This is a genomic window from Actinoplanes rectilineatus (assembly GCF_000962825.1).
GTDB classification, from domain to species: Bacteria; Actinomycetota; Actinomycetes; order Mycobacteriales; family Micromonosporaceae; genus Actinoplanes; species Actinoplanes rectilineatus.
On the sequence record NZ_JZKF01000022.1, the window covers coordinates 1 to 57,671 of the forward strand.

41 protein-coding genes and 2 pseudogenes (1 of these 43 running past the window's edge) are annotated in these 57,671 nt (G+C 71.2%); 13 read left to right on the plus strand and 30 right to left on the minus strand.

The features are described 5' to 3' along the window. Nucleotides 1–219: 219 nt before the first annotated feature. The gene (locus WH85_RS48790; protein WP_045743212.1) at nt 220–1,044 is read left to right on the plus strand and encodes a DNA-3-methyladenine glycosylase; all 825 of its coding nucleotides are present in this window, start codon (nt 220–222) and stop codon (nt 1,042–1,044) included. Here WH85_RS48790 and WH85_RS18330 read toward each other — a convergent pair. The 8 genes from WH85_RS18330 to WH85_RS18365 form a co-directional block, all read right to left on the minus strand. Beyond that, complete coding sequence (locus tag WH85_RS18330; RefSeq protein WP_045743124.1) at nt 989–3,403, minus strand: HelD family protein; 2,415 nt, start codon at nt 3,401–3,403, stop codon at nt 989–991. The genes WH85_RS48790 and WH85_RS18330 overlap by 56 nt on opposite strands. 226 nt (nt 3,404–3,629) lie before the next feature. Further along, nucleotides 3,630–4,430: a hypothetical protein gene (locus tag WH85_RS18335; RefSeq protein ID WP_045743125.1), complete on the minus strand. Its 801-nt coding sequence runs from the start codon at nt 4,428–4,430 to the stop codon at nt 3,630–3,632. 286 nt (nt 4,431–4,716) lie between these two features. Next, nucleotides 4,717–5,301, minus strand: a complete 585-nt coding sequence (locus tag WH85_RS18340) for a hypothetical protein (RefSeq protein WP_157411074.1) — start codon at nt 5,299–5,301, stop codon at nt 4,717–4,719. Between the two features lie 47 nt (nt 5,302–5,348). Continuing rightward, nucleotides 5,349–6,164 carry an ABC transporter permease gene (locus WH85_RS18345; RefSeq protein ID WP_045743127.1) on the minus strand — a complete coding sequence of 272 codons (816 nt, stop codon included), beginning with the start codon at nt 6,162–6,164 and terminating at the stop codon, nt 5,349–5,351. Then, nucleotides 6,161–6,982 (minus strand): ABC transporter permease, encoded by an 822-nt coding sequence (locus tag WH85_RS18350; RefSeq protein ID WP_045743128.1) that lies wholly within the window; start codon nt 6,980–6,982, stop codon nt 6,161–6,163. Before WH85_RS18350 ends, WH85_RS18345 begins: the two co-directional genes overlap by 4 nt. A gap of 1 nt (nt 6,983) precedes the next feature. Then, nucleotides 6,984–8,183, minus strand: coding sequence for an ABC transporter substrate-binding protein (locus tag WH85_RS18355; protein ID WP_045743129.1), 1,200 nt, complete (start codon nt 8,181–8,183; stop codon nt 6,984–6,986). Next, entirely contained in the window at nt 8,173–9,186 is a 1,014-nt protein-coding gene (locus WH85_RS18360; RefSeq protein ID WP_045743130.1) for an ABC transporter ATP-binding protein, read from the minus strand. The genes WH85_RS18355 and WH85_RS18360 overlap by 11 nt, the downstream gene beginning before the upstream one ends. Continuing rightward, complete coding sequence (locus tag WH85_RS18365; protein ID WP_169792462.1) at nt 9,183–10,478, minus strand: aldehyde dehydrogenase family protein; 1,296 nt, start codon at nt 10,476–10,478, stop codon at nt 9,183–9,185. The genes WH85_RS18360 and WH85_RS18365 overlap by 4 nt, the downstream gene beginning before the upstream one ends. Nucleotides 10,479–10,592: 114 nt before the next feature. On the opposite strand from WH85_RS18365, the gene WH85_RS18370 reads away from it, so the two are divergent. The 3 genes and pseudogenes from WH85_RS18370 to WH85_RS52980 form a co-directional block, all read left to right on the plus strand. After that, complete coding sequence (locus WH85_RS18370; RefSeq protein ID WP_045743131.1) at nt 10,593–12,044, plus strand: PucR family transcriptional regulator; 1,452 nt, start codon at nt 10,593–10,595, stop codon at nt 12,042–12,044. A 236-nt stretch (nt 12,045–12,280) separates the two neighbouring features. Further along, a pseudogene (locus tag WH85_RS52975) lies at nt 12,281–12,493 on the plus strand (IS5/IS1182 family transposase); the annotation flags it as partial. A gap of 135 nt (nt 12,494–12,628) precedes the next feature. After that, nucleotides 12,629–12,800 (plus strand): annotated as a pseudogene (locus WH85_RS52980) (IS5/IS1182 family transposase); the annotation flags it as partial. Between the two features lie 1,089 nt (nt 12,801–13,889). Here the strand turns inward: WH85_RS52980 and WH85_RS18380 are convergent. Next, entirely contained in the window at nt 13,890–14,912 is a 1,023-nt protein-coding gene (locus WH85_RS18380; RefSeq protein WP_045743133.1) for an extracellular catalytic domain type 1 short-chain-length polyhydroxyalkanoate depolymerase, read from the minus strand. 354 nt (nt 14,913–15,266) lie between these two features. On the opposite strand from WH85_RS18380, the gene WH85_RS18385 reads away from it, so the two are divergent. From WH85_RS18385 to WH85_RS18395, 3 genes are read left to right on the plus strand one after another with little or no spacing between them, the layout of a single operon-like run. Then, the gene (locus tag WH85_RS18385) at nt 15,267–16,307 is read left to right on the plus strand and encodes a hypothetical protein (RefSeq protein ID WP_045743134.1); all 1,041 of its coding nucleotides are present in this window, start codon (nt 15,267–15,269) and stop codon (nt 16,305–16,307) included. 59 nt (nt 16,308–16,366) lie between these two features. Continuing rightward, complete coding sequence (locus WH85_RS18390; RefSeq protein ID WP_045743135.1) at nt 16,367–18,646, plus strand: putative bifunctional diguanylate cyclase/phosphodiesterase; 2,280 nt, start codon at nt 16,367–16,369, stop codon at nt 18,644–18,646. A 28-nt stretch (nt 18,647–18,674) separates the two neighbouring features. Then, nucleotides 18,675–21,065, plus strand: a complete 2,391-nt coding sequence (locus tag WH85_RS18395) for a bifunctional diguanylate cyclase/phosphodiesterase (RefSeq protein WP_045743136.1) — start codon at nt 18,675–18,677, stop codon at nt 21,063–21,065. Here WH85_RS18395 and pulA read toward each other — a convergent pair whose 3' ends face one another. Continuing rightward, nucleotides 21,066–26,495, minus strand: coding sequence for a pullulanase-type alpha-1,6-glucosidase (gene pulA / locus WH85_RS18400; protein ID WP_045743137.1), 5,430 nt, complete (start codon nt 26,493–26,495; stop codon nt 21,066–21,068). It abuts the gene before it with no gap. Between the two features lie 134 nt (nt 26,496–26,629). On the opposite strand from pulA, the gene WH85_RS18405 reads away from it, so the two are divergent. After that, nucleotides 26,630–27,670 (plus strand): LacI family DNA-binding transcriptional regulator, encoded by a 1,041-nt coding sequence (locus WH85_RS18405; protein WP_045743214.1) that lies wholly within the window; start codon nt 26,630–26,632, stop codon nt 27,668–27,670. A gap of 171 nt (nt 27,671–27,841) precedes the next feature. On the opposite strand, the gene argH is transcribed toward WH85_RS18405, so the two are convergent. Then, nucleotides 27,842–29,293, minus strand: a complete 1,452-nt coding sequence (argH, locus tag WH85_RS18410) for an argininosuccinate lyase (RefSeq protein WP_045743138.1) — start codon at nt 29,291–29,293, stop codon at nt 27,842–27,844. A gap of 89 nt (nt 29,294–29,382) precedes the next feature. Here argH and dapE point away from each other — a divergent pair, with 89 nt between their 5' ends. Continuing rightward, entirely contained in the window at nt 29,383–30,468 is a 1,086-nt protein-coding gene (dapE, locus tag WH85_RS18415; RefSeq protein WP_045743139.1) for a succinyl-diaminopimelate desuccinylase, read from the plus strand. 677 nt (nt 30,469–31,145) lie between these two features. Here the strand turns inward: dapE and argG are convergent. The 13 genes from argG to egtA all read right to left on the minus strand — a co-directional run bounded on the left by argG (nt 31,146) and on the right by egtA (nt 43,738). Further along, entirely contained in the window at nt 31,146–32,381 is a 1,236-nt protein-coding gene (argG, locus tag WH85_RS18420; RefSeq protein WP_045743140.1) for an argininosuccinate synthase, read from the minus strand. Further along, nucleotides 32,378–33,271, minus strand: a complete 894-nt coding sequence (locus tag WH85_RS18425) for a hypothetical protein (protein WP_045743141.1) — start codon at nt 33,269–33,271, stop codon at nt 32,378–32,380. The genes argG and WH85_RS18425 overlap by 4 nt, the downstream gene beginning before the upstream one ends. Further along, on the minus strand, nt 33,268–33,768 hold the full coding sequence (locus tag WH85_RS18430; RefSeq protein ID WP_045743142.1) for an arginine repressor: 501 nt from the start codon (nt 33,766–33,768) through the stop codon (nt 33,268–33,270). The genes WH85_RS18425 and WH85_RS18430 overlap by 4 nt, the downstream gene beginning before the upstream one ends. After that, on the minus strand, nt 33,765–34,703 hold the full coding sequence (gene argF / locus WH85_RS18435) for an ornithine carbamoyltransferase (protein WP_045743143.1): 939 nt from the start codon (nt 34,701–34,703) through the stop codon (nt 33,765–33,767). Before argF ends, WH85_RS18430 begins: the two co-directional genes overlap by 4 nt. Further along, on the minus strand, nt 34,700–35,851 hold the full coding sequence (locus WH85_RS18440; RefSeq protein ID WP_045743144.1) for an acetylornithine transaminase: 1,152 nt from the start codon (nt 35,849–35,851) through the stop codon (nt 34,700–34,702). The genes argF and WH85_RS18440 overlap by 4 nt, the downstream gene beginning before the upstream one ends. After that, nucleotides 35,848–36,723, minus strand: coding sequence for an acetylglutamate kinase (gene argB, locus WH85_RS18445; RefSeq protein WP_045743145.1), 876 nt, complete (start codon nt 36,721–36,723; stop codon nt 35,848–35,850). Before argB ends, WH85_RS18440 begins: the two co-directional genes overlap by 4 nt. Next, nucleotides 36,720–37,895, minus strand: a complete 1,176-nt coding sequence (argJ, locus tag WH85_RS18450) for a bifunctional glutamate N-acetyltransferase/amino-acid acetyltransferase ArgJ (RefSeq protein ID WP_045743146.1) — start codon at nt 37,893–37,895, stop codon at nt 36,720–36,722. The genes argB and argJ overlap by 4 nt, the downstream gene beginning before the upstream one ends. Beyond that, entirely contained in the window at nt 37,892–38,893 is a 1,002-nt protein-coding gene (gene argC, locus WH85_RS18455) for an N-acetyl-gamma-glutamyl-phosphate reductase (RefSeq protein WP_045743147.1), read from the minus strand. The genes argJ and argC overlap by 4 nt, the downstream gene beginning before the upstream one ends. A gap of 146 nt (nt 38,894–39,039) precedes the next feature. Further along, complete coding sequence (locus WH85_RS18460) at nt 39,040–39,480, minus strand: hypothetical protein (RefSeq protein ID WP_157411075.1); 441 nt, start codon at nt 39,478–39,480, stop codon at nt 39,040–39,042. Between the two features lie 31 nt (nt 39,481–39,511). Beyond that, on the minus strand, nt 39,512–40,474 hold the full coding sequence (gene egtD, locus WH85_RS18465; protein WP_045743149.1) for an L-histidine N(alpha)-methyltransferase: 963 nt from the start codon (nt 40,472–40,474) through the stop codon (nt 39,512–39,514). Further along, a complete protein-coding gene (egtC, locus tag WH85_RS18470; protein WP_045743150.1) occupies nt 40,471–41,220 on the minus strand; it encodes an ergothioneine biosynthesis protein EgtC in 750 nt (249 codons plus the stop codon). Before egtC ends, egtD begins: the two co-directional genes overlap by 4 nt. Next, the gene (egtB, locus tag WH85_RS18475) at nt 41,220–42,512 is read right to left on the minus strand and encodes an ergothioneine biosynthesis protein EgtB (protein ID WP_045743151.1); all 1,293 of its coding nucleotides are present in this window, start codon (nt 42,510–42,512) and stop codon (nt 41,220–41,222) included. The genes egtC and egtB overlap by 1 nt, the downstream gene beginning before the upstream one ends. Further along, nucleotides 42,509–43,738: an ergothioneine biosynthesis glutamate--cysteine ligase EgtA gene (egtA, locus tag WH85_RS18480; protein ID WP_045743152.1), complete on the minus strand. Its 1,230-nt coding sequence runs from the start codon at nt 43,736–43,738 to the stop codon at nt 42,509–42,511. The genes egtB and egtA overlap by 4 nt, the downstream gene beginning before the upstream one ends. Nucleotides 43,739–43,941: 203 nt before the next feature. Here egtA and WH85_RS18485 point away from each other — a divergent pair, with 203 nt between their 5' ends. Beyond that, nucleotides 43,942–46,188 carry an exo-beta-d-1,3/1,6-glucosidase gene (locus WH85_RS18485; RefSeq protein WP_045743215.1) on the plus strand — a complete coding sequence of 749 codons (2,247 nt, stop codon included), beginning with the start codon at nt 43,942–43,944 and terminating at the stop codon, nt 46,186–46,188. 24 nt (nt 46,189–46,212) lie between these two features. Here WH85_RS18485 and WH85_RS18490 read toward each other — a convergent pair whose 3' ends face one another. Further along, nucleotides 46,213–47,031: a GNAT family N-acetyltransferase gene (locus WH85_RS18490; RefSeq protein WP_045743216.1), complete on the minus strand. Its 819-nt coding sequence runs from the start codon at nt 47,029–47,031 to the stop codon at nt 46,213–46,215. A 50-nt stretch (nt 47,032–47,081) separates the two neighbouring features. Between WH85_RS18490 and WH85_RS18495 the strand changes: the two genes are divergently transcribed. Then, on the plus strand, nt 47,082–47,777 hold the full coding sequence (locus WH85_RS18495) for a SanA/YdcF family protein (RefSeq protein ID WP_045743217.1): 696 nt from the start codon (nt 47,082–47,084) through the stop codon (nt 47,775–47,777). A 124-nt stretch (nt 47,778–47,901) separates the two neighbouring features. On the opposite strand, the gene WH85_RS18500 is transcribed toward WH85_RS18495, so the two are convergent. Genes WH85_RS18500 through WH85_RS18515 form a run of 4 tightly spaced genes read right to left on the minus strand, consistent with a single transcriptional unit; the run spans nt 47,902 to nt 54,588 of the window. Beyond that, entirely contained in the window at nt 47,902–50,106 is a 2,205-nt protein-coding gene (locus WH85_RS18500; RefSeq protein WP_245673994.1) for a hypothetical protein, read from the minus strand. Beyond that, complete coding sequence (locus WH85_RS18505) at nt 50,103–51,218, minus strand: VWA domain-containing protein (protein WP_045743153.1); 1,116 nt, start codon at nt 51,216–51,218, stop codon at nt 50,103–50,105. Before WH85_RS18505 ends, WH85_RS18500 begins: the two co-directional genes overlap by 4 nt. Further along, a complete protein-coding gene (locus tag WH85_RS18510; RefSeq protein ID WP_045743154.1) occupies nt 51,215–53,509 on the minus strand; it encodes a DUF5682 family protein in 2,295 nt (764 codons plus the stop codon). The genes WH85_RS18505 and WH85_RS18510 overlap by 4 nt, the downstream gene beginning before the upstream one ends. Further along, entirely contained in the window at nt 53,506–54,588 is a 1,083-nt protein-coding gene (locus WH85_RS18515; protein ID WP_245673995.1) for an ATP-binding protein, read from the minus strand. The genes WH85_RS18510 and WH85_RS18515 overlap by 4 nt, the downstream gene beginning before the upstream one ends. A 636-nt stretch (nt 54,589–55,224) precedes the next feature. Here WH85_RS18515 and WH85_RS18520 point away from each other — a divergent pair. Beyond that, nucleotides 55,225–55,992 (plus strand): GNAT family N-acetyltransferase, encoded by a 768-nt coding sequence (locus tag WH85_RS18520; RefSeq protein WP_045743156.1) that lies wholly within the window; start codon nt 55,225–55,227, stop codon nt 55,990–55,992. A gap of 816 nt (nt 55,993–56,808) precedes the next feature. Here the strand turns inward: WH85_RS18520 and WH85_RS18525 are convergent. Further along, nucleotides 56,809–57,492 carry a class I SAM-dependent methyltransferase gene (locus tag WH85_RS18525; protein WP_045743157.1) on the minus strand — a complete coding sequence of 228 codons (684 nt, stop codon included), beginning with the start codon at nt 57,490–57,492 and terminating at the stop codon, nt 56,809–56,811. Between the two features lie 35 nt (nt 57,493–57,527). On the opposite strand from WH85_RS18525, the gene WH85_RS18530 reads away from it, so the two are divergent. Beyond that, nucleotides 57,528–57,671, plus strand: the start of a protein-coding gene (locus WH85_RS18530) for a hypothetical protein (protein ID WP_045743158.1). It continues 162 nt past the right edge of the window; 144 of the gene's 306 nt are visible here — the first part of the coding sequence; the start codon lies at nt 57,528–57,530; its stop codon lies off the right edge, out of view.

A 57,671-nucleotide genomic window follows, 5' to 3' on the forward strand; every position in this document is an offset into this window, starting at 1 on the left:
GCCCCCGCCGGTGGAACACGGGGGCCATGATTCGCTTGACCGATGACATCGTGGCCCGCCAGTCCCGCCGCCGGCCCCACCCCACCTGCCACCGCTGATCCCGCCGCCGGCCCCACCCCGCCCGTCACCGCTGATCCCGCCGCCGATCCCGCTGATGCCGAGCCCGCTGCCGCCGGTCTCGATCTGCCCGCTGCCGGTCACGCCGCCGACAGATCCGGGCTGCCCACGGACGGGTCCGCTCCGTCTGATGCCGCCTGGCTCACCCGGCCCGCGGCCGCCGTCGACGAGGCTGCCCGTCTGCTGCTCGGCTGGCGGATCACCGCGAACGGTGTGACCGTGCGGATCACCGAGGTGGAGGCGTACAGCGGACTGGGCGAGGACCCGGCGAGCCACGCGCACCGCGGCGTCACCCCGCGCAACCGGGTGATGTTCGGGCCGGCCGGGCACCTCTACGTCTATCAGATCTACGGCATGCACCTCTGCGCCAACGTGGTGTGCGGCGAGGACGGCCGGGCGGCGGCCGTCCTGCTACGCGCGGGCGAAGTGGTGGACGGGCGGGAGACGGCCCGGTCCCGGCGGCCGGCCGCCCGCAACGACGCCGACCTGGCAGCCGGTCCGGCGAAGCTGATGCAGGTGCTGGCACTGACCCGCGACGCCAACGGTTCGTACCTGCTCGACGGCTCCGGCCCGGCCATTCTCACCCCGCCGGTTCGGCAAGCCGGACAGAACAGCATCGGACCGAACGCCGGGAACGGGCCGATCAGCGCCGAACCGAACGGAACCGGGCCGAACGGAGCCGGGCCGAGCAGAGCCGGGCCGAGCAGAGCGCGAGCGAACGGAACCGAACCGGACAGGGCCGGGACGGACGAAGCCGAGGTTGACGAGACCGGGGCACTCGAGATCGGGGTGGTCGTGGCTGGGCCGCGGGTCGGGGTCACCTCTGCTCACGACGTACCGTGGCGGTTCTGGTTCCGTGACGACCCGACGGTCAGCACCTATCGTCGGCACGTCCCCCGGAAAAGGCAGGCTCCCCGGAAAGCGTGAAGACGCCCAGACGACGGGTGGGGCGGGTCAAGGCCACGTAAAGATCGTTGGCGCCGCGCGGGGACTCGGCGCGGATGATGTCGGGGTCGACCACCAGGACGGTGTCGAACTCGAGGCCCTTGGACCGGGTGACCGTGAGCAACGCCCCGTCGGCGTCGATCTCGCCCGCGGTCAGGGCGGGCAGGAGAGCCGCCAGCTCAGCCTGGCGGGCTTCCGGGGCGATCACCGCCAGGCGGCCGCCGTCCAGGGCGGCCATCTCCTCGGACACCCGGACGGCGAGGCGGTCGAGGTCGCCGGTCTCCTCCCAGGGTTCGACACCGGACTCACGGACCGGGCGGGGCGGGGTGATCCCGGGCAGCATCCGGTGCGTGTAACCGAGGATCTCGGCCGGAGTGCGGTAGCTGACGGTGAGTTCGGCCAGCCGCCAGCGGTCCGCGACGTAGCGGTGGAACACCTCCGACCACTGCCCCGGCGTGCCGAGCGCACCGGCCTGAGCCAGGTCACCGACCACCGTCATCGACCGGCTCGGACAGCGGCGCATCAGGAGACGCCACGCCATCGGTGAGAGTTCCTGCGCCTCGTCGACGATCACGTGGCCGAACACCCAGTTCCGGTCGGCGGCGGCCCGTTCCGCAGCGGACCGCCACTCCCGGTGTTCGAGCCGCTCGGCGAGCATGTCGGCCTCCATCACGTCGGCCACGTTCGGGATGGCGGCCTCGTCGTCGTCCTCCAGCTCGTACGACTTGGAACCGGCTGTCACGTCCAGCACCCCCTGCGCGTAGGCGAGCCGGGCCCGCAGGTCACGAGCCTCCCGGGCACGCTGCGCACGGTCGTCCTCGCCGAGGATCTCGGCCGCCTCGTCGAGCAGCGGAACGTCGGCGGGAGTCCAGCCGCCACCGGGCGCACGCTGAAGCAGAACCCGCTCGGCAGCCGTGAATCCGGCGCCACCACCAGCCGCGGCGTCGCCCGATCCGGAACCGGAGTCTTCGGGGGCGGCGGTCTCCGTCAGGTCTGCGACGTCGGTGAGATCGGCGAAGAAGTGGTCGAGGAACCGTTCCGGGGTCAGCACCGGCCACAGTTCGTCGAGGACCCGCCGGACGGCCGGGTTGCCGGCCAGGTCGGCGCGGATGTCGGCACGGTCGGCGGCGTCCAGCAGGTTCGGGCCGGGCAGGGCGTCGTCGTCGCCGAGCGGGTCGTCCCAGAACGGGTCGTCGCCGATCAGTGTGGCCACCTGCTCGGACAGGGCGTCCAGGACAGCCGCGTCGAAGACCGGGCGGGCCAGGTTGTGCAGCAGACCGGAGTCACGGGCACGAGCGCGGGCGGCCTCCACGGCGCACGGGGTGAGGCTCAGCGTGTGCCGGTCGGCGACGATCTCGACGGGGTGCTCGGGGACGCGTTGTCGTGCGCGTACCCCCGCCTGGAGGATCTCCACCATCGTCGCGCGACCTTTGATCTCGGCCGTCTCGGGCGGCTCCGGCCGACGGGCGGTGACACCGGGGAAGAGATCACCCTGGGTGGCGAGGAGGACGCCGGTCTCGGCGAGTGAGGGCAGGACCTGGGAGATGTAGCGGAGGAACGTGGCGTTCGGGCCCAGGACGAGTACGCCGCGGGCGCTCAGTTGCTCCCGGTAGGTGTAGAGCAGGTACGCGGCCCGGTGCAACGCCACGGCGGTCTTGCCGGTGCCCGGGCCACCCTGGACGACGAGGATCCCGCTCAGGCCGGCCCGGATCACCCGGTCCTGTTCGGCCTGGATGGTCTCGACGATGTCCCGCATGCGGCCGGTCCGGTTGGCGGTGAGCGCGTGCAGCAGGGCGGCCTCGCCGGTCAGCGCGGTGTCGGTGGCGCGGGCGTCGAGGATCTCGTCGTCGAGGGCGGTGACCTGGCGGAACCTGGTGCGGATGTGACGGCGGCGGGTGACGCCGTGCGGGGTGATCGCGGTGGCTACGTAGAAGGGGCGCGCGGCCGGTGCCCGCCAGTCGATCAGGAGCGGTTCACCGGTGTCGTGCATGCCGATCCGCCCGATGTGCAGCGTCTCCCCCACGCGACCGTCGTCATCCTGGAGGTCCAGGCGGCCTCCGTCATCCTGGAGGTCCAGGCGATCGCCGTCACCCTGGAGATCCAGGCGGCCGAAGCAGAGGCCGTGTTCGACGGCGTCGAGGTGGGCCAGGCGTTCGGCGTAGTGGCCGGTCGTCGCGTCACGCTGGGAGAGTGCCTGCAGGGTCCCGCCGGATTCCAGGCGGGCGGTGGTGAGGGAACCGCGGGCCTGGATGCGGAGTTCGTCCAGGTGGCGGTAGAGGAGATCCAGATGGGCCTGTTCCTCACGGAGGTCAGCGGACGGATCGCTTGACAGATTTGACATAGCGCCCCCTTGGCCGTATTCTGAAGGTGGCTTTTTCGGCTCACTAAACGTTTCTATGGTGAGCAATTGCCCACCATAGCAGCATTTGACCGGGCGTGACCAGATGCCGCCCGCCCCACATCCTGCTCAACCCACCCCGCTCGGCCCAGCGCCGCTCAGCCCACCCCGCTCAGCCCAGCCCCCGCTCAGCCCACCCCAGCGGGGCCCAGCGCCGCCGGACGCCCCCTCAGCGAGTAGCCGACGACCCGGTCGCGCGGACCTCTACGCGAATGTCGTCGCTGTCCTTGAGGATGATGGTCCGGCCGTCGGCGGGGGTCCAGTGCTCGGAGAGCAGGATCCAGTGTTTGCCGTTGGCCACCAGGGCACGCAGGCCGGTGTAGCGGAAGCGGTACTCCGCGCGGGGCGACAACGCCTCGACCCGCACGTCGGCGCCGGCCAGCTGCAGATCACCTTTGCTGTACAGGGTGACGCTCGGACGGTTCCGCAAGGCTTCGGCGGTGGACCGGGCCAGGTCGGCCCCGGCGTGCTGGGCCTGCAGGGAACCCATCCAGAAGTAGCCGATCAGGATCACGCAGCCTACGGCGATCCGGCGGGGCAGGAACGGGAGACGGCCGGGGCGGTCGGTCACCCAGCAGGTCATGCCCAGCTCGGCGAGCACCGCTCCGGCGATCAGGGTCACTGCCGCCGGTGTCGGACGCAGGATCGCGCCGCCCACGGCGACGGTGAAACCGACGGCCACCGCCAGCACACCCAGACCGCCGAAGAGAGCGGTGAGTGGAATCCGGGCGCGAGGATGCCGCCTGGTCCAGGATTCGCCGGCACGCAGGGCCAGATAGCCGGCCACGCAGGTCAGGACCAGGCCGACCGCCATGCCGAGGGCGAAGCTGTAGCCGCGGAGCTGATATTCGAGGCTGCCGTAGCCGACCAGTTGCGTGTCGATGCCGAAGTAACCGAAGTACGCGCTGGTCCGGATCCAGGCGAAGAACAGCAGGAAGCCGCTCAGCAGGGCCAGCGGGGTCGCCAGCATCCCGAAGCTCTCCAGCAGACCCGGCGCCGGGGAGGGGGCCGGAGCCGGGAGAGCCGGAGCCGCGGCGGGCGATGCCGCGGCGGACGGTGCCGCAGCAGACGGTGCCGCAGCAGACGGTGCCGCGGACGACGGCTGAGTGCTCCGTCCCGCCGCACGGGCCGCCCCGGGCCCCGGATCGCGGGGCCCGGCGTTGCGCCGGCGCAGGCCACGGTCGACGGAGGAGCCGGAGGGCGCGGCTTCCCGGGCGGGAGGGGCAGGACGGGCGGCGCGACGAGTGGCGGGCACCCTAGCCGCCACCGCCGCCTCCCGCCGTGACCTGCGCGGACACCGTCGGGGTGGGGGCACCGGACGGGGGCAGGACCGTCGCCGTGGGCGGTCCCGGCGGTGGCAGGACCGTCGCTTCGGTGCTGGCGCTCGGGTTCGGGTTCGCCGGGGTCGGCACCGGCGGGTCGGTCAGCAGCGACGTCGGTGTCGGAACCGGCGGCTGCACGCCGGCGGTCGTCGGCGACGGGATCACGGTCGCCGTTACGCGGGGCGGTGCGGCGGTGGTCCGGGCCGGGGCCGGGGTGACGACGCCGCGTGCCGCGGTCACCCCGCCGTCCAGGACGGCCCGTTCCACCGCGGCCCGGCCCAGCCCCTGGTGCGCCGGTCCCTGCCCGGCGGAGCGGGCCGTGCCGCCCGCACCGGCGGTCACCGCGGCGGGTTCGCTGGTCGCGGGCAGCGCCAGGGGTGGGGTCGGGTCGAGTTCGATGCCGTCCGGCGGGCCGGCCGGGGTCACCACACCGGGAATGCCGTTGTTGCACGCGGCAACCAGAACTCCCGTCACCAGCAGGGGCAGCACCAGGCCCCGAAGCGGCAATACAGGCTTCATGGAACTATTATGCAGTTAACGACCAAAAGGGACAAGTTTCACTCGCGTCAGGTACGGCTCGTGCCCGCGGCCGGTCCGGCCATCCGCTGGGCGAGCCAGACCGGCAGCACCGAGAGCACGATCAGGACCGCGGCCACCACGTTCACCACCGGCGCCTGGTTCGGCCGGAACAGGTTGTTGAAGATCCAGATCGGCAGGGTGGTGACGCCCGGACCCGCCGTGAACGTGGTCACGATGATCTCGTCGAAGGAGAGCGCGAACGCCAGCAGCCCACCGGCCAGCAAGGCCGACCGCAGCAGCGGGAAGGTCACGTACACGAAAGTCCGGAAGGACCCGGCACCCAGATCGGCCGAGGCCTCCTCCAGGCTCGTCCCGGTACGCCGCAGCCGGGCCAGCACGTTGTTGTAGACGGTGACCACGCAGAACGTCGCGTGCCCCACCACCACCGAGAACAGCCCCTTGCCGATCCCCAGCTCGCCCATCACCGAACGCCACGCGCTGTCCAGTGCGATACCGGTGACGATGCCGGGCAACGCGATCGGCAGCACGATCAGCAGCGACAGGGTGTCCCGGCCGAAGAACGCGAAACGCTGCACCGCGAACGCCACCATCGTGCCGAGCACCAGGGCGATCGCGGTCGCGCCGAGAGCCGCCTGCACCGAGGTGACCAGCGCCTGACGGGCGCCCTCGTTGGCCCAGGCGGCCGACCACCAGCGGGTGGTCCAGTCGTGCGGCGGCCAGGCGAACGTCCGGTCGCCGTTGAACGAGTTGACCAGCACCAGCAGCAGCGGCACGTAGACGAAGGCCAGGCCGAGTGCCATGACGGCGCGCAACGCCCAGCGCGCGGGTACGGACAGCGTCACAACTCCTCCAGGGCACCGGACCGGCGGACCGCGACCAGGTAGATCACCATGATCAGGACGGGTATGCAGGCGATCGCGGCGGCGAACGGCAGATTGTTGGCGGCGCCGATGTTCGCGTACACGAGATTGCCGATCAGTTGGGTCTTGCCCCCGACGATCTGGACGGTGATGTAGTCGCCGAGCGACAGCGAGAAGGTGAAGATCGAGCCGGCGAAGATCGACGGCACGATGATCGGGAGCACCACGGCGCGGAACGTGCGGCCGGCGCGGGCACCCAGGTCGGCCGAGGCCTCCAGCAGGGAGTCCGGGAGGCGTTCCAGCCCGGCGTGGATCGGCAGGATCATGTACGGCAGCCACATGTACGCCAGCACCAGCACGGTGGCCGGCAGCCCGTACCCCGCGGTGACACCGAACAGCGACTCAAGTGGACCGCCGGGGGCCAGCAGGACACGCCAGGCGTACGCCTTGACCAGGTACGACGCCCACAGTGGGGTGAGGATCGCGATCACCAGCCAGGGCCGGGACCTCCGCGACGCGACCTTGGCCATGAAGTACGCCATCGGCACGGCCAGCACCACGCAGATCACCGTCACCGACGCCGCCACACCGACGCTGCGCAGCGTGACGTTGCGGTAGACCTCCTCGGTCAGGATGGTCCGGAAGTTCGCGAGCGAGAACTCCCGGACCACGCCGCCGGTGAAGCCGTTCACCGTCCAGAACGCCGACACCAGCAGCACCGCGAGCGAGCCGAGGTACGCGACGACCAGCCAGAGCAGGGGTGCCGACAGCAGGGCCGCCAGGCGTAGGTAGCGGCGCACGTCAGCCCTTGATCGTCGTCCAGGCCTGCGTCCAGGCCGAGTAGTCCTTGCAGGTCACGTCGGTACGCCCGTCCACGCACCGGGCGAGGGGCGTGGTCCAGTACCAGACCTTGCCGAAGTAGGCCTCGTCGTCGGCGTGGAACGTCGCGCAGTGATCCTTGGCGACGGTCACCGCGCAGGCCAGCTTGTTCGCGGGCGCCTCGCCGAACCATTCGGCGACGCCGGCGTTGGCCTCCGGCGAGATGATGTGGTTCATCCACAGGTACGCGCAGTTCGGGTGGGCCGCCTTCGCCCCGATCATCCAGGTGTCGGACCAGCCGGTCGCGCCCTCGGTGGGCAGGATCGCCTCGACCGGCGCGCCGTCGGCCTTGGACAGGTTGGCGATGACCTGCCAGGTGGTGCCGAGCACGGAGTTGCCGGCCTTGAACGCCTGCACCTCCTTGGTGTAGTCCGACCAGTACTCGCCGATCAGCTCGTTCTGCTGTTTCAGCAGGTCGACGGCGGCCTGGAACTGGGTGTCGTCCAGGGCGTACGGGTTGGTGATGCCCAGGTCCGGCTTGGTCGCCATCAGGTACACCGCCGCGTCCGCGATGTAGATCGGCGAGTCGTACGCGGTGATCTTCCCCTTGTGCGGCGAGGCCGGGTCGAACACCGCACTCCACGAGGTGGGCGCCGGGGTGACCGTGTCGGTGCGGTACATCAGCAGGTTGGCGCCCCGGCCGTGCGGCACGCCGTAGGGCTGTCCGTCCACCGCGTTCCACTGCTTGTTCTTCAGGCCGTCGAAGACGTCTCGGTAGTTGGCGATCAGGTCGGTGTTGACCGGGGCCACGTCGCCGCCGTAGATCAGGCGCAGCGACGCGTCACCGGAGGCCGACACCAGGTCGTACTCGCCGGTCTTCATCAGCGTGACCATCTCGTCCGAGGTACCGGCCACCTTGTTGTTGACCTGGCAGCCGGTCTCCTTCTCGAAACCGGTCACCCAGTCGACGGCCTTGTCCGTGGTGCCGTCCTCGACGTACCCGGCCCACGAGACGATGTTGACCACGCCCTCGCCCGCCCCGACGGACGCCAGCTTGTCGATCTTCGGCAGTTCCAGGCCGCCCGGCCCGCTGCCCCCGCTCGTGTCGTCGCCACCGCCACCGCAGGCGGCGAGCGTGAGCACGCCGGCCGCCAGCGCCGCGGTCATCCACCTAGTGCGCATCCGAGCCGTCCTTTCCACTGAAGGGGATCTCGATCACGTGCTCGTCGTGCCAGTCGAGGCGGACCCGTTGCCCTCGTTCGCGTCCGGGGCGCCGGTTCTGTTCGACCACCACCATCCGGGCGCCGGCGTCGAGGTCCACGAGGTAGCGGGTCACCGGTCCGGCGTAGATCACTTCCGCGACGACGCCCGGGACGCCCTCGGCGGATATGTCGACTTTTTCGGGACGGATGGCGAATGTGCCGTCACGCCCGACGAGCGCTCTGGCCAGCTCACCGGCGAACACATTGGACGTTCCGACGAAATCCGCCACGAACCGGGACGCCGGGCGCTCGTACACCTCCTCCGGCGTACCGACCTGCACGATCCGGCCGGCGTCGAAGACCGCCACCCGGTCACTCATGGTCAGCGCCTCGTCCTGGTCGTGGGTCACGAAGACGAACGTGATGCCCACCTCCCGCTGGATCGCCTTCAACTCGACCTGCATCTGCTCCCGCAACTTCAGATCGAGCGCGCCCAGCGGTTCGTCAAGCAACAACACCTTCGGCCGGTTCACCAGCGCCCGGGCCAGAGCCACCCGCTGCCGCTGGCCACCGGACATCGCCGCCGGCTTCCGCGATTCAAAACCGTGCAGTTGTACGGAGTGCAGCGCCCGTACCGCCCGATCCCGGCGTTCGCGCCTGGGCACCCTGCGGACCTTCAGCCCGTACTCGACGTTCTCCACCACACTCAGATGTGGGAAGAGCGCATAATCCTGGAAGACCGTGTTGACGTCCCGCTCGAACGGGGCCAGCCGGGACACGTCCCGGCCGGCCAGCGCGACCGTGCCGGCGGTGGGCAGCTCGAACCCGGCGATCATCCGCAGCACCGTGGTCTTGCCGGAACCCGACGGCCCCAGCATCGAGAAGAACTCGCCGTCGGCGATCTCCAGGTCGACACCGGCCACCGCGTCCACGGCGCCGAAGGACTTGCGCAGGCCGGTCAGCCTGATCGCCGGAACACTCATGGGGTCACCATCACGATTCGCCGCTCGGTCAACGCGTCCACCAGGCCGTCGTTCGAGGCGTACCCCGAAGGATTGCGGTTGATCTGGATCTCGTCGAAATCCAGGGCGTGCGCGGATCGCAGCGCCACCGCCAGATCCGGGGTGAAGACACCGGCCCGCGGACGGACGGCAGCGCCGTTCACCTGCGCGATCGTCTCGTCGAGGTCGGTGAACCGGGTCACCGCGACCACCGGCCCGGACAACTGTGGACGGCCCGGCGCACCGGCCACCACCGCCGGCGTGAGAACTGATCCCTCCCGGACGCCGCCGGTCACCTCCGCACCCGCGTCACGGGCCGCGGCGAGGTGCCGCTCGGCCTCCGCGGTCGCTTCCGGCGAGATCATCGGGCCGATGTGGGTACGCGCGTCGAGCGGATCACCGGCCCGCAGCGACGCCACAGCCTCCCTCAACAGGTGCAGCACCCCGTCGTGGACCTCACGGTGGGCCAGCACCCAGCGACCGTGCAACCCGGCCCGCAGCAACTCCGCCACCACCCGGCCGGGATCGGCACCCGGCCCGGCCAGCAACGGGACCGTCGCGTCCGGCTCGCACAACACCCGCTTGCCGACCGCCGCCGCCCGGACCCGCTGACCCGCGGCGACACTCCCGGCGAACGCGACGACCGCCGGAACCGGATGCGAGACGAGCGGAACACCGGCGACCGGACCGGTACCGGTGAGCACCGCGACGGCATCCGCCGGCAGCCCGGCCTCGACCAGCAGATCCACCAGGCGTACCGCCGAGACCGGCGTGGACGCCGCCGGTTTCAGCACCACCGGACAACCCGCGGCGATCGCCGGACCCAGCCGGCGGGCCACCGCACCGAGCGGGGAATCGTGCGAGGTGAGCACCGCGACCACCCCCACCGGGCGGCGCACGATCATGCCCAGCTGATCCGGCTCAGTGATCGGAACCGGTCGCCCGGCAGGTTTGCGAGCATCCGCGGCAGACTGCCGCAACGTCGCGACGGCCCGGGCCGCCTCGGCCCGGGACACCACGATCGGTGTGCCGGCCTCCCGGGTGACCGTGACGGCGAACTCCTCGGTCCGGTCGGCAAGCAGATCGGCGGCCCGTTCCAGAACCTCGGCGCGCTGACAATCCGTGCCGCCCGCCCGCGCCACGGCCTCCGCGACGTGCTCCGCGGAGAGGGCGGGCACCCGGGCGACCGGGGCGCCGTCGAACGGACTGCGCACCTCGATCCACTCGTCGGCGCCCACCGGGCGGCCGCCGATGCGCGCCGGGACTTGCAACACTTGTCGACCTCCCGCAACAGGCTTCCGGCCACCGTAGGGGTGGCGAGGGTCACTCGTAAATGGACAGTGGTCCAGTCCTTACGCGAAGTCGTTGTGCGGCCGTACAGTCCGGCCATGACGCTGCGTCTGTCCGACGTGCTCGCCGACCCGGACCTCGGGCTGCGGCTCGCCGACGGCGACCAGACCGCCCTGACCAGGCCGGTCCGCTGGGTCGCGGTGACCGAACTGGCCGACCCGCGCCCCTTCCTGGCCGGTGGGGAACTGGTCCTGACCACCGGACTCCGGCAGCGGTCCGCCCGGGCGCAGCGCGAGTTCGTCACCCGTCTCGCCGAGGGCCGCGCGGCCGGCATCGGCTTCGGCGTCGGGCTCAGCCACGACCGGATCCCGGCGGGCACCCTGGCGGAGGCGCGCGTCCACGGGCTGCCGGTGCTGGAGATCCCGTACTCGACGCCGTTCATCGCGGTCGACCGGTTCGTCGCCGACCGGATCCTGGAGGCGCAGTACGGACGGTTCGCGGACCTGCTCGACGAACACGACACGCTGGCCCGGTCGCTGCTCTCCGGGCGCGGACTGGGCGCGCTGATCGACTCGCTGCACCAGATCCTGGGAGCGCCGGCGATGGTGGTGGACCTCTACGGGGCGGTGCTGGCGACCGCCCCGGCCAGTGCAGCCTGGCCGGTCGAACAGATCCTGTTCGCGACCCGCTCCGGCACCTGCGGGCAGCCCACCATCCTGCCGATCACGGTGGAGGAGACCGTCGTCGCTCACCTGTGCTGCAGGCGGCCACGACGGTCGGCGGACGTTCTGCCGTACGCCGTCTCGCTCGTCGGTCTGGAACTGGCCCGGCGCCAGGCGGAACTCGCCGGGAAACGCCGGCTGGCCGGGCAGGTGATCGAGGATCTGGTCCGCGGCATCATCGGCGCCCCGGAAGCCGAACGACGACTGCTGCCGTTCGGCATCCGCGGACCCGACGAACACGCGCTGCTGGTGGCGACAGCAGCCGGCGACAGCGGGCTGTTACGGAGTCCACCACTGGCCGGCGCCACCACCGCCGTGGTGGAGGACTGCCTGATCGCCGTGCTCGAACCCGGGCAGCACGCCCGGGAGGCGGCCCGGCTGATGCACGCCCACCTGAGCCGCAACGGCGACGAGGCCCGGGTGGGAATCGGCGGCTGGTACGCCGGGATGACAGGCCTACGGTGGAGTTACTACGAGGCGCACGAGGCGATGAACCGCGGACCCGGCATCAACGAACGCGAACAGATGAGCCTCTCCGGACTGTTGCTGGCCAGCGAGGACGTGCCGCTGCGCGACCTGGCCCGGGACGTGCTGCGCCCGTTGCGCGAGTTCGACGCGGCCCACGCGGGGGCGCTGGTCAGCACACTGCGCGCCTTCCTGGACGCCAACGGCTCGGTGGCGGCGGTCGCCGAACAACTGATCGTCCACCGCAACACGGTCCGCTACCGCCTGGAACAGATCGAGAGGCTGACCGGGCGCTCGCTGTCGGGCACAGCGGACCGGGTGCAGTTCTGGTTGGCGCTGGCAGCCGCGCGGCTGGAGAGTTGAAAAGCATGAATTCGACAGCTTCTCCTTCATCGTGACAGTGCAGGTCCTGGGGGGCCGGGAGGCCGGGAGGCCGGGAGGCCGGGAGGCCGGGAGGCCGGGAGGCCGGGAGGCCGGGAGGCCGGGAGGGCCGGAGTCGACATAGGACGAGGCTCCCGGTAAGCACGATGCCCCAAACCGGGAGCCTCGCTGTGCTGTCCCACCCCGCCGCTCCACTCGCGGCCTGAACCACCTCGCAACTGGGCGAGCCCGTCCGCCCAGCTCAGGCCGGGACTCTCGCCGGCCTCACCCAGGCCCACCGCAACCAGCGCCGGTCCCGATGGCGGCGCCTCGACCCCGGCTGGCAAGCCCCGCTCGCCCTGCCCCACCTGCGCAACGGCGACAACCTGACCCGCCTGGCCTGCGATTTCGAAAACGGCGTGACCTCCGCCCGGCGCCACGTCCGCAAGGCATCGACCCGCCCGGCGCTACCTCCGCACGGCACCGACCCACCCGGCGCTACCTCCGCACGGCACCGACCCACCCGGCGCTACCTCCGCACGGCACCGACCCACCCGGCGCTACGTCCGCACGGCACCGACCCGCTCGCCGCCACCGACGACGTCGTAACTGCGACGAACAGGATCCGGCTGCTCGCCTCCGTGATCCTCAACGGCACCCTCCTCCGATCGACCGGGCCACCGACCAGAAGCCCCACCACTCGGGAGAAACCGCCGCCACGGAATGAACGTACATGTCATAGCCGATGCGGCAGGCCGACCCAACGGGGTCCTGCACCACGCCGCACCCTGGCCGTCACCGATCTCAGCCGCTACGTCGTCGTCGAGAACCCGGCTCGCTCAGGATGAAAGAGGCTCGATGTCGAAAGGGCGACGTCAGGCGGGCCTCTCGGCAGGAGGCCGAGCGGGGCACCCGGGCCGGGACGTCGCCGTCAGGAACGTCCTGCGTCTTGGGGTTCATCCTGTGAGGCCCTCCCAGCGCAACCGGTTCTCCTCGCTCGGCACTCCTTCACCCACCCAGCACAACCGGCACCCCTCGCCCGCCTCCCGCTGGGTGCCTTTCATGGGATGGACCCCAAGGCCTGCGAGGTCCGTTGCGGTGACGTCCCGATCCGGGCGGATCGGTCACGCCGAGTGCGGGTCGGCGTGCCTGGCGTCACGCATCAAAGATTTTCACGATCATTTTGCACTTCTCGATTTTAGTGATCGACAAGTTGGCATGATCGAGTTTATTTGTGGGAACCCTTGGCGGGCGGGATGGGGCACAATTGTTCGCATGGGGCAGCTAGGCCTTTTCAACAGGGAGCAGCTGGCTGGAATGCGGGATCGGACCCGGTCTCGGCGCTATTCTCCGGCGGCTGAGGAGTTTCGTCGTGAGCATGAGCGCCATCGGGCCTGGGGGTTGACTCAGCGGCACGGTGAGCGGCTTCGCCGGCTGCGACTTGGCTTGCTGAACAGGGAGGATGGCCGTCTCGTTGTCAACCCTGGCCGCCGGGCGGATCAGGATGCTCGGGAGCGTGACACCTCCCTGGTTCCACGTTGTGGTGATTCCATTTCTCGGGACGACAGCGATTCCCCATCCACTTTTTCGGCTCTCCCTCCGCTCTCCACTGGCTGCGATCCAGAGGACTCCCCGGCGGGAGGAATCCTTTCCCCATGCGCCGATTCGCCTGGCCTCGAACCTGAGGTTGATGTTTTTCCAGTTGTTTCGGCTTCAGCGGTTGCGACTCCAGCTGTTGCTACTTCAGCGGTTGCTAGTTCAGTGATTACTACTTCAGTGATTGCGCCCTCAGCGGTTGCGCCCTCAGCGGTTGCGCCCTCAGCGGTTGCGCCCTCAGCGGTTGCCACTTCAGTGGTTGGCGAAGAACTGCCAGATTGTGGGGGTGGCTGCCAGGGCGGTGGAGGGTGGGTCGAGGTCCAGGAGGTCGATGGCTGCCTGGCTGGGGCCGGGAGCCCCGGGCCACTGGTGTCCGGCTCCGGCGATCGTGATCAGTTCGACGGTGCGGCTTCCGGGGCAGTCGGCGGTGAGCCGGGTGACCACTTCCTTGGCGCTCTCTTCTCCGGTGTCTCCACCTTTGGCGGGTGGTGGAGTGCTCGCTGTGGAGGTCGGGGCGGGGCAGTTGTCGGTGGCTCGCCAGGAGGCGATCAGGTCCGGGACTGCGGGGCCGTCGAGGTTGAGGGGGATGCGGCCGGTGCCGCCGTTGTGGCGTTTGCCGGGGCTGCCGTCGAAAGGGACGGAACGGTCGGCGGTGCCGTGGATGTGCAGGATGGAGAGCGGGGCTGGTCGGGGGCAGTCGCCGATCAGGGTGCCGGATACGGGGGCCGCCGCGGCGAAGAGGGTGGTGTCGCAGGCCAGGCGGTAGGCGAGCATCCCGCCGTTGGAGATGCCGGTGACATAGACGCGGGCCGGGTCCAGGGGTGCGCCCTGGGAGACCGCGGCGATCACGGATTTGACGAAGGCCACGTCGTCGACGTCGTCGCGGGCGGCGGGGCCGCAGCAGCCGGGGCCGACGTTCCAGGAGCGGCCCACGCCGTCGGGGTAGGCGACGAGGAAACCGCCGGTGTCGGCCTGGGCGTCCCAGCCGTAGGAGTTCTCGGCCTGTCGTCCGCTACCGGCGCCGCCGTGCAGGACCAGCACCAGTGGGGCCGGGCGGGTCTCGGACAGGTTCTTCGGGCGGTACGTCCGATAGGTACGGTCGAGGTCGCCTACGCGCAGTTCGTGGGCCGTGCTGCCGTCCGGGATCTGCCAGGCCGTCGAGGGCTGGGGCTGGGACGGGTCCGGGGTGGGATCCGTGGGTGCCGAGCAGCCGGAGACGAGCAGCGTTGCCGACATCAGCAGGGCGAGGGCCCGGGATGCAACGGGAGTGGGCATGGGGGCATCGTTCGCGCCGGATGTTCGGGTTCGGTTCGGATCGGGTTCGGCCGACAGCAGAGGATCGGGACCGGCCGACGGCAAAGGATCGGGACCGGCCGACAGCAGAGAAACGGGTCCGGCCGACAACTGAGAAACGGGACCGGCCGACAGCAGAGGATCGGGACCGACCGACTGCAGCGAAGCGGGACCGACCGACGGCAAAGGATCGGGTTCGGCCGACAACTGAGAAACGGGTTCGGCCGACAGCAGAGGATCGCGGCTTGGTGGCGTACCCGGGGTGTCGGTTCTTGTCTATTGGTTGAAGATCCAACCCGGTGTGGGACGGGTGCGGGCGACGCTTACCGTGAGTCGGTGGATGTCCGTCTCTGGTCTGTTGTCGCCGAGCCTGTGGCGCTGGCCACCGCCGGGGTGGGTGCGGCGGCGCGGCAGGGTGGGCGGGCCGTGTTCGGGGTCGGCGCAGATGCCCTTGTGGTGATCGTCGACGGCGGGTTCCGGACCGCGGACGAGGTGTCCGTGTCGGGGCCGTTTCCCCGGCAGGTGGAGAAGCTGCTGATCGGGGACGGCGGGCGGGTTCCCGTGGTGGCGTTCGCACGGCTGCCGGAGGGGTGCCTGGCGCTCGGCGGCGCGCGGGTGGTCCGGATGGGGCACCGGCGTGGCGTACTCCATGATCTCGGGCTTTATCTTGATGCGCCGCTCACCTACGACCTGCTGGATCGGGTACGCCCGACCGCGCCGCCACCGGCGCAACCCGACGTGGACTGGGTCGAGCTGTTGCCGGGCGCGCCGGAGGCGGCGCTGCAACAGTTCGTCGCCGGGTGGTACGGGGATCTGCCGGCCGCCGCCACGCCCGCGGGGGACGGGCCGGAGCCGCTGCGGGCGTTCTACCGGGCTGCCGCGGGGCGACCTGAGGTGTACGGGGTGTCCACCCGGATCTGGCCGGAACCGATCAGTTCGCCGGAGTTGCCGGAGGGGACGCTCGGTTTCGGGCAGGAGGGGGACGGGGTCTTCACCCTGCTCATGGAGGAGGGCGCGCGGAATCCGCCGGTCTACTACCACGGGCTCAGCGACCGGCCGCTTCGGGAACGGGAACGCCTCGCCGGGTATCTGCTGCTGTCCGCCCTGAGTCACGCGGCGATGGACTCGTCGCCCGGCGGCATGGCGTTCGTCGACAAGGCGCAGGTGAAACGGATCGTGGCGCCGCTGCGCAAGGTGCCGATGAAGCCGATGCGGTGGCCCAGCGCGCGGTCCCGGTTCTATGTCGGGCCGGGCATCGTGGTGCTGGTCGGTGACGACGACGCCGACTGGTACGAGGTGTACGTCGGCGCCCGGCACCGGTCGTTGCTGCGCCGTCTGCGCAAACTCGGCCTCGACTGGGAGGTGTTCGACGGCTGAGCCCGCAGTCCCCGGGGCGTTCGCCTCACCTCGGCGCCGGGACGGCCGATGCTGCGGCCATGTCCCTCCCGAAGCCGGAAGCAGCCGCCGGCCATCGCCGGTTCGACCTGCCGATGGTGGCTGTCCTGGTGCTCTGTGTGTTCCCGCTGAGCTGGTTCGCCGCCGGGGTGTCCCACCGTTGGGAACATCCGCTGATCGGCTGGCTGGCGTTGCCGCTGCTGCCGGCCCTCGGCTGGTACGAGTGCCGCCGGACGTCCCGGGACACCCGGCTGGACCGGGACACCCGCCGCTTCTGGGCCGGGCTGTCCGTCGGCGCGGCGCTCCTCGTGCCCGCCTCGATCGGCAACATGGCCGACGTGTCCGGCGGGACGATCCCGGTGGAACTCAGCCCGTTCACGCTGATGATGTTCGGCGCGTCGACGGTGGTGGTGATGTGGACCCTGCTGCGGCTGCCCGCCTGGCAGCGCAGCTCCGGCGACTGGCTGCGGTTCGGCCTGGACACCGGCATCGTGCTGCTCACCGGGTCGGTGCTGATCTGGCATCTCTCGCCGGAGTCCGGGCATCCGGCCGAGGTGTCCCTGTCGGCGCTGATGGTCACGCTGGTGTCGGTGCTCTGCCTGATCCCGTTCGTCAAAATCGCGTTCGCCGGGGCCGGACAGTTGGACCGCCGTTCGCTCTGTCTGCTGGCGGCCGCGGTCGCCGCGTCCGGGACCGCCGGGGCCCTCGCGCCGGTCCTTCCCGGCACGCACCTGACCAGTGGCCTGCTGGCGTACCCGCTGACGCTTCTCGGGGTGGTCCTGGCCGCCCGCCGTCAGCGGCGGGCGGCTGCCGGGGGCGGGACCGTGCGTACCGCGCCGCGACGGTTCAGCCTGCTGCCCTACCTGGCCATCGCCGTGCTCTACGCCGCCCTGCTCAAGATCGAGATCCCGCGGGGTGGGGACGAGACGCTGATGGCGCTCGCCGTCACCGTCCTGACCGGGCTCGTCGTGCTGCGCCAGATCACCACACTGCGTACCAACGCGGCACTGCTCGACCGGCTGGATCACGAGGTCACCCACGACCCGCTCACCGGGATCGGCAACCGGCACGCGTACCTCGAGGAGGTCTCGGCCCGGCTGACCGCCGGCGAACCGGTGGTCGTGGCGCTTCTCGACCTGGACGACTTCAAGGACGTCAACGACCGGTTCGGGCACCACACCGGTGACGACCTGCTGCGCACCATCAGCGACCGGGTGCGGCGGCGGCTGCGCCCGCAGGACACCGTCGCCCGGCTCGGCGGCGACGAGTTCACCCTGCTGCTGCCCGGCATGGACGAGGCCGCCACCGAGGAACTGCTGCGCGGGCTGCTCGCCGCGGTACAGGAGCCGGTGCTGGTGGACGGGCACGAGATGGCGCCCCGGGTCAGTGTCGGCGTCACCTCGGGTGTGCCCGGCGACTCCCCCATCGAGTTGCTGCGCCGGGCCGACGTCGCGATGTACGCCGCCAAGAGCACCGGCGGCGGCCGGCGCGCCTGGTTCGACCCGATCATGGACCAGATGGCCGACCTCGACGCCCGTCTCGCCGCGGACCTGCGGCAGGCCATCGCCCGCGACGAACTGTCCCTGGTCTACCAGCCGATCGTCGAGTTGCCCGGTGGCGGGCTGGCCGGGGTGGAGACGCTGGTCCGCTGGCGGCACCCGGAGCATGGCATGGTCTCGCCGGCGGTGTTCGTGCCGCTGGCCGAACGCAACGGCTACATCGTCGAGCTGGGCCGCTGGGTGCTGGAACACGCGGTCCGGCAGACCGCCCGGTGGCGTGCCGAGCACGGTGACACCGCCCCCGGCAAGGTCAGCGTGAACGTGTCCGCCCGGCAGCTCAGCGAGCCCGGTTTCCCGGAGGAGGTGGCGGCCCTGCTGGCGGCGGCCGAGCTGGACCCGGCGCTGCTGGTGGTGGAGGTGACCGAGACCGCGGTGATCGGCACCGGGATCGCGTTCGACGCGGTCCGGCGGCTGGACGCGATGGGTGTCCGGATCGCGCTCGACGACTTCGGCACCGGACACTCGTCGCTGAGTCTGCTGGTCGAGTGCCCGGTCAGCTGGCTGAAGGTGGACAAGTCGTTCGTCGACGGGGTGACCATGCAGAGCCCGCAGGCGGTGATCGTCGACGGCCTGATCGGGATCACCCGGGGCCTGCGCATGCACGCGGTCGCCGAGGGGGTGGAGACCGCGGACCAGGCGCGGCGTCTGCACGAGGCCGGTTACCGGTTCGCCCAGGGTTACCACTTCGCCCGTCCGATGCCCGCAGCCGATCTGACCGCGCTGCTGACCACGCAGGAAACGGTCAGCGTGTCACTCTCCTGACCGATGTGTCAGTCGGGGGAAGGTGCGCATGACGGTTCGGCAGAAGCTGCTGGGCGGATATCTGCTGGTGGCGCTCCTGGTGGCGGCCACCGCGCTGATCGCCTGGCACGCCGAGCAGGCGTCGGCTGAACGGGCCGCCGCCCAGGAGGCCGTGCAGCTGGCCCAGTCGGTGGCGCTGGACATCGCGCAGGGCTATCCGACCGCCGAGGCCAACGACATCCCGTCGCCGCTGTACTACACGCCGACCGCGCTGCAGCGTTATCTCGAGCGGATGCACACCGTGCAGCACCGTGACCTGCTGGTGGTCGACTACGCCGAGTACATCATCGCCGACGTCGACGCCACCACCGTCGGCTCGGTGTACCGCGGCGACACCGGGCACCAGGTGACCGCGACCATCGCCGACGGCACACCCCGGGTGTTCGTCGAGGGCGGGACCGTCAAGCAGGCGGTGGTGCCGCTGTACACCGCGGCCGGCATCACCCTGGGCGCGATCATCCTGGAGTACACCCCGCTGTACGAACAGATGGTCGGCGGCGCCCGGCACGCCCAGATGATCATCCTGGTCAGCGCGCTCGTCACCACCGGCCTGGTGCTGCTGCTCGGTTTCCTGGTCGGCGGTTCGGTGACCCGCCGGATCACCTCGCTGACCGGCGCGGTCGGTGTGATCCGCAGCGGCGACTACACGCACCGGGTGCCGCCGGACGGCCGCGACGAGATCGGCCGGCTGGCCCGGGCGTTCAACGCGATGGCCGAACAGCTGGACCGGTCGGCCCGGGAGATCCTGGCCAAGGAGTACACCGACAGCATCCTGGCCAACGCCGGCGAGGGGATCTGCGGCGTGGACGGCGCCGGGCGGATCGCGTTCGCCAACGAGGCGGCCGGGCGGATCACCGGCCTCGGCGTGCACGGGCTGCTGCAACGGGAGGCCACCATCCTGCTGCCGGAACCCGGCGAGACGCTCACGGTGGGCACCCGCGAGGCCCGGGTGCAGCGCCCCGACGGTACGGCGGTGCATGTCGAGTACACGGTCAGCGCCATCGAGAAGGACGGCCGGCCGATCGGCGCGGTGATCGTGCTGCGTGACGTCAGCCGGCAGCGGGCCCTCGAGTTCGACCTGCGGCATCAGGCCCTGCACGACGGGCTGACCGGTCTGCCCAACCGCAAGCTGCTGCTGGACCGGGTGGAGCACGCGCTGGTCCGGACCCGGTCGGCGGGTGAACGGATCGCGGTGCTCTACCTCGACCTGGACGGCTTCAAACGGGTCAATGAGAGCCTCGGGCACAACAACGGCGACGTGCTGCTGCGGACCGCGGCGGAACGGATCGCCGCGCTGGTCCGGCCGCAGGACACCGTGGCGCGGCTGGGCGGCGACGAGTTCGCCGTGCTGCTGGAGCCGGCCGACGCGGCGCTCGCCGAGGCGGTGGCCCGCGACTGCATGGACGTGCTGTCCCGCCCGTTCCTGCTGCACGGCCGGCAGGCGCAGCTCACCGTCAGCATCGGGACGGTGGTCGACGCGTCGGACGCGGCGGACGCCGACGAGGTGGTGCGCAACGCGGACGTGGCCATGTGCGCGGCGAAGGAGCAGGGACGCAACCGGTTCTGCGTGTTCGAGACCCGCATGCACGAGCAGTTGCTGCGCCGGCTGGATCAGGAGGCCCGGCTGCGGGCCGCGGTCGGGCGCGGCGAACTGCGGGTGCACCTGCAGCCGGTGGTGGACATGCCGGGCTCGCAGATGGTCGGTGTGGAGGCGCTGGTCCGCTGGCAGGACCCGCAGCGCGGGTTGCAGGCGCCGGGCTCGTTCATCCCGCTGGCCGAGGAGACCGGCATGATCGTGGACATCGACCGGTGGATCCTGATGGAGGCGTGCCGGGTGGTCCGCGGATGGCAGGAGGAGGATCCGCGGACCGCGCCCGCGTTCGTCAGTGTCAACCTGTCGGCCGCCAACCTGGAACAGCCGGACCTGGTCGATCAGGTGCGGCACGTACTGGCGCAGACCGGTCTCTCCCCGCACTGCCTGGTGCTGGAGCTGACCGAGACGGTGATGATGCGCGACATCGCGGTGACCTCGGAACGGCTCGGGGAGATGCGCGCGCTCGGCGTCCGGATCGCCATCGACGACTTCGGCACCGGGTATTCGTCGCTGGGTTATCTGCGGGACATCCCGGTCGACGTCCTCAAGATCGATCGGTCGTTCATCACCGGGCTGGTCGGCAACCTGCGCCAGCAGGAGCTGCTCACCGCGGTGCTGCAGCTGGGGCACACCCTCGGCCTGCGGGTGGTGGCCGAGGGTGTCGAGGACGCCGAGCAGTTCACCCTGCTCACGATGATGGGCTGCAAGTTCGCCCAGGGCTACTTCATGGGACGGCCGGAGCCGGCCGAGCAGTTGGCCGCCCGGCTCTCGGCCGCCACCGTGTGATCACTTCTCGACGAACACCGCCACGGTCCGGCCGGGGACGGAGAGGACCCCGTCGGTGACCGACGAGGTGCGAACCAGCGGATCCGCGGACGCCGCCTGCACCGGGTGCAGGGCGACCTTCCTGCCGGCCAGCGCCGGGACCCGTTCGGTGACCGTCGACGGCGTGGCGTTGAAGACCACGGTGATCGACTGCCACTGCCGGTCCAGGCCCCGGCCGTCCAGCCGCATGGTGATCACCCCGGGGGTGCCGGCGGCCGGGAACGACAGCCGTTTCTGCACCTCGGCGGCGGTCGGCAGGCCGAACACCGGCGACGACCGGCGGATCCGCAGCAACTCCTGGTAGCGGGCGTCGGCCGACCCGATCGTGGCGCAGTCCGGTTTCAGGGCCGGGTCGGCCAGCAGCGGGCGGGCGTACCCCCACTTCGTCTCGTTGTCCGCCCGCGGCGGCAGGCCCTTGCCGAACCCGTTGCCGGCCGCGCAGTCCCAGAGGATCTCGTTGAACCAGTCCCCCGAGTCGTAGGAGTTGCGGTCGAGCGACTTGGACCGCAGGCGCTCGCTGCCGGCGGTGACGAATCCGGCGCCCTGCCCGAGCGCGGTGGTCGCCAGCGCCACCGACTGGGCCCGGGACCGTTCGGCCGCGGTGGTGCCCTGCGGCAGCTTGTAGGCGAGGGCGTCGTAGAGGATCTCGTTGTCGTGGGCGTCCACATAGGTGATCGCCTCGCCGGGCGCCGCGGTGTACCCGGCCGGCACGCCGTTGTAGTCGACCTGATCGCCGCGGACGGTCCCGCCGGTCACCGAGGACGGGAAGCGGTAGCCGGCCAGGTTCCCGGACAGACCGACTTTGATCAGGTCCTGCTGGTGCAGCAGACGGGCCTGCTGCTCGGCCGCGGTGCCGTTCACCGGGTCGCCGTTGGGGGCGCCGGCCAGACCGGAGGCGAAGCCCTGCACCCGCGGATTCTCGTCGAACGGTCCCCCGCCCCGGACCGCGTCGCGCAGCCGGTCGTTGAAGGTGCCGATGCCACTGCCAGCCAGCTCGGTCTGGGACGCCTGGACGAAACGGGCGTTGTCCGCCACCTCTCCGAAGTTCCAGCCTTCCCCGTACACCAGGATGTCTCTGCCGTTGATCCCGTCACGGGCTAGGGTGAGCCTGTCCAGGGCCTTGCGCACCGCCAGGATGTTGCCCAACGGATGGTGGCCCATCAGGTCGAAACGGAAACCGTCCACCTTGTACGCCTTCGCCCAGGTGACGACCGAGTCGACGACCAGCTTGCCCATCATGGTGTTCTCCGGTGCGGTGTTCGCGCAGCAGGTCGAGTCCGCGACCGAGCCGTCGTCCAGCAGCCGGTGGTAATAACCGGGCACGATCTGGTCGAGCACCGATTTCTGGTCCGTCCCGGCCGCCGCGGTGTGGTTGTAGACGACGTCCATCACCACGCGCAGGCCGGCTTTGTTGATCCCGGTGACCATCGAGCGGAACTCACGGATGCGCTGGTCGGGGTCGACGGCGTAGCCGCCCTCCGGGACCGTGTAGTGCAGCGGGTCGTATCCCCAGTTGTATCCGTCGGTGGCCGCGACCTTCGCGATGCAGTCCTGCTGCTGATCGGAATCGGGCGGCAGCGCTGCCAGGGCACAGGGCGGACGCTGCTGATCGGCGCGCCGTTCCGGGATGGTGGCGAAGTCGAAGGCCGGCAGCAGGTGCAGGTGGGTGACGCCGGATCCGGCGAGCGCGGCGAGATGCGTCATCCCCGCCGTCCCGGGATCGGTGAACGCCTCGAAGGTTCCCCGCTTCTCGGTGGAGACCGTCGTGTCGGCGATCGAGAAGTCCCGCACCGACAGCTCCGAGATCTGCGCCTTCGCGGACGCCTGGGCGGCCGGTTTGCGCAGGGTCTTCCAGCCTTCCGGCGCGAGCGCCGGGTCGGTCAGGTCGGTGAGGCGGCTGCGGGCCGAGTCGGTCGAGACATTCGTCGAGTACGGGTCGGAGACCGATGCCGTGACGATCCGGCCGGACGCGGGTTGCCAGGCGGTGACCCGGAACGTGTACTCGGCGCCGGCCGGGGCCCGTGCCGACCAGATTCCGGTCCGGTCGTCGCGGGTCATCGCCACCGCCCCGGGGTGGAGCTCCAGGTCGACGTTCTGCGCGGTGGGCGCCCAGACCGACACGGTGTCGCCGTGCGGGCCGAGCGTGGCGTCCGCGGCCGGCGCGTAGAGGTCGTCCAGCGCCCCGGCGAGTTGCACGCCGGTCGCCGAGAGCAGCTTGCCGTCGGCGTCGCGTTCGGTCACCACGACCTGGCCGCGCAGGATGTCCTTGACGTCGTTCTTCCCGGTGAGCGTGAAAGCGCCGTGCTGCCACAGGTGCGGGAAACGCTCCCGCTGCGCCTCGGTGATCCCGGTCCGGCGGGCCGACAGCCGGGCACTCCGGTAGGCGCCGGTCAGCTCCCCACCGGCGACGCCGATGCCGCCGGTCCGCGACCAGACCAGGTCGTAGACCCTGCCGTCGGTGTTCGCGCCGACCGGCTCCAGGGTGCTGCCGGTGCCGGTCTTCCAGGCGATCGTCGACCGGTCCATCCAGACCGCCCGGGACTTCGCGACGTCGATCTCGCCGGCCCCGGCCACCGTCTTGACCAGCGGCAACAGACGCGTCTCCTGACCGGCCAGCAGCCACACCTCGTGTCCCGCCCGGGCGAGGTCGAGCGACTGGTCGGTGGGCAGGTCCTTGGTGTCGCCGTTGTGCAGGATGTAGCTCAGCGAGGTCGCCCCGGCCGCCAGCGGCACCTCGAACACCGCGCCGTAGGAGTCGATCCGGGACGGGAGCAGCGGGCTCGCCCAGTCGGTCGGGTTCGCGGCACCGGACCAGACGTGCAGACCCCAGCCGTCGTAGTTCCCGTCGGCACGCCGCCAGTGGATGACCGCTGTCGAATCGTCCGCGGGTGGGCCGGGATCCGCGGACTCGTGGATCGTGGGGTCACCCTGCTTCAACCAGATCTCCGGGTGAGCGCCGACGTCGATCGTCCGGTCGGCGTCGACGTCCTTCACCCCGTCCTTGTCCACCACGATGAAGCCGACACTCCGGGCGCCGGGCTTGAGCTTGACGTACGCGAACCGCCCGTAGGAGTCCTCGCCGGCGAACGGCTGCCCGGCCGGCCAGGTGGTCGTCATCGACGGGTCGACGTCACCCCGGACGTAGAGGCCGTAGTCGTCGTAGTCGCCCGCCGGACGCTGGTAGTGGACCACCGCGTACCCGGCTGAGGTGGTCGGTGCCGGGGTGCCGACGGCGATCTTCGTGGTGGCCTCGGCGAGGCGGCCCCGGCTGTCCCGGACGACCGCCTTGTATCGGACCTCGGTGTTGCCGGCCAGACCGGTCAGGTCGTGGTGGATGCGGTACGGGGCGCTGGTCGCGGTGCCGAGCAGCTGCCACGCGCCGCCGGCCACCTGGGCGGCGAAGGTGACGGTGGCCAGCGGGTCGGTGGTTCCGGTCTCCGCGACGATCTCGGCGCGGGTGGTGTCCCGGGGTGCGGTGAGGGCGATCGTGGGTGTTTCTGTGGGGATCTTTACCTTTTGGCCTTGGTAAACCGCAGTTGATAGGGCGGGGACCGTGATGGTGATCCTGTTGTTCGCCTCGATCCTTCCGTTGTTCCCGTAGATCGCGGTGAACGTGCCGGTGGTCGACGTCGGGAACGTGACGGTCTGCGCGGTGGTCGCGTTGTTGACCGCGACCACGTACTCCGTCCGCTTCGACCGGTCGAACCGGGAGGTGGCGAAGACGCCCTGCCCCTCGGCCGCGTACCGGGTGACCTGCACGCCGTCGACCAGCGCCGGATGCGCCCTCCGCAGCTTCGCCAGGCCGGCGATGGTCCGGTACACCGGATGCGCGGTGTCGAAGTTGTCCACCGCGTGCGTCCGGTCGGTGCCGATCAGGTCGTCGTCCAGGTACTCCGCGGTCCGGCTGGCGAACATGTCCTGCCGGGCGTCCCGGTCACCGCCCGGCCCGGTGAAGCCCTGCTCGTCACCGGAGTAGACGACCGGCTGGCCGCGGGTCAGGAACATCAGCTCGTGCGCCAGCTGATCCCGCTTGAGCTGCGTCTCGGCGGATGCGGCAGCCGCGATGAACGACCCGATCCGGCCCATGTCGTGGTTGCCGAGGAAAGTGGGCAGACGGTCCGCGCCGGTGTCCCGAGCGGTGTAGAGGTCGTCCTCGGCGTACAGACCCTGCAGGGCGGTGGCCGGGCTCGCCCCGGTCACGAAGCCCTTCGCCGTCTCCTGGAACGAGAAGTCCAGCGTCGCGGGCAGACCACCGCGCCGGACGTAGGTCGATTCGATCTCCTGGTCGGCGCTGTAGACCTCGCCGAACATGAAGAAGTCCTTCTTGCCGGCCTTCGTCGCGGCCGCCTCGATGCCGGGCGCCCACTGCTGCCAGAACTCCAGGTTGGAGTGTTTGACAGTGTCCAGGCGATAGCCGTCGATGCCGGTGTCACCGATCCAGTCGGCGTAGATCTTCGTCATGCCCCGGACGACCTCGGGGCGTTCGGTGAACAGGTCGTCGAGGCCGTAGAAGTCGCCGTACTCGCTGTTCTCTCCGGCGAAGGTGGAGTCGCCGCGGTTGTGGTACATCGTGACGTCGTTGAGCCAGGCCGGGGTCTTGGCCGTCCGATCCGAGGCCTGCGGATATATCGGCGTATAAGGGAACTTGCCGATCGGTGGGAAGGTTTTCGCGGTCGCGTAGTTTCGATCCTCGAACGGTTGGCCCTCAGCGTCCACATAGGGCTTCTCCGACTTATCCACGTACGCGTAAGAGTTTTCCGCATATTTGATGACGTCGGCTGTGTGGTTGACGATGATGTCCAGGAAGATCTTCATGCCCCGGGCGTGCGCCAGCCCGACCAGAAGCTTCAGATCGGCGTTGGTGCCGAAATGCGGGTCGACCCGGGTGAAGTCGGTGATCCAGTACCCGTGGTACCCGGCTGACACGTCGTCACCCGTCCCCTGCACCGGCTTGTTCTCGAAGACCGGGGCGAGCCAGATCGCGGTGGTGCCCAGCCCCTGGATGTAGTCGAGGCGGTCGATCACACCCTTCAGGTCACCACCGTGGTAGAAGCCCTTGTCGGTGGGATCGAGACCGGTGGTGAGCCGGTCGCCGGTCAAGCCGCCGGTGTCGTTGCGCGGGTCGCCGTTGGCGAACCGGTCCGGCAGGACGAAGTAGAACTGTTCACCGCCGGACGGCCGGTCAGGCCGGTCGGAGCCCCAGGAGGCGATCACTGCCGCGCTCGGGTCGGCCTTTGCTGCGGCCTCTGCCGCGGGCCCTGCCGCGGCCTTTGTTGCGGCCTTTGTTGCGGCCGGCTCCGCGGTCGCGGCGGCGGGAACGGCGATCACGGGAAGAAGGAGACCGAGCAGCGCGGCACCCAGCCGGCCGCGTCGGGACAGGTTCGGCGCCACAACGCACCTTCCGATTCGAAGACATAGACAATCGCGTATCGGTTCTGTTGCCGGGACGTTAGCAATCCCTTGCAGCGTTTGGAAGGCCTTTCAGCGCCGTGCCGGGGCAGACCGCCGAGCACTACAGTGGGACCATGCGTGCGCGAATGGCCGATATCGCCAAACAGGCCCAGGTCAGTGAGGCGACGGTGTCGCGGGTCATCAACGACCGCCCCGGCGTCTCCACCGAGACCCGGCAGGCCGTGCTCACCGCGCTCGACGTCCTCGGCTACGAACGCCCGGAACGCCTCCGCAAGCGCAGCGCCGGCCTGGTCGGCCTGGTCGTCCCCGAGCTGGAGAACCCGATCTTCCCGGCGTTCGCGCAGGTGATCGAGTCGACGCTGGCCCAGCACGGATACACGCCGGTGCTCTGCACCCAGACCCCCGGCGGCGTCACCGAGGACGAATACGTCGAGATGCTCCTCGACCGGCAGGTCTCCGGCATCGTGTTCGTGTCCGGCCTCTCCGCCGACACCACCTCCGACCGGTCCCGATACCAGCGGCTGCTCGACCGTCCACTACCGATCGTGCTGGTCAACGGCTTCGCCGCCGGCCTCGAGGCGCCCTTCGTGTCCTGCGACGACCGGCTCGCCGGCGACCTGGCCGTCTCCCACCTGCTCGCACTTGGCCACCGGCGGATCGGCCTGATCTCCGGCCCGAACCGGTTCGTCAACACCCAGCGCAAGATCCAGGGCTACCGCGCCGCGATGGAACGGGAGACCGGCCTCTCCGGCGCCGACGTGGACTCGTGGATCTCACTGACCCTGTTCGGCGTGGAAGGCGGCGAGGTCGCCGCCGACCGGCTGCTCGCCCAGGGCGTGACCGGCATCGTCTGCGCCTCGGACATGATGGCGCTCGGTGCGATCCGGGCCGCACGGCGCCGCGGACTGCGGGTGCCGGAGGACGTGTCAGTGGTCGGCTTCGACGACTCGGCGCTGATCCCGTTCACCGACCCGCCGCTGACCACGCTGCGCCAGCCGGTGACGTCGATGGCGGTGGCCGCGGTGCGCTCCCTGGTCGACGAGATCAACGGGCATGGGGCGCCACACTCGGAATACCTCTTCCACCCGGAACTCGTCGTGCGCAACTCGACAGCCATCGCACCGGCCCACGCGTCCCTGGCAGCGCCCGCCTAGGGCCGCATCGGCCCCGGTCGGCGGCTACCTGCCTGGCCTCCCGTGCCTGGGGATCCGGGTGTATCGGCCGGGCGGGAATGCCACCACGGCGCGGGTTGACCTCGGAGGCTCAGGACACGGGAAGCGCGAACGGCATGGCGGCACGTCACCGCCGGGGTGTGACAGCCGGACTCAGCGGGGAACGACCTGCTCGACGGCCCACTGACGCCAGTTGTCGAGCTTGTGCTCCACGACGGCGAGCTGGTCGGCGACCGGGCCGGGACCGGTGGAGCCCGGCGTGGTGCGGGCGGCCAGCGCCGAGGAGACCGACAGGACCTCGCGCACCGACGGGTCGAGGTGTTCGCTGACCGTCTTCAGGTCGTCGTCGGTGACGTCCTCGAGCTCGCAGTCGCGGGCCGAGCAGAGGGCCACCAGCTTGCCGGTGATCTCGTGGGCGTCGCGGAACGGCACGCCCTTGCGGACCAGCCAGTCGGCGACCTCGGTGGCCAGCGAGAAGCCCACCGGTGCGGCGGCGGCCAGGCGGTCCACCCGGACGGTCATCGTGGAGATCATCCCGGCCAGGGCCGGCAGCAGGAGCTCCAGGGTGTCCACCGCGTCGAAGACGGGCTCCTTGTCCTCCTGCATGTCCCGGTCGTAGGTGAGCGGAAGACCCTTGAGCATGGTCAGCACCGCGACCAGGCCGCCGACCAGGCGACCGCTCTTGCCGCGGGCCAGCTCGGCGATGTCCGCGTTCTTCTTCTGCGGCATGATCGACGACCCGGTGGCGAAGGCGTCGTCGAGCTCGACCCAGCCGAACTCGGTCGAGGTCCAGAGGACGATCTCCTCGCCGAGGCGGGACAGGTGCACGCCGATCAGCGAGGTGATGAAGAGGAACTCGGCGACGAAGTCACGGTCGGCGACGGCGTCCATCGAGTTGGCCGCCGGGGCGGTGAAGCCGAGCTGCTTGGCGACGGCCGCCGGGTCGAGCGGCAGGGACGAGCCGGCCAGCGCGCCGGAGCCCAGGGGGCTGATCGCGGTGCGGACGTCCCAGTCGCGCAGACGCTCCAGGTCGCGCAGCAGCGGCTGGACGTGCGCGAGCAGCCAGTGGCCGAAGCTGACCGGCTGCGCGTGCTGCACGTGGGTCATGCCCGGCGCCGGGGTGTCGACGTTGCGGGAGGCCTGCTCGGTGAGCGCGTCGGCCAGCTCGATCAGCGCGACGGCCACGCCGCGGGCGTGGTCACGCATGTAGAGCCGCAGGTCGGTGGCGACCTGGTCGTTGCGGGACCGGCCGGCCCGCAGTTTGCCGCCGAGGGCGCCGAGGCGCTCGAGCAGCCCCCGCTCCAGGGCGGTGTGCACGTCCTCGTCCTCGATCGTGGGACGGAACTCGCCGGCCGCGCAGGCGGCGTCGAGGTCATCCAGCGCGGCGAGCATCCTGCCCAGCTCGTCGGCGTCGAGCAGGCCCGCGTTGGCCAGGACCCGGGCGTGCGCGCGGGAGGCGAGCAGGTCGTAGGGCGCCAGGCGCCAGTCGAACTGGACGCTCACGCTCAGCCGGGCCAGCGCCTCGGCCGGGCCGCCCGCGAAACGCGCTCCCCAGAGCCGCGTCGGCTCGTCGCTCTCCGGCACACCGTCTCCTCGGTCGCTCACTGTATTTCCCTGACCCTATCGCTGAGAGCCTCATGCATAGCGTGAGGCCTGGCTGCATAAAAATACTATCAGCATGATAAAGTTGCAACATGAGCAGCCTCGATCCCACCGGCCTCGACCTGACAGGCGACGTGGTCGCCCTCACCCGCGCCATCTGCGACATCCCGTCGGTCAGCAGCGAGGAGAAACAGCTCGCCGACGCCGTCGAGTCCGCCCTCTCGGCGTTCCCGCACCTCGAGGTGCTGCGTGACGGCGACGCCGTGGTGGCCCGCACCAGCCTCGGACGGCCGACCCGGGTGGTGCTCGCCGGCCACCTCGACACCGTCCCGATCAAGGACAACCTTCCGGTCACCACCACCGGCACGGGCGACGACGAGATCCTGCACGGCCGGGGCACCGTCGACATGAAGGCCGGCGTGGCCGTGATGCTGCACCTCGCCGCCGCGCTGGCCGAGCCGCGTTACGACGTGACCTACGTGTTCTACGACCATGAGGAGGTCGCGGCCAAGCTCAACGGCCTGGGCCGCCTGGTGCGCAACCATCCCGAGTGGCTGGCCGGCGACTTCGCGATCCTCGGTGAGCCGTCCGACGGCACGGTCGAGGGCGGCTGCCAGGGCACCATGCGCATCAAGATCACGGTGCCCGGGGCGGCCGCGCACGCCGCCCGGTCCTGGCGGGGCAGCAACGCGATCCACAGCGCGGGGGCGGTGCTCGACGTGCTCCGGGCCTACGTGCCGCGGCAGCCGGTCGTCGAGGGCCTGCAATATCACGAGGGGCTCAACGCGGTGAAGATCGAGGGCGGGATCGCCGGCAACGTCATCCCCGATCTGTGCACCATCCACATCAACCACCGTTTCGCGCCGGACCGGGACGTGGCTGCCGCCGAGGCCCACCTGCGGGAGGTGTTCGCCGGCTTCGAGCTCGAGGTCACCGACGCGGCGCCGGGCGCACGGCCGGGCCTGGAGCAGCCGGCCGCCAAGGAGTTCGTCGACCTGGTCGGCCGGACCCCGGCACCCAAGCTGGGCTGGACCGACGTGGCCCGCTTCGCGACCCTGGGCGTCCCGGCGGTCAACTTCGGGCCGGGCGACCCGCTGCTGGCGCACACCGACCACGAGCACGTGCCGTCCGCCGAGGTCCGGCAGGCCCTCAAAGTGCTGACCACCTGGCTCTCCTGAGTCCGGGTCGCCGCTCGTCGGTGGGATCGGACCGGATGCGGGCCGGCCCCTCCCGGCCTTGCGCCGGGTTGACGACGGCTGGACACGTTTCGTGGACAACGGCCGTGTGGTGACTTGGGCACGTAGCGCTCTCCACGCCTCAAATCACCACACCCCGTCAGCCGTGTTGATTTGGGGCGCGCAGCGCGCCATAACTCAACACACCCCGTCAGCCGTGGCGACTTCGGGCGCGCAGCGCGCCCTAACTCAACACACCCCGTCAGCCGTGTTGATTTGGGGCGCGCAGCGCGCCATAACTCAACACACCCCGTCAGCCGTGGTGACTTCGGGCGCGCAGCGCGCCGCAAATCAACACACCCCGTTCGCTGTGGTGACAGTGAAGGCGCCTGGCGCGGCTGAAGTCACCACGCGGACGGGCTTCGCACACTGACCACGAAACGTGTCCAGCACCTGGAGACGGCACGTTGCGCCCTGAAGACGACGCCTTGCGCCCGGAGACGAGACGACACGTTGCGCCCGGAGACGAGACGACGCCTTGCGCCCGGAGAGGACCCGGATCTCCCACGTCTTGGTGTGATCGGAGCCGGCGGGGCCGCAGCGGGCGGGAGTGGGCACATGGCCCGCCCCGCCCGCAGCTCCAGGAAGGTGTGACCCTGGTGGCAGGTGCGGTTCGTACCCTATGAGGGGTTTCCGGCAGCGCGAGCGATCGTCCCTGGTGTGGCATACATGTGGGCGAACGCCCGTGCCTGTTCGCCGGTCCAGAGCGACGAGCCGTGGCCGTAGACGACGCCCGCGCGGGTGGCGGCGTCGAGCAGGCTGTACGGGCTCCTGCTGCCGAGCAGGACGATGTTGCCCTTGTGCAGCTTGACGCGGACGGCGCCGGTGACCCGGGTCTGGCTGGACGTCAGGAAGGCCCGGAAGTCGTCCATGATCGGGTCGAAGTAGACAGCCTCGTGGAGCAGGTCGCCGTAGGTCGTGCCGAGTGTCTGCTTGGTGGCCTGCTGACGGTTGGAGAGGACGAGTTTCTCCAGCTCACGGTGCGCGGCGATGAGGATCAGCATGCCCGGGGCCTCGAAGCCGACGCGGGCCAGGTTGCCGACCATGGTCGAACCCATGTGGATGCCGCGGCCGACGCCGTGCTCGCCGCCGAGGACGTTGAGCGCCTGCAGGATCGCGAAGTTCGGGGCGTCCTTGTCGACGAGAGAGTCGCCACCGTTCACGGAAGCCGCCGTGACCACGCCCTGCTCGAACGAGATCAGCAGCTCGACGCCCTCGGACGGTGCCTCGTCGATCGACTTGGTGTAGGTCCAGGCCGACTCGGGGAGGTACTCCCAGCTGCCGTAGGTCTCCTCGCCGCCGATCGAGGTGCCGATCAGGCCCTCGTTGATCGAGTACTTCTTGACCTTGTCGCTGACGGCGTAGCCGCGGGACCGCAGGAAGTCGGTCTCTTCCTCGCGGGTGGCGCGCTCGTCGCGGACCGGCGTGACGATCTCCAGGTGCGGGGCGAGGGCCCGGATCACCGCGTCGTAGCGGACGTGATCGGCGCCGGCGCCGGTCGAGCCGTGGGCGACGGCGTCCGCGCCGACCTCGAGGGCGACCTGGACGACCTTCTCCGCCTGGATCAGCCGCTCCGCGCCGACACACGACGGGTACGCCCCGTTGCGCAGGTAGTTGGCCTGGATCGCGTACGTGACGACGCGGTCGTAGAGTTCGGCGCGGGCGTCGACGACGTGGTGCTCGACGGCGCCCAGCTCCTCGGCCCGGGCCTTGACGGCCTCGCCCTCACCGCTGTGCAGACCACCGGTGTCGATGTTGGCGGTGATCACGTCCCAGCCCTGCTCGCGGAACTTCACGAGCAGGTAGGAGGTGTCCAGGCCACCGGAGAAGGCGAGAACGATCTTGCGCTTGGTCATCGGGGCAGTTCCTTTTCGAGAATCGGCACATATGTCTTACCGTCCCGGCGGACGTGGCCGGGCTGCAGGACATAGAACTCACAGCGTCCCGCCTCGATGTCCTTCTGCATCGCCCGCTGGCGACTGTAGTCGAACGGATCGAGCAGGAAAGTCGGCTCGGGCAGCTCTCCCCCGGCGGGGAGGGTGAGGTCACTCTGATAGACGAACGACCCGGGCGAGGTGTGGAACGGGACGGTCGCCACCAGGATCTTCAACGCGCCGAACTCGGTGTGCACCTTGAGGGCGCTGTTGTCGTACTGGGTGACGCCGTCGAGTTTCTGCGCGCGGTACGCCGACAGGGCGAGCGCCTTGGCCGCCTTGCCGAGTCCGACCGCCGGCATCAGCGACCAGAGCGACCAGCCGACCCAGCGCCCCGGCTCGGCGGACGGCGCGGCACAGTAGCCGCCGACCGGCACCGGACCGCGGTAGCCGCTGTCCCGCATGTCCTGCTGGACCTTGTGGAGCAGTTGCTTGACGTCGGTGTCGAAACGGAACGTGGACCGTTCCACCATCGCGGCGAACTCGTCCTGCGGCAGGCCGGCGATCACCGCGGCGGCCGGCATCAGGATCAGGTCGACCATCACCCACTGCGGCATCGGGATGCCCCGGTCACCGAACGCGATCCCGTTGATCACGTTGAAGAAGTTCAGGAAGTCCCGGGTCGACCAGTCCTTCTCGGTGGTGTCGGTGAAGTCCAGCCAGGTGAGCTTGTGGCCGTACGGCGTCTCGTTGAACTGGGGACGCAGCGTGTCGTTGGAGGCGAGGAAGAACTCCACGCCGTGCCCGACGAGCTTGTCGGTGTGATCGGCGAAGTCGGGGAACCGGGCCTCGACCGCGGGTGCGAAACTCATCGGTGGTTCTCCTCGTTCTCCGACCGGCTCCAGTTGCCGAGCTTCTCGGCCAGGGCCGCACCCGACGTGGGCCCGTTGTCCCGGGCCACTACGAAGATCGTGTCATCACCGGCGATCGTGCCGACCACATCCGACAGACCCGACCGGTCCAGTGCACTGGCCAGGAACTGCGCGGCGCCCGGCGGAGTGCGCAGCACGGCGATGTTGCCGCTCGAGTCCACCCCGGTCAGCAGCTCCTTGAGCAGCCGGATCAGCCGCGCCGGGCCCTGACCGGTGGTCTCCCGCAGCGGGCGCTTGCCGTCCTCCGGGATCAGGTAGGCGCCGCTGACCTTGACGGCGTTCAGCTCCTCCAGATCCCGGGAGAGCGTGGCCTGGGTGACCTGGACGCCCTCACTGGCGAGCATCTCGGCCAGTTCGGTCTGCGACCGCACGGTCCAGGTGCGGATCAGCTCCACGATCCGGGCGTGCCGCCCCGCGCGGGTCACCGGTGCGCTCATCTCTCGTCGGTGTTCTTCGCCAGCAGCCAGGCCAGCAGCGCCTTCTGGGCGTGCAGCCGGTTCTCCGCCTCGTCGAAGACGGCGCTGTGCGGGCCGTCCATCACCTCGTCGGTGATCTCATCGCCGCGATGCGCCGGCAGGCAGTGCAGCACGATCGCGTCCGGGGCGGCCACCGCGAGGAGGTCCTTGTTGATCTGGTACGGCCGGAACGGCGTCAACCGGTCCTTCCCGTCCTCCTCCTGCCCCATCGACGTCCAGGTGTCCGTGGCGAGCACGTGTGCCCCGTCTGCTGCCTCGCGCGGGTCACGCACCACGTCGACCGATCCGCCGGTCCACGCCGCGATCTCGGCGGCCCGGTTGACGACGGCCGGGTCCGGGTCGAAGCCGGACGGGCCGGCCACCCGGACGTGCATGCCGGCGGTCGCGCCCGCGATCAGGTAGGAGTGCGCCATGTTGTTGGCGGCGTCACCCACGTAGGCGAGCGTCCGGCCGGCCGTGGAACCGAAGCGTTCCCGGACCGTCAGCAGGTCGGCGAGCAGCTGGCACGGGTGGTATCCGTCGGAGAGCGCGTTGATCACCGGGACGTCGACGCCGCTGGCCAGTTCGGCGAGACGCTCGTCGCCGTGGGTCCGGAAGACGATCGCGGAGACGTACCGGGAGACGACCCGGCCGGCGTCGGCCAGGCTCTCGCCCCGGCCGAAGTGCGTGTTCTGGGTGTCCACGATGATCGGCTGTCCGCCCAGTTCGGCGATGCCGGCCTCGAACGACAGGCGGGTCCGCAGGCTGGCCTTGTCGAAGAAGACCGCGACCGAGTGGGGGCCGGCCAGCGGCGTGAAGCCGAACCGGTTCGCCTTCATCTCGGCGGCCAGGTCGAGGACGGCGGTCTGCTCCTGCGGGGAGAGGTCGTCGTCGCGGAGGAAGTGTCGGGTGGTCACCGGATACCGTCCAGGGCAGCGATCAGGGCATCCGCCTGATCGGAGGAGATGATCAGGGGCGGGGCGAGCCGGATCACGTCCGGCTTCGGGGCGTTGACGAGGAATCCGGCGTCGCGCAGCTTGGCGGCCACGTCGGCGGAGACCGGCTGGGTGAGGACGATCCCGAGCAGCAGGCCGGCACCCCGGACGTGCTCGACCAGCGGGTGCCCCAGGCCCTCGATGCCGCGGCGCAGCTGCTCGCCGACCCGCTTGACGTGGTCGAGCAGGCCCTCGCTGGCGATCGTACGGATGACCGCGAGACCGGCGGCGCAGGAGATCGGGTTGCCGGCGAAGGTGCTGCCGTGCGAGCCGGGGGTGAACAGGTCGGCCGTGGGGCCGAAGGCGATGCAGGCGCCCAGGGGGAGGCCGCCGCCGAGGCCCTTGGCCAGGGTGACCATGTCGGGTTCGACGCCCTCGCTCTGGTGGTGGAACCAGTGGCCGGTGCGCCCGATACCGGTCTGTACCTCGTCCAGCACCAGCAGCGTGCCCGTTTTAGTGGTTATCTCGCGAGCTGCCGCCAGATATCCGGATGGCGGCAGGACGACGCCGTTCTCACCCTGGATCGGCTCCAGGATGAGCATGGCGGTCTCCGTGGTGACAGCGGCTTCGAGGGCCTCCACGTCGCCGAAGGGCACGTGGGTGACGTCTCCGGGCAGCGGCAGGAACGGCGTCTGCTTCGACGGCTGACCCGTCAACGCCAGCGCACCCATGGTCCGGCCGTGGAAGGCGCCGTCGGTGGCCACGATGTGGGTGCGGCCGGTCAGCCGGGAGATCTTGAAGGCGGCCTCGTTGGCCTCCGCACCCGAGTTGCAGAACAGCACCCGGCCGGACCGTCCGGCCAGCGCCAGCAGCAGGTCGGCGAGGGCCACCGTCGGCTCGGCGACGTAGAAGTTGGAGACGTGACCCAGCTGCTGGATCTGGTGCGTCACCGCCTCCACCACGGCCGGGTGGGCGTGGCCGAGTGCGTTCACCGCGATGCCACCGAGGAAGTCGACGAACCGCGTGCCGTCCTCCGCGGTGAGCACCGCGCCCTCACCCTTGACCAGGCCGATCGACGGGGTGCCGTAGTTGTTCATCATCGACTGCTGCCAACGATCGACCAGGGTCATGACGGGACCACCATGGTTCCGGAACCTTCTTCCGTGAAGACTTCGAGCAGAGTCGAGTGGGCGACCCGGCCGTCGACGACGTGCGCGGCCGGCACCCCGCCCCGGACCGCGCGCAGGCACGCCTCCATCTTGGGTGCCATGCCCGACTCGAGCGTGGGGAGCAGTTTCTCCAGCTCCTCGGCGTTGATCTCCGAGGTGAGCGAGGAGGTGTCCGGCCAGTTCGTGTACAGGCCCGGGACGTCGGTGAGGACGATCAGCTTGCGGGCCCCGAGCGCCACGGCCAGGGCCGAGGCGGCGGTGTCCGCGTTGACGTTGTGCGGCACGCCGGCGGCGTCCGGGGCGACGGTGGCGATGACCGGGATCCGGCCGGCCGCGATCAGGTCGTCGACCGCCGAGGTGTCGACCTTGTCGACGTCGCCGACCTGGCCGAGGTCGACCTCCTCGCCGTCGAGCAGCACGCCGCGGCGGACCGCGGTGAACAGGCGGGCGTCCTCGCCGGAGAGGCCGACGGCGTGCGGGCCGTGCTGGTTGATCAGGCCGACCAGTTCCCGGCCGACCTGACCGGTCAGCACCATCCGGACGACGTCCATCGCCTCCGGGGTGGTGACGCGCAGGCCACCGCGGAACTCGCTCTCGATGCCGAGACGCTTGAGCATCCGGCTGATCTGCGGGCCGCCGCCGTGCACGACGACCGGCTTGATCCCGACGTGGCGCAGGAACACCATGTCGGCCGCGAACGCCTTCTGCAGCTCGGGATCGATCATGGCGTTGCCGCCGTACTTGATCACGATGGTGGTGCCGTGGAAACGCTCCAGGAACGGCAGCGCCTCGATCAGGATCTCGGCCTTCTCCGCTTTCGAGACGAGACTCATGACGAGTACGCCGAGTTCTCGTGCACGTACGCGTGGGAGAGATCGGTGGTCCAGATCGTCGCGTCCATCTCCCCCTCGCGCAGGTGGATCGTGATGGTCACGTCCCGCCCGGAGAGGTCGACCTTCGACCGGTCCTCGGCGGCCGCACCGCCCTTGCAGATCCAGACCCCGTTGATCGCCACGTCGATCCGGTCCGGCTCGAACGCCGCGCTGGTGGTGCCGACCGCGGCCAGGATCCGCCCCCAGTTCGGGTCGTTGCCGAACAGTGCCGTCTTGACCAGGTTGTTGTTGGCGACGACCCGGCCCACCTGCACGGCGTCGGCCTCGCTCGCCGCGCCCTGCACCTGGATGGCGATATGCTTGGTGGCGCCCTCGGCGTCGCCGATCAGCTGCTGGGCGAGGTCGTGGCAGACCTCGGTGACCGCGGCGGTCAGCTCCTCCAGGCCGGGCGCCCGGTCGGACGCGCCGCTCGCCATCAGCAGCACGGTGTCGTTGGTCGACATGCAGCCGTCCGCGTCGATCCGGTCGAAGGTGACCCGGGTGGCCGCGCGCAGCGCCGTGTCGAGCGTCTCGTTGTCCACCGACGCGTCCGTGGTGATCACGACGAGCATGGTGGCGAGGGCCGGGGCCAGCATGCCGGCGCCCTTGGCGATCCCGCCGACCGACCAGCCGTCCCGCGTGACGACCGCGTTCTTCGCCACCGTGTCGGTGGTCATGATCGCCGTGGCGGCCCGGTCGCCGCCGGCGGTGTCGAGCGCCTTGGCCGCGGCGGTGACGCCGGGCAGCAGCTTGTCCATCGGCAGCAGCTCACCGATCAGACCGGTCGAGCAGACCGCCACGTCGCCGGGGCCGACCATCATCGGTTTCGGGCCGACCGTGCGCAGAACGGTCGCGGTGTGCTCGGCGGTCGCGTGGGTGTCGCGGAAACCCTGCGATCCGGTGCAGGCGTTGGCGCCACCGGAGTTGAGGACGACGGCGCGGACCACACCGCCCTTGAGAACCTGCTGGCTCCAGAGCACCGGGGCGGCCTTGACCCGGTTGCCGGTGAAGACCGCGGCCGCGGTGTAGTCGGGGCCGTCGTTGACGACGAGGGCGACATCGGGGTTGCCGCTGGCCTTGAGCCCGGCGGCGACGCCGGAGGCACGGAACCCCTTGGGGGAGGTGACGGTCACGGCGCTACTCCGAAGACACTCAGGCCTGTCGTTTCCGGCAGACCGAACATGATGTTGGCGTTCTGCACGGCCTGGCCGGCCGCGCCCTTGCCCAGGTTGTCGAGTGCACTCACCACGATGATGCGGCCCGAGTCGATGTCCACGGTGGCCTGCAGGTGGCAGGAGTTGGAACCGGCGGTGGACGCGGTGCGCGGCCAGACGCCCTCCGGCAGCACGTGCACGAACGCCGCGTCGGCGTAGGCCGCCTCGAGCGCCTCCCGCGGGTCGCCGCCGTTGAGCCGGCGCGCGGTGACCGTCGCCAGGATGCCGCGCGGCATCGGCGCCAGCACCGGCGTCATCGACAGCGACGCCGCCCCGGTGGCCTGCTTGATCTCCGCGACGTGCTGGTGGGCGCCGACCTTGTAGGGCGACAGGTCACCCATCACCTCACTGGCCAGCAGGTTCACCTTGGCGCTGCGGCCGGCGCCGGAGGTGCCCGAACTCGCCACCACGACAACGTCCTCCGGGTCGGCCACACCGGCCGCGATCAGCGGCGCCAGCGCCAGGATGATCGTGGCCGCATAACAACCCGTGTTGGCGACCCGGTCGGCCCGCGCGATGGCGTCCCGCGCGCCGGGCAGCTCGGGCAGGCCGTAGGTCCAGGTGCCGGCGTGCCCGCCACCGTAGTAGCGGGTCCACTGCTCGGCGCTCTCCAGCCGGAAGTCGGCACCCAGGTCGACGACCTTGACACCGGCCGGAAGCTGCGCCGCGACGGCCGCCGACTGCCCGTGCGGCAGGGCGAGGAAGACCAGGTCAGCGTCGCTCAGGCTGGCTGCCTCGGTGGGCGCGAGCGTGAGGTCGAGACCGAAGAGCTGCGGGTGTACGGCACTGACCGCGGACCCCGCCTGACTGTGTGCCGTGGCCGTCACGAGGTCGAACTCGGGGTGCCCGGCGAGCAGTCGGAGCAGTTCGCCCCCCGCATAACCACTGGCGCCCGCCACCGCTACCCGGATTCCCATGCTGACATTTCCTCACTGCGCGGTCTCCGCATGAATATACAGAGAACCGTATCAACTCACATCAGCCCTAGCAACCACCTTTAACATCCATACCATTTACGAAATATCGGGCATTGAAGATTCCGGCGCCGGCCGGAGTGGAGAGATCAGGACGCCCGGACATGCGTGGCCCAGGCGTTCCACTCGTCCAGCCAGCGCCGGTCGTCACCACCGAAGTCCGCGGGACGCATGCCCTCGCGGCGGATCCATGCGACCTGCGCCGCGCGGCTGGGCACCGCCGGCCCCAGGCCGGTGGTGAAGAGCAGGGTCTCGGCTATCGCACGGTCGCGCAGGGCCGGCTCGTCACGGAACCACGGCGCGTCGTGATAGAGGCTGGTGAGCTGGCCGAGCATGGTCTGGACGGCACGCTCGGCCTCGTGGTCCGGCTGCTCGGCCAGGTCGGCCTGGCGGTGCACGGTGGCCCGCCAGAGCGCGCTCCAGCGGTCCGGCAGCGACGGCACCGGGCCGCCGGCGGCCAGCCACTCGGCGCGGGCCCTGGCCTCGGCCAGCACAGCCTCGGCCAGGGCACGGTGCGGCTCGTCGTCCACGGCCGGCACCTCCTGAAGAACAGCGGAGGGGTCAGGGGCGCACCGCACGTGCCAGTGTCAGCCCGAACCACTCCTGCGGATCGTTCCACCAGCGATACACCTCGAAACCGGCCGCCGCCAGCTCAGCGGTGATCCCGCCGCGCCGGAACTTGGCGGACACCTCGGTGCGGATCTCCTCCCCGGCGGCGAAGTCCACCGTCATGCCGAGACCGGGGATCGCCACCCGCTGCGCGACACGGGACCGCAGCCGCATCTCGATCCACTCAGGACCGGGGGCCCAGAGCGCGACGTGATCGAACGCGTACGGGTCGAACGCCGCCCCCAGCTCCCGGTTGATCACCCGCAGCACGTTGCGGTTGAACTCGGCGGTCACGCCGGCCGCGTCGTCGTACGCCGGCACCTCGATCGCCGGGTCCTTGACCAGTCCGGCGCCGAGCAGCAGCCACTCCCCCTCGTGCAGGGTCGACCGCAGCGCGGCCAGGAACGCGGACCGTTCCCGGGGGGTGAGGTTGCCGATGGTGCCGCCGAGGAACGCGACCATCCGGCTGTCCCCGTCCGGCAGGTGGCGCAGGTGCCGGGAGAAGTCGCCGACCACGCCGGTGACGGTCAGCCCCGGGTAGGACTCGCCCAGCACGGTGACCGCGTCGCCGAGGGCGTCCGCCGAGACGTCCAGGGGCACGAACCCGCCCAGGGTGCCGCGGGCGGTCAGCGCGTCGAGCAGCAGCCGGGTCTTCTCCGAGGAGCCGGAGCCGAGTTCGACGAGGGTCTTGACCTCGGTGATCCGGGCGATCTCGGCGGCGTGTTCGGCGAGGACGGCCCGTTCGGTACGGGTCGGGTAGTACTCCGGCAGCCGGGTGATCTCCTCGAAGAGGGCACTGCCCCGGGCGTCGTAGAACCACTTGGGCGGTAAGCGTTTCGGGGTGGCGGTGAAGCCGGTACGCACGTCGGCGCGCAGCCACCGGGCCAGGTCACGCTCGTCCATCAGGGTGATCATGCAGCTCCTAGCGGAGTGAGGTCCAGGGCGCCGGGCGTGGCGACCAGCAGATGCCCGTCGGGCACCGGCTGCCAGGCCGGGTCGTCGTCGAGCGGCTCGCTCGCGACCAGCACCGCGTCCGGGCCGGCCAGCACGTGCAGCGAGTGCCCGAGGGTGCTGGCGACGATCTGGGTGCCGTCGGTGAGCAGCAGGTTGAGCCGCGATCCGGGCGCGGCGGCGGTGACCTCGGCCAGGACGGTGGTGACCGCCTTCGCCGCGGGCCAGCCGGCTCGGAGCCGGGCGCGTACCAGAGCGAAGAGGGCCGCCGAGTCGGTAGGCGCATCCAATGTCAGAAGATCTTCGATCGGCAGTTCGCCGGCCAGGCCGGCGAGGCTGCCGGGCCACCCCTTGACCACGCCGTTGTGGCTGAACAACCAGTGACCGTCGGTGAAGGGTGCGGCGGCGGTCTCCACCACCGGCATACCGACCGTGGCGGACCGGATCGCCGCGAGCAGCGCACCCGACGTGGTGGCCGCGGCGAGGGCCGGAAGCGCGGCGTCCGACCAGATCGGCATCGCACTGCGGTACCGCACCGGGACGGTGGCGCCGGGCGGGAACCACCCGGCGCCGAAACCGTCGGCGTTCACGGTGCCGCCGCCGCGCATGTCGCGGGGCGCCCAGGCCTGCACGGCGAGGGCATGCGGCAGACCGAGCAGAAACCTTTCCAGGGGTACGGGTGAACCCAGGTACGCCAGGTGCCGGCACATCAGCCGGCGTCCCGGGCGCAGCGGAATCCACTGAAGATCTGCCGCCGGATCGGGTGGTCCCAGTTGCGGAAGGTGCCCCGGACCGCGCCGCCGTCGGTGCCGAACGAGCCGCCTCGCAACACCCGGTAGTCGCCGCCGAAGAACACCTCCGAGTACTCCCGGTAGGGGAACGCCACGAACCCCGGGTACGGGTGGAATCCGGACGACGTCCACTCCCAGACGTCGCCCATCAGCTGGTGCACGCCGAGTGGCGAGGCGCCGGCGGGATAGGCACCGACCGGGGCCGGGTTCAGGTGCCGCTGACCGAGGTTGGCGTGTTCGGCGGCCGGGTTCTCGTCGCCCCAGGGGAATCGCCGGGAGCGGCCGGTCGCCGGGTCGAAGCGGGCCGCCTTCTCCCACTCGGCCTCGGTCGGCAGCCGCTTGCCGGCCCAGTCGGCGTACGCCTCCGCCTCGAACCAGCAGACATGGACGACCGGCTCGTCGGGGTTGATCGGGGTCACCCGTCCGAACCGGTTGTTGAGCCACCGGTCGCCGTCGAGAACCCAGTGCAGCGGCCGGTCGATCCGGTTCTTCGTGATGTGCTCCCAGCCGCGCTCGCTCCACCAGGACGGATCCTGGTAGCCACCGGCGTCGACGAACGCCAGGTACGCCCCGTTGGTGACCGGAGCGGCGTCGATCCAGAACGCCGGCACGTGCACGTCGTGGGCCGGCCGCTCGTTGTCCAGCGCCCACGGTTCGGTGCTGGTCCCCATGGTGAACCGGCCGCCCGGCACCAGCACCTCACCCGCGACCGGCACCCGGGCGGCGGGCGCCGGCTCGGCGGTCAGGACCGGATCGCCCACCCGCAACTGGTGGGTGGCGAGCATGGTCTCGTCGTGCTGCTGCTCGTGCTGCACGATCATCCCGAACGCGAAGCCGCCGTCCACCAGCCGTGCCCCGGGATCGAACCGGACCCGGTCCAGCACGTCGAACACCTTGTCCCGGACCTGGCCGACGTACGCCCGCGCCTGCCCCGGATCGAGCAGCGGCAGCCCCGGCCGGTCCTTGCGGGCGTGCTTGAAGGCGTCGTAGAGCTCGTCGATGTCCTGCCGGACCGGCTCACGTCCGCCGACGTCGCGGACCAGCCACAACTCCTCCTGGTTGCCGACGTGCGCCAGGTCCCAGACCAGCGGCGACATGATCGGCGAGTGCTGGCGGACCAGGTCGCCGTCGTCGACCGCGTCGGTGAGTGCCACGGTCCGGGACCGGGCGCGCTCGAGTTCGGCCGCGATGGCGAGCCGCAGATCGGTCATCGAATCCCTCCTCTGATGCGTTCTCGCTGATGCAGGTCCTGCCCGAGGCGCCGGGAGACGATCCCGGCGACGAGGTCCCGGACCGGCGCGGCGAGTCCGGTGCGGTCCAGGTTGCGACAGGCCAGGTCGGCCAGGTCGGCGGCGGACCGGTGCACGTCGGGGTCGGCCAGGCCGTGCCGGGCGGCGGCCTGCCAGCGGCCGGCGGCGGGCGCGGCCAGTTCGCGGGCCCGGTCGGTGACCGGGTCGGCGGCGAGCAGGGCGGTCAGCACCGCGGCGGGGGCGATCCACTCGTCGCCGGGCTGCGCGTCCAGGTAGCGGACCTCGAGGTAGCCGCGCGGGCGTACCGGCGGGAACAGCGTCCCCAGGTGGTAGTCGAGGTCGTCGAGGGTGGGCGGCCGGCCGGTCCGGCCCGGGACGGCACCCGTCTCGATCCAGTCCGCGAGGGTCGTTCCGGGTGGGGCGTCCCAGGTGTCGTCCGTGCGTACGCAGAGAAGGGGTGCCTCCACCGCGTAGCGTGCCCAGTCCCCGGCCGGATCGCCGGTGGCCGGGACCGGCGCGGTCCGCCGCTGATCGATGCCGAACCAGGCGGCCATCCGTGCCGACGCCCAGCCGGTGTCCCGGCCGGCGTGCCGGCGGGACGTGGCGAACAGGGCCAGCAGGGCCGGCCCGGCCTCGTGCAGCAGGTGCCAGCGGGCGGCCACGCTGCCCGGCTCGCCGGCGTCGAAGCAGACCTGCAGGCCGGCGGTGGACCCCATCATGGTCCGGCCGGCCTCGTCGAAGGCGCGGTGCATCGCCGCGTACCGGGGGGTGTCGAGGATGCGCCGTGGCCGTCGCTCCGGGTCGATGCCGTGGTCGCCCAGGACGATCCCGGAGCGGGCCAGCAGACCGGCGAGGACGGCGTGGTCGGTGGTGATCGCCGTGTGCAGCGCGGCGAGGGAGTCCGCCGGGGCCGAGGAGATCTCCACCTGTCCGCCGGGTTCCAGGGTCACGGCGCCGCCGGCGGGAAGCGGCACGGGTGCGGAGTTGCCGAGCGTGGCGGGCGCGTGCTCGCCGAGCGCGGCGGCCAGGTCGGCGGGCCGCAGGTACGCGGACGGCTCCCCGGCGCGGTGGGTGGTCCACTCCAGTTCGGCGCCGATCCGGCGCGGTGGTCCGGTCTTGAAACAGATGCCGGAGATGTGTTCGATCGCATCGGCACTGCGTCGCAGCACCCGATCCGTGGATCCCATGATTCCCCCTGTCCGACGTCGGCGATCACTTTGAGTAATCGATAGACTCCATTGGGTGCGATCCATGGAGGACCTTACCGGCACACCCGAGATTTCGCCTCCCCTTACCCCGCACCAGGTTCCGGAACCGGCACGGGGTGCCGGAACCGGTTCCGGACTGGAAGACTTCCACCCTGTTCATGATCGGCAGACCGGAGGCACCCATGCCCGCAGACTTTCCTTTTCAGGATCCGACGCTGCCCGTGGAGCAGCGCGTGGAGGATCTGCTGGGCCGCATGACGCTGCCCGAGAAGGCCGGGCAGATGCTGCAACTCGACGCCCGCCGGGAACTACCGGAACTCGTCCTGGACAAGCTGGCCGGCTCGATCCTGCACACCTCACCGGCGAAGCTGATCGAAGCCGCCGAACTGGTCGCCCGGACCCGGCTGCGGATCCCGCTGCTCACCGCCGAGGACTGCATCCACGGCCACGGCTTCTGGCCCGGCGCCACGGTCTTCCCCACCCAACTGGCGATGGCCTCGACCTGGGACCCGGACCTGCTCGAACGGGTCGCCCGGGCCACCGCCGTGGAAGCCTCCGCCACCGGCGTGCACTGGACCTTCTCGCCGGTGCTGTGCATCGCCCGTGACCTGCGGTGGGGGCGCATCGACGAGACGTTCGGCGAAGACCCGTACCTGATCGGCGAACTGGGCGCGGCGATGATCCGCGGCTACCAGGGCGACGGGCTCGACGACCCGACCGCCGTGCTGGCCACCGCCAAACACTTCGCCGGATACTCCGAGACCCAGGGCGGGCGCGACGCCAGCGAGGCCGACATCAGCCCGCGCAAACTGCGCTCCTGGTTCCTGCCGCCGTTCGAACGGGCCGTCGAGGCGGGCTGCCAGACCTTCATGCTCGGCTACCAGTCGATGGACGGGGTGCCGATCACCGCCAACAAGTGGCTGCTCAACGACGTACTCAAGCAGGAATGGGGTTTCACCGGCACGCTCGTCACCGACTGGGACAACGTCGGCCGGATGGTCTGGGAACAGAAGGTCTGCGCCGACTACGCCGAGGCCGCCGCGGTCGCCGTCAAGGCCGGCAACGACGTGGTGATGACCACCCCCGCCTTCTTCGAAGGCGCGCAGGAGGCGATCAGCCGCGGACTGCTCACCGAACAGGACCTGGACGGCGCGGTCCGCCGCATCCTGCGCCTCAAGTTCGAACTCGGCCTCTTCGAGAACCCGCGCACCCCGGACCCCGCACGGCAGGCCGCGGTGATCGGCAACCCGGAGCACACCGCGCTCAACCTCGAGGTCGCCCGGCGGTCCCTGGTCCTGCTGCGCAACGACGGCGTGCTGCCGCTGCCCGCAGCCGCCGGACCACGCCGGATCGCGGTGCTCGGCCCGAACGCCGACAGCGTGTCCGCCCAGCTCGGCGACTGGGCCGGCGACTCCGGCCAGGTCGACTGGATGCCCGGCGGCCACCCGCGGGAACTCACCACGACAGTGCTCGACGGCCTGCGCGACCTCGCCCCCGACGGCTGGGAGATCCGCCACGAGCCGGGCGCCGGCATCGTCCGGCTGGTGCCCGACCCGGAGGGCGCGACCTTCCCGGACGGCCAGCCCCGGCCGCCGATCGCCGAGCCGATCACCGCGGACCCGGCACAGCTCGAAAACGCCCGGCAGGCCGCCGCCGGAGCCGACTACGCGATCGTGGTGGTCGGCGACACCGTCGAACTCACCGGCGAGGGCAGGTCGACCGCCACCCTGGAACTGCAGGGCGGACAGATCGCGTTGCTCGATGCGGTGGTCGCCACCGGCACCCCGACGATCGTCGTGCAGATCAACGGTAAGCCGCACGCGCTCCCGCCGTCCGCCCTCGCGGCCTCGGCCGTCGTGCAGGCGTTCAACCCGGGCATGCGCGGCGGCCAGGCCGTCGCCGAACTGCTCCTCGGCCTGATCGAACCGTCCGGCCGGCTGCCCCTCTCGGCCGCCCGGCACGCCGGGCAGCTGCCGGTCTACTACAACCAGCTGCGCGGCCAGCACGGCGGACGCTACGCCGACCTCAGCCAGGAACCGCTGTTCGTGTTCGGCGAAGGACTCAGCTACACGACGGTCGTCTACGACGGGCTGAGCGTGGAGGAACCGGAAGTGACGGCCGACGGTGTCGTGCGCGCATCGGTGCGGCTGACGAACACCGGCGGGCGGCCCGCGCTGGAGACCGTCCAGGCCTACGTGAGCGACCTGGTCACCAGCGTCACCTGGGCGCAGCGGGAGTTGAAAGCCTACCGGCAGGTGACCGTCGAGCCGGGCGAGAGCGTGACCGTGACGATCGAGGTGCCGGCGCGGGTCTGCACGCTCGTCGGCGCGGACGCCCGCCGGGTGGTCGAACCGGGCGACTTCGAGCTGCTGGTGGGCCCGAGCTCGAAGCCGCAGGACCTGCTCACCGCCAAGTTCCGGATCAGCTGAGAGGCCCCGGCCGTGGCCGGTCGCTCATCGGCGACGGGCCGCGGCCACCGGACGTCGCTTCAGACCCATTCTCGTGTACGCGGAAACGGCCGCCACATTCGAGTAGTCGACGATCAGGGCCACCCGGGTCCGGTCCGGCGCGGCCAGCTGCTCGTTGGTGACGAACGTGCACAGGGCCGCGGCCAGGCCCCGCCCGCGGGCGTCCGCGCGGGTCGCCACCCCGGCCACGAAACCGATCTCGGCGGACGACCACGCCTCGGCGGCCACCGCGAGCAGGGTCCCGTCGTCGTCGCGGATGCCCGCCCACCGCCGCACGTCGAGGCCGCCCGGTCGTGCGTACGACTCCGGGAAGTCGCTCTCGATCAGCGCGGTCACCTCGGGCCAGGCGTCCTCGGCCAGCCAGGCCGCTCGCTGCGTGCCGCCCGCCGACCTCCCCGCGTCACCCGTCGGCCTCTCCGCGTCACCCGCCGCCCCCTCCGCGCCGCCCGCCGGCCTCCCCGTGCCGCCCACCGACCTCTCCGTGCCGCCGGGGCCGAGCGGATCTGTCGTCTCCATCCAGGCGAAACGGGCGCTCACCTCGAGTTCCGGCATCCGCGCCACGACGGCGGTGACCAGTTCCTCCGACCCGAACGGCCGGAAATCGCCGTCGATCTCGGTATAGACCGTCCGGAGCAGACCGGCCAGAGCATCAGGCTCGCCACTCATCGCCAGACGGTCCCAATGCGCCAGACCGGGGCAGGCGACCACGGCCGCCCCCGGACGACGCCAGACCCGGGCATCCCGGGCGGCGAGCGCCCATCCGAACCAGGGTTCCGCGCCGTTCGGGTCAACCTTGTCGATCATGAGAGCCATGGTGCCGCATTGCCCTCACCTGCCATCCTCGGGCGGTGCGCATCTTCCGACGGCTGACCGTTCCTGATCGCCTCAAGGCCGCCGGCCGCCGCATCGTGGTGGCCGGCACCCTCGGCGGCCTCCTCGCCTTCGCCGTCACCGCGGGCTCCCTCACATGGGTACGCGACAGCGCGGACGGCCACATCTACCAGCTGAACACGGTGCCCGCCGCGCCGGTGGCACTGGTCCTCGGCGCCCAGGTCGGATTCGACGGCCAGCCGTCCGCGTTCCTCGCCGCCCGCCTGGAGATCGCCCGGCAACTCCTGAACGCCGGCAAGGTCAAGGCCATCCTGGTCTCCGGCGACCACGGCAACTGGAACTACGACGAACCCGGCTCGATGATGGTCTGGCTCGCGGCCCGTGGCGTACCCACCTCGAAGATCGTGCTCGACCACGCCGGCTTCGACACCTACGACTCCTGCTCCCGCGCCCACCGCGTCTTCGGCGTGGACCGGGCCGTCGTCGTCACCCAGGGCTACCACCTGGAACGGGCGGTGGCCCTCTGCCGCAGCCTGGGCGTCGACGCGGACGGGGTGGGCGACGACTCGGTCCGCGTGTTCCGCGAGATGTGGTTCCGCAGCGAGATCCGCGAGCAGGGCGCGGCGGTCAAGGCGGCCGCCGACGTGCTCTCGCGCCGCGACCCGATCTTCCTGGGCCGCCACGAGACCGGCGTCGAGGACGCGCTCGCCGCCTCTTGAGGCCCGCGCGCGCATTTTGACTCCCGCACCCGCTGCGTCCCAACCCCGCACTCGCCGCTCCCTGCTCCCTTCCCCCTCGTCCCGACCCGCACCCGCTGCGTCCTGAGCCATGCTTCGGACCTGTTCAGAGCAGGTCGGCCGCCAAGGAGACGCGCAGGTGAGCATCGGCCCAGGCCTGGACGGCACCGTCCCCCGGGTCGGGGCCGAGCCGTGCCGCGAACCGGTCGAGCGCCTCGGCCACCCGCCGCAGGCCGACCGTGGCCAGGCTCGCGCGGGCGGCGGTCAGCCGGTGCGGATAACCGCCGGGCAGATGCGCCAGCCCGGCATGCGCGACCTCGCCCAGAACCGCCCGGGCCTCGTCGAGCGATGACCGTAACGGGTCAGTCTCCTCGAAGTCGGCGAAGGGCGTCTTCCCGGCGATACTGTCCGGGGCGCTGAGGTCGGGCACCACGACCGCACCACCGACGGCGATCGCGGACGGCTCGACGACCAGGCCGCCGCCGCTGCGGTGCACGGTGCCGGCCACGTACTCCGGGCGACCGTGCCGGCCGGACAGCGCTGCCGCGACCGCGTCCAGACGGCCCGGCACCACCGCGGCGTGAACGGCGGTGACCTGCGCCGGGCGGCCCGCGGCGTCCCGGACGACGACGGTCAGCCGCTGCATGCCGTGGGCGTAGTGGAAGTCTCCCACCTCCTCGATCGCCAGGACCCGCACCAGTTCGGCGCGCACCCGGGCCCGGACCGGCCGGGGCGGCAGGGCGTCCAGTTCGGCGCCGAGAGCGGCGAAGTCCCGGGCCACCAGGGCCGGCGGCAGTTCGCCCCAGGCGCCGGTCGACGCGGTGACCGTGGACGGGGCGATCCGGCTGTTCGCCAGCCGCACGGTCCGGCTGGCACTGCGCAGCGCCGACTCGGTGACCAGCACCCCGGCGGCGAGCCGGGCGATCGTCGTCGTGCCGGAACGGCGGCGGGCCAGGTCGGGGCCGGTCTCCGGGGAATCCCAGTGCCGGTGCGAGACCAGCACCACCCCGGAGGCGGCCTGCGCGTGGAAGATCTCCACATGCCGGCGGTCGTCGACCGCGGTCACCCGGGCGCCGAGGCCGTCCAGGCGTACCCGGCGCATCGGTGTCTCGGCCGCCTCCTCGGTGCCGAGCACCCGGGCCCGGACACCGGGGCCGAGGCCGTCACCGGAGACCGCGCGGTGCCTGGCGAACAGTTCCGCGATCAGGTCTGCCAGGGTCTCCGGCGCGTAGCGGGCGCTGCGTTCGCGGTACGCGACGAGCTGGTCGGCCAGCTCGGTGGTGGCGTCGACCGGCCAGCGCAGGCCGGACCGCTCCAGCCGGGCCAGGTGCCCGGCGGCTGCGGCGGTGAGCCCCGGGCCGGCGTGGACCGCGCCGGTCCTCAGCACCTCGGTGGCGAACTCCAGCACCGCCTCCAGCCCGGAACCCGCGTCCCCGCCCGCCCCCGGCTCACCGCCGACGTCGACGAGCAGATCCCCTGCCCCAAGACGCCCCTCGGCAGCGAACTGGTCCCCGGCCCCGGGACGACCCTCGGCCGCGAACTGATCCCCAGCCCCGGGACTGCCGTCGGGATGCCCTTCGGCGGGCGGGTTCTCGACGACGGGATGTACCTCGTCGGCGGCCCGGAACGCCCACACCGCCAGGGCGATCACGTCGTCGCGGGCGCCACGGCGGGCGTCGGTGTGCACGTATCCGAGATCGTGCGGCACCAGGAACCGCACCGTCGCCGACGGCAGCTCGACGGTGGGCACCGCGCCCCGCCGGATCCGGGCGGTGTATCCGGCCCGCAGCGTCCGCCGGGCGGCGTCGACGAGCCGCGCCCCGATCCGGGCGACCAGGTCGGCGTCGGTGAACCCGCCCGGCGACCAGGCGACCGGTTCCGCCTCGCGACCCTCCACCGTCTCGCCGGGGTCTCCGGCGGCGGCCGCCTGGTAGGCGAAGACCAGACCGATCAGGTGGCGGCACACCCCGCTCGCCCCGCACGAACAGCTGCCCCGCTCCAGACCTCCGGCCGGGAGTTCACTGTGGACCCCGTCGGCCCACTCGGCGACGATCGCGGACTGCTCCCCGGACCGCAACGCCGGGGGTTCCCGTTCCGCGTCCCGGGCGGCCCGTTTGACCAGGCCACGGTTGGCCAGCGCCGCGAGAGCGTCGGCGTCCAGCGCCAGAAGATCAGCACGCGACGGCAGCCCGGCGCGCGGAGGCAGCCCGGCGACGGCTGGCAGATCGGCGCGCAGTGGCGGGTCGGCGGCGGGTGGCAGGTCGGCGGCGGGTGGCAGATCAGCAGCGGGTGGCAGGTCGGCGGCGGTCATCGGCCCACCCGTTCCGCGACGAAGGCTGCCAGCTCGCCCGGCGTCATCGCGCCCACCGTCGCCCCGGCGTCGGCCAGACGCTGCGCGCACTTCCGGTCGAACGCCGGATCCGCCTCCTCGTCGAGCGCGGCCAACCCCAGCACGATCGTGCCCTGACCGGCCAGTTCGCGGACCCCGTGCACCAGGTCGTTCTCCGATCCGCCCTCGTAGAAGTCGCTGATCACCGCCACGATCGCGCGCCGTGGACGCTCGATCAGCCCGGTCGCGTACCGGACCGCGCGGGCGATGTCGGTGCCCCCGCCGAGCTGTGTCTTCATCAGTACCTCGACCGGTTCGGCGACGTCGTCGGTGAGGTCGACCACCTCGGTGTCGAAGGCGATCAGGTGGGTGCGTACACCGGGAAGGCCCCAGAGACACGCGGCGGTGACCGCCGAGTGGATCACCGACGGGAGCATCGACGCGGACTGGTCCACCAGCAGGATCACCTGCCAGGGCACGAGTTCCCGGCGGCTGCGGGAGAGGAAGTACGGCGTCTGCACATAGAGCCTCCGCTCCTCCGGCCGGTAGTGGCCGAGGTTCGCCCGGATGGTCCGCCGGGCGTCGAAGTCGCGGGCCTGCTTGAAACGGCTGGCCCGGCGGGCCCGCGCGCCGGAGAAGCTCTGCCGCATCTCGGTGGCGAGCCGGGCCACCAGGTCCCGGACGACGGTGTCGACCAGGCGCCGCGCGAGACGCAGCACCTCCGGGTTCATCAGGTGTTTCGTCCGCAGCACGGCCCGCAGCAGCGCCGGGTTGGGTTCGATCCTCTCCAGAACGGCGGGGTCGGTCACGATGTCGTTGATCTCGTAGCGTTCGACGGCGTCGCGCTGCAGGCGTTCGACGGTCTCCTTGGGGAAGAGCCGGGTGATGCCGTCCAGCCAGTCCACCGTGGTCAGCCGGGACGGCCCGGGCCCGCCGTCCCGCCGGATGTCGCGGCGCGTCAACTCCTCGTCGCGGCCGTAGAGCCAGGACAGCGCGGCGTCCTGTCCGGCCGCATCACCGGTCAGCTCACCGAGGCCCCCGGCGGCCGGCGCACCCAGGATGAGGCGCCAGCGTTCCAGCCCGTGATCGCTCATCGTTCTCCCGTGCCCAGGCCTGCGGCGGACAGCCGTCGCTCGACCAGTTCGTCCAGGGCCATCCCGGCGGCCACCACCTCGGGCGTCGCCGGCACCCGCAGCAGGGCCCTCCCGGAGCCGGTCATCCCGCGCCGGTCCAGCAGACGGTCCGCGATGGTCTCCCGTTCCCGGGGCGGGAAGAACTCGAAGGCCTGCCGCAGCGCGGGCAGCGCCACCAGGAAATCGTCGGCGGCGAACCCGCTGATCAGGTCGTCCAGCAGGGGCAGCATCCCGTCCACGGCGAGTACGGTCTCCCGCGCCACCCCGAAGAGCCCGGCCAGCCAGTCCCCCGCGGTCCCGCCCGCGAACGCCCCGCGCACCGCCTCGGCCGGGGTCGGCAGCCCCGGCACCCCGGGGAGATCCGTGAGGACGGCGGCGGCGACCACCCGGGCCAGGCCGTAGAAGGCGCCGCGCAGGTCGGGTGGGGCCGCCCGGTCCACCGCGACCCGGCCGGCCACCTCGACCGCGGCGGCCGGGAGCACCCCGGCACGGCGGCCGTGCAGCACGGCGTCGCGGACGGCCACCACCGCGCGGATCCGTTTCGGGTCGGCCGGCCGGCCCGGGCCGTGCAGACCGTCGGACAACCACAGGATGCGGCGGGTGGCGGCCTCCACGACCACGCCCAGCGCCGCGGTGCCCGCCGTGCCGAACAGTTCGTCGTGCCGCCACAGGGCCAGCACCACCGACAGCACGCGGCCCAGCTCGGCCAGGTCGGTGCCGGCCGCCACCCCGTGCCCCAGCTGCTCGAGCACATCGCCGGTCAGCTCGCCGACCCCGCTGAGCGCCACGTCGAACAACACCGCGGCCAGCGCCGCGAGGTCGCCGGGGGACTCGGCGACCCGCTCGGCCAGGCGGGCCTCGACCGCGGCCGGAAGGGTCGCGCCGTATCCACCCGCCTCGATCAGGGCGACGAGGCGGCTGCCCTCGTCGCGGAGAGTCCACGTCTCGACGAGCGCCGGGTCCAGGCCGCTCTCCGGTCCGGTGCTCCGGGCGTACCCGGGAATGGCCATGACCCGCAGCCGGTGCAGCACCCGGCTCCGCTCCCGGTCCCGGGGGTCGAGCAGGTCGACGGTGATCTCGCCGGAGCGGTCCAGGCCGTGGCGTTCGAGTTCGGCGGTGACCGCGTGGACGAGCGGCGGCAGCGGGGTGTCCGGGTGGAGACGGCCGAGCCGGGCGCCGCTCAGGGCCGCGGTCATCTCCACCACCGCCGGATGCTGGCCGGCGGTCAGGGCGCCGCGGACCGACCAGGGCAGCGGCACGTCCAGCGCCTCGGCGACCAGCGCGGAGGCCAGGCCGTCGAGCACATCGACCCGGGCCGGGACCGGGTGGCCGCGCAGCAGGGCGAGTGCCTCGGCGGTGGTCCGGGCCGCGATCAGATCGGCGGTGGACACCGGGTGGCCGCGCCCGCGGAGACGGCCGGCGACCACGGTGACCAGATGCCGGGCTGCGGACTCGGGGCCGTGGTCCCAGAGCTGCTGGTAGTACTCCGGGGAGGGCATGCCGGACTGGTAGCCGGCGAAGGCGTCCAGCCGCCGGAACGAGTAGGGCACCAGATAGCTGCCGACGACCGCGCCCGCCGGCAGGTCCGGCACCGGTGGCCAGTCAGCGGGGCCGCCCTCGGCCAGACGCAACAGTGCCGGCCGGTGAAAACCACCGACCACGGCGACGACCGGCCGATCACCGGCATGCGCGCGGGCGGCCCGGAGCCACCCCGCCATGTACGCCTCCCGCGCGGTGTCCGACTCCCCCGCCGCCGACTCACCCCGGATCAGGTCGAAGTACGCCGTGAGGCGCTCCGCGATCTCCTCCTGCGGCCCCATCTCGACCAGGTGATCCCAGAGCGCGTCGGTGTTGTCCACCCCGAACATCGTGCACAGCCGGTCGACCGCCTCGGCATAGCGCAACTCCGCGTCGGCGTAGCGGTTGCTGCGGTCGGCGAACGCCTCGTGCCAGGCCGGCAGGTCGATGAACCGCAACTCGGCACCGGTCTCGTGGCCCGTCTGCAACGCCACCCACTCCGGCGAATACGCGCAGAACGGCGCCCACGACCCGTGCCGGCGTTCCCCGTCGGCGTAGTTGGTGAACACCGCCACCGGCAGTTCGTGGCCGAGCAGCATCTCGCCGATCCGGCCGTTCATGTCGGACGGGCCCTCGATCAGCACGTACGCCGGACGCAGCGCCCGGATCGTGGCGGCGACCAGCCGGGCGCAGGCCGGGCTGTGGTGCCGGACGCCGATGACGGTGAGACTCATCCGCCGGGGAGTTCCCGCCGGGCGTCCCGCAGTTCCCGCCACGGTTCGCCGGTCCGCCACGCGGTGTGCTGTTCGAGGTAGCGGCGCAGCTTGGCGAGATCGTCCGGGCTGTCCTTGGCGGCCGTGCCCGCCAGGCAGGACACCAGGTCGGCGGCGGTGCCCGGCGCCCCGTGCAGGAACCAGCCGCGCAGACCGACCGCATGCGCGACCGCGACCGCCTCGGCGGTGCTCATCACCGCGGAGAGCCGGTCCATCTCGTCGCCGCGGGCGGTCCGCCCGGCCCGCAGCTCGCGGAACGCCGTGACCAGAACCTCGAGCACGTCCCGCCGGGGTGGCGCGGTCACCCCGGAGCGGCGCAGCAGCGCGCCGGACTCGGACTCGACCAGGCTGAGCTCGGTGTCGAAGTCGGCGATCGGGAAGACCGTCTCGAAGTTGAACCGCCGTTTCAGGGCGGCGCTCATGTCGTTGACACCGCGGTCCCGGGTGTTCGCGGTGGCGATGATGTTGAAGCCGTCCCGGGCGAAGACCATGCCCGCGTCACCGGGCAGCTCCGGGATCGCCAGCACCCGGTCGGAGAGCGGCGAGAGCAGGCAGTCCTGCACCTCGAGAGGGCACCGGGTGATCTCCTCGAACCGGACGGTCATCCCGCCCGCCATGCCGCGCAGCAGCGGTGCCGGCACCAGCGACCGTGCGGTCGGCCCCTCGGAGATCAGCATCGCGTAGTTCCACGAGTATTTGATCTGATCCTCGGTGGTGGCCGCGCCGCCCTGGACGGTGAGGGTCGAGTCGCCGCTGACCGCCGCCGCCAGCAGCTCGGAGAGCAGCGATTTCGCCGTGCCGGGCTCGCCGACCAGCAGCAGACCACGGCTGGTGGCCAGGCTGACCAGGGCCCGGTCGATCAGGGACGGGTCACCGACGAACTTGCGGCTGACGCCGAGCGCGTCGTCGCCGACGATGAACGCGCGGGCGGCCCGCAGCGACAGCGCCCAGCCGGGCGGCCGGGGCGCGTCGTCGGTCTCCCGCAGCCTCGCCAGCTCGTCGGCGAACCGGACCTCGGCGGGCGGCCGTTGGACATTCACAGAAACACCTCTTTCACGTCGCACAGCAGCTCGGACGCCGCCACCGGGCCGGCTCACTCCGGCAGGACAGGCGTCCCCCACGGCAGGCCGGCCCGGATCTCCCCGATCGCGGCGATGCGTCCACCACGGACGAAGGTCCAGCCATGATCACTCCCGAAGGCACCGGGGGAACGGAACGGCGAAACCCTAGCGGCCACCACCGACAAAAACCGGAAGATCATCAAAACCCCTCGGGGGTACGCGTCGCAGCAGTCCCGTGGCTCCCACGCGACCTGCGTGCGCCGTCCGGGCCGTTGCGCCGCCGCCGGGCTTCGGCGGTCCGTCCGGGTTGGGCTTGCGCTGCGCCGTGGTGCTGTGAAATTCTCGCTGTCGCTTCTTGTTGCGGGCCGCTCCATCCGCTCTTGTTGCGGGCCGCTCCATCCGCTCTTGTTGCGGGCCGCTCCATCCGCGACCTCGATGTCTGCGAACCTTCTGTCTGCGGACCTTCTGCCTGCGAACCTTCTTGTCTGCGAAAGAGTGACGCCAATGATCTCGGCCCGGCCCAGCGGCCGCTGCTGAGTTTGCTTCAGCGGTGGCCCCACGACGCTCCCGCATGCCTTCACGGCACTCTCTTCATCGCGAAAAGGTCATCCCACCATGGATCTGCGCATCCAGCGCTCCGTCGTGTCCACCCTCCGTTCCCGCCGGCAGTCCGTCGAGAGCGGACCGTTCGTCATCGGAATCGACCCGGAGACGGACAGCCCCTTCATCAACTACGCGACTCCGGTGCCCGGCGCCCCGATCACCGCCGCTGACGTGACCGCCCTGGTCAAGGCGTTCGGCGAGGCCGGCCGCCGGCCACGGCTCGAATACGTGACGGTCACCTCCCCCGGCCTGGAAACGCTGCTGCTCGACGCCGGGTTCGCCGTCGAGGAACGCCACGACTACCTCAACTGCACCCCCGGGTCGCTGATCGTCCCGCCCGCGCCGGACGGCTTCACCCTGGCCGACCCGGCCACCGACGACGACCGGGCCGGGCTGGCCGCCGCCCAGAACGAGGCGTTCGGCGGGACACCGGTCGCCTACCCGGACCAGATCAAGCGATTCCGCCGCCTCCAGGAGAACGGCGGCGTCATCCTGGCCGCCCGGACCTCCGGCGGGGACTGCGCCGGAGGCGGGCAGGCCACCGTCCCGTCCGACGGGGTCAGCGAGATCGCCGGCATCGCGGTCCGTCCCGCGTTCCGTCGCCGCGGCGTGGCAGGCGCGGTCACCGCGGGCATCACCGAGCGCCTGTTCTCGCGGGGTGCCGACTTCGCCTGGCTGGAGGCGTCCGGACCGGATTCCTGGCGGGTGTACGAACGGGTCGGCTTCAGCAGGGCCGGCAACCGCCTCTACATCTCGATGCCCGAACCGTCCCTGCCCTGACTGACACACCGCCACGCCAACGGCACGCCCCAGCCCTCAACACCGGCACGTGCCGCGGCATGCAGTTGGCGTGGCGGGGCGTGGCATTGGCGTGGCGGGGCCGGGCGTGGCGTGCCGTTGACACGGCGGGGCGTTGACACGGCGGGGCGTTGACACGGCGCGGGGCGTTGGCACGGCACGGCCTGCCGTGGAGTCGGTCAGCGCACACCGGTTCACCGCACAGCCGTTCGATCCCAGCCCTCAACGACGGCCCGGCGTCCCCAGCCGTCGCTGACGGCTGCCCAACCGGCGAAAACCAGCCCTCAACGACGGCCCAGTGTCCTCAGCCGTCGCTGACGGCTACTCAGCCCGCGGAAACCAACCGTCAACGACGGCCCGGCGTCCCCAGCCGTCGCTGACGGCTACCCAACCCGCGGAAACCAACCCCCAACGACGGCTCGGGGTGGGCCAGCCGCCGTTCATGGTCGGTTTCGGCTTGCGGGCCGACCATGGATGACGGCCGGGCCGGGCGTAAGGCCACTCGGGAGTGGCCGAGACGGATTCCCTGGTCAAGATCGTGATCACGTCGGGCTGAGTTACGTCGGCGCGGGCGAGCCGTTGTCTGCCGTCGGTCTCGGCTCGCGGACAGGGCGAAGTCCGACACCGCGAGGTCCGAGCGGGAGATGTTCGACAGAGCGAGATCCGACAAAGCGAGATCCGACAAAGCGAGATCCGACAAAGCGAGATCCGACAAAGCGAGATCCGACAAAGCGAGATCCGACAAAGCGAAGTCCGACAAAGCGAAGTCCGACAGAGCAAGGTTCGACGGGGAGCGGTTCAGGTCGGGACGGCGGCTGCCCAAGTGTCGTCTTCGGTCAGGCGGCGGTCCAGGCGCAGGCCTGCCCTGTTCAGCGTCTCCTCGAACTGGGCGGCGGAAAGCGGGCGGGACCGGAACTCCTGGGTCCAGGTGGCGTCGGGGAAGGCGTACTCGAATCGGATCAGGCGTGTGCCGTCGCCCTGGTCGGTGGAGGAGAGCGCCCGGGCCACGCCGTCGCCGAGCGGGGATTCGCGGGGTACGTTCTTGTGCCAGTCGGGGCCCTCGTGCTGGATCAGAACCACGCCGCCGGGTGCGGCGTGCCGGAGGCAGGTGGCCAGCAGGGCGTCGCCGACCGGGTGGGGGGCGTGTATCAGGAACGAGCCGAGCAGCACCACGTCGAAGGTTTCGCCGAGGTCCAACTCCTCGATGCTGGACCGGATCGTCCGCGCGCCGCGGATCCGGTCCAGCATTTCGGGGGATTCGTCGACTGCTGTCACGGCGTACCCCAGGGAGAGCAGGGGGTGAGTCACCCGGCCTGCGCCACAGCCGAGTTCGAGGAGTGTCGCCGGTGGTGGCGCCGCCGCGGCGATGATCTCCGGTTCGCCGCGGGCCGGGAGCCGGGAGTAGAGGTCGACCGCGCAGCCGTCGGGGGTGAAGTCGCCTGGTCCGCTGCCTGTGTAGCCCTTCCGGAATCCCCGCGTCATGGCGTCATGCTGGCACCCCGGGCTACCGTTCGGCCATGCGACAGGTCTACGCCCACCAGGCGATCATCGTGCCGGTGACCGAGAACGATCCGGTAATGGTTATCGATGGGGTGCTGGCCGGAGCGGCACACCGGGTGCTGACGTCGGCCGATGGTGACCGGTCGTTCGTGCGGATTCTG

What these genes read in the sequence shown, in the direction of transcription:
- WH85_RS18330 (WP_045743124.1), bottom strand. Translation starts at nt 3,403, where the DNA reads ATGTCAAATCTGTCAAGCGATCCGTCCGCTGACCTCCGTGAGGAACAG.
- WH85_RS18335 (WP_045743125.1), bottom strand. Translation starts at nt 4,430, where the DNA reads ATGCTGGCGACCCCGCTGGCCCTGCTGAGCGGCTTCCTGCTGTTCTTC.
- WH85_RS18340 (WP_157411074.1), bottom strand. Translation starts at nt 5,301, where the DNA reads ATGAAGCCTGTATTGCCGCTTCGGGGCCTGGTGCTGCCCCTGCTGGTG.
- WH85_RS18355 (WP_045743129.1), bottom strand. Translation starts at nt 8,183, where the DNA reads ATGCGCACTAGGTGGATGACCGCGGCGCTGGCGGCCGGCGTGCTCACG.
- WH85_RS18360 (WP_045743130.1), bottom strand. Translation starts at nt 9,186, where the DNA reads ATGAGTGTTCCGGCGATCAGGCTGACCGGCCTGCGCAAGTCCTTCGGC.
- WH85_RS18370 (WP_045743131.1), top strand. Translation starts at nt 10,593, where the DNA reads ATGACGCTGCGTCTGTCCGACGTGCTCGCCGACCCGGACCTCGGGCTG.
- WH85_RS18380 (WP_045743133.1), bottom strand. Translation starts at nt 14,912, where the DNA reads ATGCCCACTCCCGTTGCATCCCGGGCCCTCGCCCTGCTGATGTCGGCA.
- WH85_RS18390 (WP_045743135.1), top strand. Translation starts at nt 16,367, where the DNA reads ATGTCCCTCCCGAAGCCGGAAGCAGCCGCCGGCCATCGCCGGTTCGAC.
- WH85_RS18395 (WP_045743136.1), top strand. Translation starts at nt 18,675, where the DNA reads ATGACGGTTCGGCAGAAGCTGCTGGGCGGATATCTGCTGGTGGCGCTC.
- WH85_RS18405 (WP_045743214.1), top strand. Translation starts at nt 26,630, where the DNA reads ATGCGTGCGCGAATGGCCGATATCGCCAAACAGGCCCAGGTCAGTGAG.
- dapE (WP_045743139.1), top strand. Translation starts at nt 29,383, where the DNA reads ATGAGCAGCCTCGATCCCACCGGCCTCGACCTGACAGGCGACGTGGTC.
- argG (WP_045743140.1), bottom strand. Translation starts at nt 32,381, where the DNA reads ATGACCAAGCGCAAGATCGTTCTCGCCTTCTCCGGTGGCCTGGACACC.
- WH85_RS18425 (WP_045743141.1), bottom strand. Translation starts at nt 33,271, where the DNA reads ATGAGTTTCGCACCCGCGGTCGAGGCCCGGTTCCCCGACTTCGCCGAT.
- WH85_RS18430 (WP_045743142.1), bottom strand. Translation starts at nt 33,768, where the DNA reads ATGAGCGCACCGGTGACCCGCGCGGGGCGGCACGCCCGGATCGTGGAG.
- WH85_RS18440 (WP_045743144.1), bottom strand. Translation starts at nt 35,851, where the DNA reads ATGACCCTGGTCGATCGTTGGCAGCAGTCGATGATGAACAACTACGGC.
- argB (WP_045743145.1), bottom strand. Translation starts at nt 36,723, where the DNA reads ATGAGTCTCGTCTCGAAAGCGGAGAAGGCCGAGATCCTGATCGAGGCG.
- argC (WP_045743147.1), bottom strand. Translation starts at nt 38,893, where the DNA reads ATGGGAATCCGGGTAGCGGTGGCGGGCGCCAGTGGTTATGCGGGGGGC.
- egtD (WP_045743149.1), bottom strand. Translation starts at nt 40,474, where the DNA reads ATGATCACCCTGATGGACGAGCGTGACCTGGCCCGGTGGCTGCGCGCC.
- egtC (WP_045743150.1), bottom strand. Translation starts at nt 41,220, where the DNA reads ATGTGCCGGCACCTGGCGTACCTGGGTTCACCCGTACCCCTGGAAAGG.
- egtB (WP_045743151.1), bottom strand. Translation starts at nt 42,512, where the DNA reads ATGACCGATCTGCGGCTCGCCATCGCGGCCGAACTCGAGCGCGCCCGG.
- egtA (WP_045743152.1), bottom strand. Translation starts at nt 43,738, where the DNA reads ATGGGATCCACGGATCGGGTGCTGCGACGCAGTGCCGATGCGATCGAA.
- WH85_RS18485 (WP_045743215.1), top strand. Translation starts at nt 43,942, where the DNA reads ATGCCCGCAGACTTTCCTTTTCAGGATCCGACGCTGCCCGTGGAGCAG.
- WH85_RS18490 (WP_045743216.1), bottom strand. Translation starts at nt 47,031, where the DNA reads ATGATCGACAAGGTTGACCCGAACGGCGCGGAACCCTGGTTCGGATGG.
- WH85_RS18500 (WP_245673994.1), bottom strand. Translation starts at nt 50,106, where the DNA reads ATGACCGCCGCCGACCTGCCACCCGCTGCTGATCTGCCACCCGCCGCC.
- WH85_RS18505 (WP_045743153.1), bottom strand. Translation starts at nt 51,218, where the DNA reads ATGAGCGATCACGGGCTGGAACGCTGGCGCCTCATCCTGGGTGCGCCG.
- WH85_RS18510 (WP_045743154.1), bottom strand. Translation starts at nt 53,509, where the DNA reads ATGAGTCTCACCGTCATCGGCGTCCGGCACCACAGCCCGGCCTGCGCC.
- WH85_RS18520 (WP_045743156.1), top strand. Translation starts at nt 55,225, where the DNA reads ATGGATCTGCGCATCCAGCGCTCCGTCGTGTCCACCCTCCGTTCCCGC.
- WH85_RS18525 (WP_045743157.1), bottom strand. Translation starts at nt 57,492, where the DNA reads ATGACGCGGGGATTCCGGAAGGGCTACACAGGCAGCGGACCAGGCGAC.